We start from the raw sequence: 56,720 nt of genomic DNA, 5'->3' as shown, positions 1-56,720 counted from the left end.
GCTGCTCTTGCCCAGCTCCCCGCCGGCGGCGTTATAGCCCCGATAACGGATCCGGGTGTCCACCACGCCCGGATAGGCGGTGGTCACGCTGACGCCATGCGGCTTCATTTCCGCCCGCAGCGCTTCGAAGAAGCCCGCCATGGCGAACTTGGTGGCGCCGTACGCGGTGCGCCCCGGCACGCCCACCAGGCCGGCCAGCGACGACACGGCCACGATCCGCCCCTGCGCCGCCTTCAGGTAAGGCAGCGCCGCATGGGTACACCAGATCGCGCCCCACAGGTTCACCTTCATCAGGTCTTCATACCAGCCCAGGTCTGTGACCTCCTCGAACAGCGCATGGGCCGAGCGGCCGGCGTTGTTGACCAGGGCATCGATGCGGCCGAAGCGCTCGATCGCCGCGCCCACCAGGTGCCGGCATTGCTCCTGCCGGGCCACGTCGGTGGCCACCACCAGCGTGCTCGCGCCGGCAGCGCCGCAGTCCGCCGCCACCGCCTGCAACGCCGCCTCATTGCGCGCGGCCAGTACCAGCGCCACGTCCTGGCCGCGTGCCCTGGCCAGTTGCCGGGCCATTTCTGCTCCGATGCCGTCGGATGCGCCGGTGATGACGATGACTTCCATGTTTCTCCTTTGTTTCGCCTTTGTTTCGCCGCAGGGAATGCGTTCCATTATGGGGTAAGATCGCCGCCATGAATACCAAGTACCTGATCCCTACCGCCCTGCTGCTGGCCGCCGCTTGCGCCGCGGCGCAGCAAGCGCCTGCCGTCAAGGAAGCGCCGCTGCGCGCCCACCTGTCCTTCCTCGCCGACGACCTGCTCGAAGGCCGCGGCACCGGCCAGCGCGGCGGCGACCTTGCCGTGCGCTACCTGGAAACCCAGGCCGCCGCCATCGGCCTGCAGCCGCTGGCGAACGGCTCCTACCGCCAGCCGGTGAAATTCCAGGGCACCCGCCTGCAGCCCGGCAGCTCGATCCAGTTTGCCGCCGGCGCCCTCACCCTGACCCCGCGCGTGGGCGAAGATGTGCTGATCGGCACCGGCAGCGGCCGCGCCGACGTGGTGTTCGATGCGCCGCTGGTCTTCGTCGGCTACGGCGCCGTCGCGCCGGAGGAAAACTGGAACGACTACAAGGACGCCGACGTCAAGGGCAAGATCCTGGTCATGATGGTCAACGACCCGCAGCCGACCGCCGCGGAGCCGAACCGCTTTGCCGGCAAAGGGTACACCTATTACGGCCGCTGGATGTACAAATACGAGGAAGCGGTGCGCCGCGGCGCCGCCGGCGCCCTGCTGATCCACACCACGCCCTCGGCCGCCTACGGCTGGAACGTGCCCGCCACCAGCTTCTCGCTGGAACGCTTCCACGCGCCCGGCGGCGGCAACCTGCTCGAAGGCTGGCTGTCGGAAGACTACACGCGCACCCTGTTCAAGGCCGCCGGCTTCGATCTGGACACCCTGCGCGCCGCCGCCGAGCGCCAGGACTTCCGTCCGGTCGCCCTGAACATCAGCGCCCACAGCGAGATCCGCTCCAGCGTGCGCCAGGTCGAGCAGTTTAACGTGGTCGGCATCGTGCCGGGCAGCGATGCGAAACTGAAGGACGAGGCGGTGGTCTACTCGGCGCACTGGGACCACCTGGGCAAGGCCGACGGCCCGGCCGACGGCAGCGACCGCATCTACAACGGCGCCATCGACAACGGTTCCGGCGCCGCCGCCCTGCTGGCGATGGCGGGCGCCGCCGTGCAGCAGCCGGCCAAGCGCTCGCAGGTGTTCCTGTGGCCGGCCGCCGAGGAAGTCGGCATGCACGGGGCCCAGGCCTACGTCGCCGCGCCGGCCTTCCCGCTCAAGCGCACGCTGGCCGACCTGAACCTCGATTCGATGAATTTTGCCGGCCGCACGCGCGACATCGGCGTGGCGGGCGCCGAGCGCAGCTCGCTGGTCGACAGCGCCGCCAAGGTGGCCCGGCAAATGGGCTTGAAACTGGCGCCGCCGATCCCCGACCTGTCGGGCGCCTACTTCCGCGCCGACCACTTCCAGTTTGCCAAGGCCGGCGTGCCGGCGTTCAACGTCGGTTCCGCCGTGTTCTCCGGCGACGGCCACTTCGAGTTCGAGCATGCGCATGACGCCGCGGCCGCCAGCATCGTCGCCTTCAAAGGCGACTACCACAGCGTCAAGGACGAGTACCATGCCAACTGGGACTTGTCGGGCATGGTGCAGCAAGCCCAGTTCACGCTGAACCTGGGCTACGAGGTGGCCAACGGCAAGGCCATGCCGGTCTGGAAGAAAGGCGATCCGTTCAGCTTTGTGAAGCGCTAGCGGCCGCTTCGTCCTGTAGCAGCAGGGCCAGGAAAGCGTCGGCCGGCAATGGGCGGCCGAAGAAGTAGCCCTGCATGTGGCGGCAGCCGTGGCGGCGCAGGAAGTCCAGCTGCTCCTGCGTCTCCACCCCTTCCGAAATCACTTCCAGCCCCAGGTTGCGGGCCAGCGCGATGATGGTGGTGACAATGGCCGCATCGTCCGGATCGACCGTCAGGTCGCGCACGAAGGTCTGGTCGATCTTCAGCACGTCGATCTCGAAGCGCTTCAGGTGCGCCAGCGAAGAATAGCCGGTGCCGAAATCGTCGATCGCCAGCTGCACCCCCAGCTTCTTCAATGCGTGCATGACGGCCGTGGCATGCGCCACGTCGTCCATCACCGCGCTTTCGGTCAATTCCAGCTCCAGGCAGCGCGGCGCCAGGCCGGTATCGGCCAGCACGTCGGCCACGCCCTGCACGAAGTCGGGCTCGGCCAGCTGGCGCGCCGAGACGTTGACGGCGATGCGCAGCTCGCGCCGCCCGTCCTTCTGCCAGTCGCGCAACTGGCGGCAGGCGGTGCGCAGCACCCAGTGGCCGACAGCCAGGATCTGGCCGGTTTCCTCGGCCAGCGGAATGAAGCGGTTGGGCGCCACCATGCCCATCTCCGGATGGCGCCAGCGGATCAAGGCCTCCATGCCCATGATGCGGCCGGTGCTGCTGTCGACCTGCGGCTGGTAGTGCAGCTCGAACTCGCGCCGTTCCAGCGCCGTGCGCAGCGCGCTTTCGATGCGCAGCCGTTCGCCCAGGCGCTCGTTCATGGCCGCGGTGTAGAACTGGTACTGGTTGCCGCCCATTTCCTTGGCGCGGAACATGGCCATGTCGGCCCGCTCGGCCAGCACGCCCGGCTCCTTGCTGTCGCTCGGGAAGGCGGCAATGCCGGCGCTGGCGCTCAGGAACAGCTCCGTGCCGTCGAGCACCAGCGGCGCCGCCAGGCTGTCCAGCACGCGCTGCAGCTGTTCGGCGCGCGGCGCCGCGCCGCCCCGTTCGGGCAGCAGCAGCAGGGCGAATTCGTCGCCGCCCAGGCGCGCCACCGTGTCCACCGGCCGCACCGCCGCCTGCAGCCGCGCCGCCACGATCTGCAGCAGGCGGTCGCCGCCCTTGTGGCCCAGGCGGCTGTTGGTGAACTTGAAGCGGTCCAGGTCGATCGACACCAGCCACAATTCGTGCCCCTTGCGCCCCGAGTGCTGGATGGTCTGCGCCAGCCGGTCCTGCAGCAGCACGCGGTTGGGCAGGCCGGTCAGCGCGTCGTGGGTCGAGCGGTGCTCGAGCTCCGATTCATAGGCCTTGATGGCGCTGATGTCGTGCTGGATCGAGATGAAGTTGACCACCGCGCCATGCTCGTCGCGCACCGGCGACATCACCACGTCGTTCCAGAACAGGGTGCCGTCCTTGCGGTAGCAGCGCAGCACCGCGTGGCCGTCGCGCTGCTCGCGGATCGCGGCGCGCAGCTCGTCGATGCCCGGCTGGTCCAGGTCGTCGCCAAACAGCACGCTGGGACTGTGGCCCAGCGCCTCGGCCGCCCGGTAGCCGGTAATGCGCTCGTAGGCCGGGTTGACGTAGACGATCGGGTTGTGCGGCTCGGCCGCGGTGATCATCACCGCATTGGTGCTCGATTCGATGGCGCGCTGGCGCAGCAGCAAGGCCTGGTTGGCCGCCTTCAGTTCGGCCGTGCGCGTGGCCACGCGCTGCTGGATCAAGAGCTTGCGGCGCTTGAGCGAATCGATGAAGGCCGAGCCGATCAGGGTGGTCAGCACGCCCAGCACCAGCGTAAACAGCGATGCCAGGTGCTCGCCGGCCAGCACGCGCGCACTCGGCGTGGCCACCAGCAGCCAGCGCGAGCCCGCCACGTCCAGCGCCTGCGCCAGCGGCGCCGTGCGCGCCGGGTACAGCCAGGCCGGCAAGGCCAGGCCAGCATGGCGCGGCGCCGGCGGCGCCTGGTACACCAGGGCCGCCGGATCGGCGCTGGCACTGGCATACACCTGCAGGTCGAGCGCGCCGGTGTCCGGCCCGGCGCTGGCGAAGATCTTCTCGATCATCTCCCCCGGCTGCAGGGTCAGCGCGGTTTCGCCGACCACGCGCCCGCCGTCGTACAGCGGCTTGACCACCACCACGCCCAGGCGCGCACGCGCACCGTCGCGCTGCACCAGGCGCACCAGCGGCCCGGCCGCCGGCTCGCCGCTGGCATAGGCGCGCTGGCGGGCCGGATCATCGCGCTCGGCAAACAGGGTATTCAAGCCCATTGCGGCCTCGTTGCCGGCCAGCGGTTCGATGTAATCGATGACCCGGTAGCGCGGCCGCGCCGGCGCCGGCAGCGCCACGCCCTGCCGCAGTTCGCGCACTGTGGCGCCCGGCTGCACCGCCTGCAGCGCCGCCTCGAAGGCGGGCCGCTCGGCGTGCTCGATGAAGCGCAGGTAGCTGGTGCCCAGCACATACGGGTGGCGCGCCAGGAGCGGCGTGACGAAGCGGTGGAATTCCGCGCGGCTGGCGGCGGGGCGCGCCACCAACAGCTGGTTGACCGCATGCAGGCCGGCCAGGGCGCCGCCGATGCCTTCGCGCAGCACGAAAGCGCGCGCCTGCACGCGCTGCTCGAACGCGAGCTGGGCGCGCTGCGCTTCGAGCCGGCTGACGCCTGCGAACAGGGCGCCGGTCAAGCCGAACCCGCACAGCAGCGCCAGCGCCGCCGTGCGGGTTCGGAACGCTTGCTGTGGTGCTGCGTTGATCGGATCGTCCATCTGGCCCCCTGCCGCTGCGAGCTTACCATTTTCGCACGGCCGGCCATTTAATGCCACATGGCAACATTTTCCCCTGGGCTCACGCGCGCCGGCGCCCAGGGCAGCGGCCTATACTGGACTGCCCACAACACGAGGAGGCGAGCATGGAACACACCTGGATCGTCGTGGCTGACAGCAGCCACGCCCGCATCTTCCAACTGCGCGACGGCCAGCTGCCGGCCGAGGAAATCGCCGACCTGGCCAACCCGCTGGGACGCGCCGACAACCGCCAACTGGCGTCCGACGGCCACGGCCAGTACTTCGGTCCGGAAGGCCGCGGCCACACCGCGCCGCGGGTGGAGGAACCGGTGCAGCACGAGGTGCGCCAGTTCGCGCGCGAACTCGGCCACCGGCTCGACACCGCCGCCGCGCAACACCGCTACCAGCACCTGGCCCTGGTGGCGGCGCCGCGCTTCCTGGGCTTGCTGCGCGACAGCCTGGACAAGCAGACCCGCAAGCTGGTCACGGCCGAAGTGGCCAAGAACGTCTCGGCCTTGGCGCGCCAGGACCTGGACGAGTGCCTGCAGGCGCTGGCGCGGCCGCGGCAAGCCGGCTGACCCCGTGTGCCCCGGCGCAAGCATGGACCTGAGCACCCAGTGGACCACGGTGGCCGGCCCGGATGGCGCCTTCGACGCCTTCCTGGCCCTGCCGCGTGGCGGCCACGGCCCCGCCCTGCTCTTGCTGCAGGAAATCTTCGGCGTCAACGCCCACATCCGCTCCGTGGCCGAGCAATATGCCGCCGACGGCTACGTGGTGCTGGCGCCCGACCTGTTCTGGCGCCAGGGCCGGCGCCTGGCATTCGGCTATGACCAGGCGGACTGGGGCCGCGCCGCCCAGTGCATGCAGCGCGCCGACGTGGCGCAGGCCCAGGCCGACATCGGCGCCGCCGCCGCCGCCCTGCGCGCCACGCCCGGCGCCGAAGGCCGGCTGGGGGCGCTGGGCTTTTGCTGGGGCGGACGGATGGCCTACCTGGCGCTGGCCAACGGCCACGCCGACCACGCGGTGGCCTATTACGGCGGCGGCATCCAGGATTGCCTGGAGCGCGCCGACGACATCCGCGCCCCGCTGCTGCTGCATTTCGGCGCGCGCGATGCCCACATCCCGCGCGCGGCGGTGCACCGGATTGCCGAGCGCTTCGAGGCGCGCGCGGCGGTCTCCCTCCACGTCTACCCGGAGGCCGAACACGGCTTCAACTGCAACCACCGCAGCAGCTACCACCAGCGCAGCGCAGCCGAAGCGCACGGCCACACCCTGCTGTTCCTGAGTGAAAACCAGTAAGTGCGTTCCCGCACAGATGGCGCCGTAGGGCAGACCTACAGTTGGCTGCTAACCCAACCGGAGGAAATGATGGCTGAAGACCTGAATTCCCGGCCCGCAACTGCGGCCCCCGCGATGTCCCCGGCCAGCACCTTGGCCGCAACCTTGATGGCCGCGCTGCTGGCGGCCTGCGGCGGCGGTGGCGGCGGCAGTTCCCCCCCCGTTGCGCAACCCGATCCGCCAGTGGAACCGCCGAAGCCGGCGTTCGCCCTGGCGGTGAAAGAAGTGGCCAGCGGCCTCAGCACGCCCTTGCTGTTGACCGCCCCGACCGGCGACACGCGCCGCTTCATTGTCGAGCGCAGCGGGCGCATCCGCATCCTGGCCAGCGACGGCAGCCTGCGCGCCACGCCCTTCTTCGACCTGACCGGCCTGATCGGCACCGATGGCGAAGGCGGCTTGCTCTCGATGGCTTTCCATCCCGCCTATGCGCAGAACGGCCGCTTCTACGTGTATTACACGGACAAGTTCAGCAATATCGCGATCGACGAAGTGCTGGTCTCGGCCGGCAATCCCGACCTGGCCGACATGACCTCCCTGAAGCGCATCATCACCATCCCGCATCCGACCTATACCAACCATTACGGCGGCATGCTGGCCTTCGGCGCCGACGGCTACCTGTACGCCGGCACCGGCGATGGCGGCGGGAGCGGCGACCCCAGCGGCAATGCGCAAAACCTCGACTCGCTGCTGGGCAAGCTGCTGCGCCTGAAGGTGGACAATGTGGTGGCGCCGCTGTACAACGTGCCGGCCGACAATCCTTTCGTCGGTCAAACCGGCAAGCGCGGCGAGATCTGGGCTTACGGCTTGCGCAACCCGTGGCGCTTCGCCTTCGACGCCACCACCGCCGCGCTGTATATCGCCGACGTCGGGCAGGGCGCAAAAGAAGAGGTGGACGTGGTGCCGGCCAGCCTGAAGCCGGCCAATTACGGCTGGAACATCATGGAAGGTACCAGCTGCTACAACGCCGCCAGCTGTTCCCAGCAAGGACTGGTGCTGCCGGTGTTCGAATACGATCACGGCGCCAACAGCGTCAACGGCTGCTCCATCACCGGCGGCTTCGTCTACCGCGGCACGGCCTTGCCGGAACTGGCCGGGCGCTACCTCTACTCCGATTACTGCAAGGGCTTCCTGAAAAGCTTCCTGTACACCAACAATGCCGTCAGCGAAGCGAAAGACTGGGCGGTGGGCGACATCGGGAAAGTGCCCGGCTTCGGCCAGGATGCGGCGGGCGAACTGTATATGCTGAGCGAAGCGGGCAAGGTGTACCAGATCATCCGCAAGCCGTAGCGGCCGGCAACCGGTGGCGAAGGCGCGCTACAATGGGCGCTTTCCCACTTGCCCGCGAAAGACATGGCCAGACTGACGCTTGCGTTCCCGGAAGATCAATTCTGCTTTTCGACCCAGCTCACGGTGCGCGTCACCGACATCAACGGCGCCCGGCACCTCGGCAACGATTCGATGATTTCCATGATCTCGGAAGCGCGGGCGCGCTTCCTGTTCGAGTTCGGCGTGCAGGAAACCGAAGCCGACGGCACCGGCATCATTGTCACCGACCTGGCCACCACCTACCGCGCCGAAGCGCATGCGCGCGACCAGTTGCTGTTCGAAGTAGGCGTGATGGACTTCAACAAGTATGGCGGCGACGTGATCTTCCGCGTGACCCGCCCGGCCGATGGCACGCTGGTGGCCATGGCCAAGCAAGGCTTCGTGTTCTACCACTACCGCCACAGCCAGGTGGTGCCGATGCCGGACGACTTCCGCGCCAAGTTTGGCCGCGTCAACTGGATCGACTGAGCCACCGGCTCACTTGCTGCTCAGCTGGGTCGGCGTGCCGAAACTCTTCTTGAACCACTCATCGAGCATCGGCTTTTCATAACGCAGCGTATCGCCGCCCGCGTAACGGTTCATGCGGTCCAGATAAGTCATATTGCTGAGCCGGTCGGTGCCGCTGGCCAGCACCTTGCCATCCTGTTCCAGCGCATAGTGCAATTCCATGGTCGGCCAGTCGGCCCCGCCGCGCAGGATGCGGATATCGCGCATCGAGCGGCGGCGCGGTTCGACCCGGCCGGCCAGGTCGATATCGGTCACGGTGACCGACAAGTGCTGGTTGGCCGGCAACTGCCTGGCCAAGTGATCGAAGTGGGCGGTCAGCTCTTTCAGCACTTGGTCACGGTCCTGCTCCCAGAACGGCACATCGGAGAACTGGTCCGGATCCTGGTACTTGACCGTCACCTCGCCTGCCGAGGCGGCGCCGGCGGCCGCCAGCAACAGCGCGGCGGCAATCCAGAAGCGGGTTTGGCGTTTCATGATCGGTTTCCTTTCACAGATAAGCCCCAATATACTCCTCGCCCCGCCCACTGCTGTCATTGAAACAATTTCTGACAAAAAAAACGGGCCGGATACGTCCGGCCCAGGAAAATGGGGACGTACCCCATTTATTTGACAACTGATTACACGCAGCTACCTTTAGCTACCGATGCGGCCGCCGTCGTCCTTGGTGATGGCGATGGTGGCCGAACGCGGGCGCTTGCCGGCGCCGTAGCCGGCATTGGCCGGCCACTGGCTGGTGTATTTGCTGGGGTCGGCGATATTGGCGTTGGCCGTGCCCTCGCCCGGGTGCTGGATGTTGACGAACAGCGTCTTGCCATCCGGCGTTTCGGTGATGCCGGTCAGTTCGCAATCGACCGGGCCGACCAGGAAGCGCTTCAGGGTGTCGGCGGTCGGGGTCTTGCCGACGAAGGTATCGACATTGCCGGCGCCGTAGGCCAGCGTGACCTTCTTGCCGTCGCCGACCTGGCCCGGCAGGCCGGCCAGCATCATGCAGTTGGTGACGTCGGTGTAGGCGCCATCGTCGGTCTGGATCCAGCAGATGCCGGTGGCGCGCGAGAAGGCCAGGCCGTCCGGGCTGGAGAAGTCCTGCTCGGCGGTCAGGCTGGACAGGTTGACCAGGCCCGGGTTGGCATCGGACTGGGCACCGAACAGGTAGACGTCCCAGGTGAAGGCGGCGGAGGCATTGCCATCCTTTTCCTTGACGCGCAGGATGTGGCCGTTCACGTTGCCGCTCTGTTTGCTCGAGCCCTTCATGTCTTCATAGCTGCGCGGGTTCGGGCCGTCCGGCACGCTGCGGCCGCTGTTGTTGGTCAGGGTGAAGTAGACCTCGCCGTTGGCCGGATTCACCGAGCACCATTCCGGGCGGTCCATCTTGGTGGCGCCCACCGCGTCGGCGGCCAGGCGGGCGTTGACCAGCACGTCGGCCTGGTCGGCAAACTTGTAGGTGGCGTACGCGGCAATGGCGGCGTTGCCGATGTTCAGCTCGATCCAGGTACCGCTGCCGTCGGCGGCGAACTTGGCGACGAACAGCTTGCCCGCGTCCAGGTATTTGTCGCCGGTGGCCAGCAGGTCGGCCGGGTTGGCATCGGCCTCGCTCCAGGTGGCGCTCGAGACGAATTTGTAGATGTACTCGTTGCGCGAATCATCGCCCATGTACACCGCCAGCGGCTGGCCGGCCACGGTCTTGCCGAAGGCGGCGCTTTCGTGGGCGTAGCGGCCCAGCGCGGTGCGCTTGCGCAGGTTCTTGGCCTTGTTGTACGGATCGGCTTCGACGATATAGCCCATGCCGTTCATCTCGTTGCGGTAATCATCGCTGCCGTCCACCGAAGCGCCCAGCCGGGAGTTGTTCCAGCGCGCATACTTGTCGTCGAGGCCACCGGTTTCCCAGCCGTGGCGCGAGGCAGCGCCCTGGTTGCGGCCATAGCGCTTGAGCGCGGCGACGCTCTTGTCGTTGCCGCGCGCCGCATCGTCGGCTGCGCCGCGGGTGAAGTAGCCGCTCCAGTTTTCTTCGCCGGACACGAAGGAGCCCCACGGCGTGCGGCCGGTGCCGCAGTTGTTCAGGGTGCCGCGCACCTTGCTGCCGTCCGTCGAGTACTTGGTTTTCACCAGCACATTGCCCTTCACGGGGCCGCTGATGTCGCAGTCGGTGAGGCAGGTGACGCGGCGGTTGAATGCCGAATCCTTGACGTATTCCCACTTGCCGGCAGCCTTGCGCACTTCCACCACGGAGATGCCGTGCAGCGCGGTTTCGCGGTCGACTTCGGCGGCCGGGCGCGGCAGGGCGTTGCTGCCGCCGTTGGCGTGGATGAAGAACGATGCCAGCTTTTCATTGGTGGTGGCTTCGTGGTTGATCGCCAGCAGGCCGCGTTCGTTGCCGCTGGCCGAAGGCTTGCCCGCGCTGTCCAGGCCGAAGAATTCCATGCCGTCGTGGTGGTCGCCGGCGCGGTTGTCGAAGTCGGCATCGCTGCCATCGTTCTTGAAGGCGGTGGCGGAGGCGGTGAGCGGATCGCCCAGCGCGTAGATGACGGAGGCGGTATAGCCGGCCGGCACGCTGACCTTGTCCGCCAGGCTCTTGCCCACGGCCGTGAAGCCCAGCAGCTTTTCCACCGGCACCGGGGTGTCCGGCTTGGTGACGACCGGTGCGTCGCTGCCGCCGCCGCAAGCGCTCAGGGTCGCCGAGCCCATCATCACGGAGATGGCCGACGCTACCGAACCGCGCAGCAGGTTACGGCGGCTGATGCGCTGGTCGAGGACTTCGCTGAAATGTTGGTTCGGGGTATCGTTGTAGCCGATGTCGTCGTGATCGATCTTGTGTTCCATGCCGCTTTCCAAGGGGTGGGTTGTGAATGCCCGCCATTCTAGAAAGCGAAAATGACAACAGCGTGACCAAACCAGCTAGCGGCACCACTCCATTTTCTGGAGCTGGATGTGCGGATGGCTTTCCAACGCTTCCCAGTGCGGCAGGAAGCGGAAGCCCAGCTTGGCGTAGAACGCCGCCGCACGCGCATTGTCCGGCGACACATCCAGCACGACGCGCTGGTGGCCCTGGGCCAGCGCATGCGCCTTCATGGCCTCCACCAGCGCAGCCGCCGCGCCGCTGCCGCGGTGTTCGGGCGTGAGCCACATCGCGATCAGATTGAACTCCTGCGCTGCGCTGACCAGGCCGCCGATCATGCCGACCGGCGTGTCGCCGCTGAACGCCAGCAAGTAGCTGGCCGGGCCGCGGGCGGCAGCGCGGTCGCGCCATTGTTGATCGGAGTTGGCGGCAGCGCTGGCGTGCGTTACGCCAAAGGCAGTGGGGGCATCGCGCAGCGCGGCCAGGCGCAGCGCTTTGAGGATGGGCCAGTCCGGCTCGGTGGTAGCTCGTATATGCATGGGGCAAGTATAGCAACTGTGCGTGCGCGCACGGCGCGGCGGGCGCGGCGGCGCGAGACTGGACTGAAAGGAGGCACGCCATGCCCGAAGGCCCATCGATCGTCATCCTCGCCGAACAAGTGCACGCCTTCGAAGGCCGCACCATCTGCGCCGCCAGCGGCAACAGCCAGGCAGTGCCGTTTGACGAACTGCTTGGGCAGCCGGTCCTGTCGCTGCGCAGTTGGGGCAAACATTTCCTGATCGAGCTGCCGCTGTACACGCTGCGCGTGCATTTGCTGATGTTCGGCAGCTACCGCATCGACGAACGCAAGGAAGGCGCCGCACCGCGGCTATCGCTGCAATTTGAGGAAGGCGGCGAGCTGAACTTCTATACCTGCTCGGTCAAGCTGGTGGAAGGCGAACTGGAGCAGGCGTACGACTGGCGTGGCGACGTCATGGCCGCACAATGGAGCCCGCGCCTGGCGCTGAAGAAGCTGCGCGCGCGTCCCGCGCGCCTGGTATGCGATGTCCTGCTCGACCAGGATATATTTGCCGGCGTCGGCAATATCATCAAGAACGAAGTCTTGTTTCGCCTGCGCATACACCCCCTCTCCAGCGGCCATAAATTGCCGCTTGGCAAGTTGCGTGAGCTGGTCAAGCAGGCCCGTCAATACAGTTTTGAATTCAAGGTCTGGAAACTGGCGTTCGAATTGAAAAAACATTGGCAGGTGCATAACCGTAGCGTCTGCCCACGATGTAATATCCAACTGCACCGGGCTCACCTGGGGCTCACCCAGCGGCGAAGTTTCTGGTGCGAACGCTGCCAGAAGCGCTACAGCGGTACCCTTGATGTTGTAAAGATCTAGCTCATCCAGTATTGCCTGTTGTTAATAACAATAGGTAGGACTACAATCATTTCGATGCGCCTAAAAATTGCGCATCGCCCAGGACTGTATGTCATATTTGGAAATGCCCATATGTCTTTCTTGTCTTCTGCGACGCCCAAACTGGCGCCATGGCGAATCCTGCTGGTTGATGACGAACCCGATATCCACGACATCACCAAACTCACGCTGAGCCGGTTTCGGCTGGAGGGCCGCGGCCTGGCCTTCCTGCACGCCTACAGCGGCGCCGAAGCGAAAGAAGTGCTGGCGCGCGAGACCGACATCGCCCTGGTGTTCCTCGACGTGGTGATGGAACGCGAAGACTCCGGCCTGGAAGTGGCGCGCTGGATGCGCGAAGACCTCGACAACCAGTTCACCCGCATCGTGCTGCGCACCGGCCAGCCGGGACAGGCGCCGGAAGAACGCGTGATCGTCAATTACGACATCAACGACTACAAGGAAAAGACCGAGCTCGATCGCACCAAGCTGTTCACCACCACCTTTGCCGCCCTGCGCGCCTACCGCGACATCATGAAGGTGGAGGAAGCGCGCCGGCAGCAGATGCATTACCGCGAAGGCCTGGAGCGGGTGATTGCCGCCTCGGCCCACATCTTCCAGGCGCGCAACCTGAAGGACTTCGCCAACGGCTTGCTGCAGCAGGTGGTCGCCCTGTTGCGCCTGGAGCAAAGCATGCTGGTGCGCCTGCGCGGCGCCAGCGCCGTCAGCGGCGAAAACGATTACGAAGTGCTGGCCCAGATCGGGCAGGAGCAGGACAGCCTGCTGACGCCGGAGCTGCTGGCCCAGCTCAAGGACGCCGAACGCAACCGCATCTCGCGCATGACCGGCGACACCTTCGTCGGCTACTTCCCGAACAGCAGCGGCAAGGCGTCGCTGCTGGTGCTGAAAGGGGTGGACGAGATTTCCGAGATCGACCAGCAGCTGCTGGAGATTTTCTGCAGCGGCGTGGCGATCGCCTTCGACAATATCCTGCTGACGCAGGAGATCACCGATACCCAGGCCGAGCTGATCATGCGCCTGGGCGACGTGGTCGAATCGCGCTCCAACGAAGCAGGCAACCACGTGCGCCGCATGGCCGAATTCTGCCACCTGCTGGCTAGCGCGGCCGGCATGCCGGAAGAAGAGACCACCGTGCTGAAACACGCGGCGCCGATGCACGATATCGGCAAGATCGCCACCCCCGACTCGGTGCTGCTAAAGCCCGGCAAGCTCGATGCGGCCGAATGGGAAATCATGAAACAGCATCCCGCGGTCGGCCTGTCGATCCTGGACGGCTCGCAGCGCCCGATCCTGAAGGCGGCCGCCGTGATCGCCCACCAGCACCACGAGAAGTTCGACGGCAGCGGTTACCCGCAGGGCCTGAAAGGCCATGACATCCACGAGTATGCCCGCATCGTCGCCGTGTCCGACGTGTTCGACGCCCTGATGCACAAGCGCTGCTACAAAGACGCGTGGCCGGTCGAGAAAGTGGTGGCGCACATGCGTGAAGTGGCGGGCAGCCACCTCGACCCGAAATTCGTCGAGCTGCTGATTGCCAATATGGACCAGGCGCTCGCCATCAACGAACGCTTTCCGGATTAAAGTCGGGGTCAGCTCTGGCAACAGGACATTTGCCGAAGGCAAATGTCCTGTTGCCAGAGCTGACCCCGACTTTCTATTTGCTACGCTGGTCGCGGGGGAAGCGCAGGTGGTAGTGCAGGCCCATGCCGGGTGAGCTGGCCACCTTCACCGTGCCGCCCAATGGGCCGGTCACCAGGTTGTACAGGATGTGGGCGCCGAGGCCGCTGCCGCCGGAGCCGCGCTTGGTGGTGAAGAAAGGGTCGAACAGCTGCTGCAGCGTGGTCGAATCCATGCCGACGCCGTCGTCGCTGTAGTCGAACAGCACATGGTCGCCTTCCAGCTTGCCGCTGATGCGGATGGTGCCGTTCTGCCCTTCTTCGAAGCCGTGCACCAGCGAATTCACCACCATATTGGTGACGATCTGCGAGACGGCGCCGGGGAAGCTTTCGCAGTGGATGTCCGGCGGACAGTCGACCTTGACGGCAATCGGCTTGCCTTTCAGCTTGGGCTGCAGCGACAGCAGCACTTCGTCCAGGTATTTGCGCAGGTTGAAGTGGCGGATATTGTCGGACGACTGGTCCACCGCCACCTGTTTGAAGCTGCGTACCAGGGCGGCGGCGCGCTGGGTATTGGTGGTCATGATCTTCAGCGACTGGTCGACGGTGTTGAAGAACTGGTTCAAGCCGTCTTCGTCAAGCGTGCCTTCGGCCAGGTCGAGGCGGCACAGGCGCAGTTCTTCCACCAGGTGGCTGGTGGCGGTGACGCAGATGCCGAGCGGGGTGTTGATTTCGTGCGCCACGCCGGCCACCAGGCGGCCCAGGGAGGCGAGCTTTTCTTGCCGCACCAGCTCCGATTGCGCCGTCTGCAATTGCGTCAGTGCGGTGGCCAGCGCGCTGTTCTGCTCTTCCAGTTCGGCCTTGGCGCGGCGGATCGCGAGGTCGGCGCGGGTGCGCGCGATGGCCGCTGCCGTGTGGTTGGCAACGTAGGCCAGGATGTCCAGCTCGGCCTGCGAGTAGATCACCGATGCATCGTAGCTTTGCACGATGATCACGCCCAGCGCCCGCTCGCCCACCATCATCGGGCAGCCCATCCAGCTGGCGATGCCCTGGTTGCCCAGCGGTTCATTGATGTCGCCGCTGGCCATCAGGGCTGCGAACGCGGGGCCGTCAAGCAGCATCGGCTGGCGCTTCTTCAGCACGAAGGAGCTCATGCCGATGCCGTATTCAAAACGCCGGACCGGTGCTTCCAGGTCCTTTTCGTCGACAAAATAGGGGATCGAGATCTCGTCGCGCTTGGGGTGATACAGCGCGATCAGGAAATTGCGGGCGGTGATCAGACTGCCGACGATATCCTGCAGGCGCGCGTACAACAGCTTGGCGTCCGATTCGGCGGAGGCGGAGGCGGACAGGCTGGCAATCTCGTACAGCGCGCGCTGCAGGCGTTCGGCCTTGCTGCGCTCGGCCACCTCGCGCTGCAGTTCCAGCGTGCGCTCGCGCACGGCGCGTTCCAGCCGGTCCATGCTCTGCAAGCCTTGCAGGGCGCTCGATACGTGGTTGGCGATCTGCGCGAACAGGGCCTGGTCTTCCTCGCTGTAGGTATGCTCCTTGTCGTAACTCTGGATCACCATGGCGCCGATCACGTCATGGCCCTGGTCCAGCAGCGGGCAGCCGACCCAGTGTTCGGCGATGGTGCCGACGCCGAACACCTCGTTCTCTTCGCGGGCGCGATGCTCGTCGCCGGTCATCACCAGGCGCTGCTTGTTCAGGATCACCCAGGCGGTGGGTGACTGGTCGGGCGTGGCCAATTGCACCAGCTGGTCTTTATAGGGATGGTCGTCCACTTCATCGACAAAGTAGACGAAACGCACGGCATTGCCGGGCGCGCCGCGGTCGCTCAAGGCCACATAGAAATTCGAGGCGTACATGATGCGGCCCAGTGCCGCGTGCACGGACTGCAGGAAGACCGTGATATCGGTGCAGCTATTGGACAGATTGCCAATTTCCAGCAGGATTTCCTGGACGGCCTCCAGGCGGCGCAGACGGCTTTCCATCTTGTTCCCAAGGTTAGATGCGTCAGGGAAATATAGCAGGAGGCGCCCACGCTAGCCAGCGGAAAACAAAGCCCGCGTGGTGCGCGGGCCGGATCAGGATAGCCTAGTTTGTGCCAGATCAATGCAGCGACATGGCGGGCCGTCGCGGCGGCAGGATCGGCGGGCCAAGCGGCGTAATGCGCGGATCGATGGCCGGGTCGGGCGTCTGGTATTTGAAGGGATTGATAATGATTGGAGGAATCGTCGGTGGCGCCGATGGCGGACCTTTGGGGCCGCCGCCGAACCAGGTGGATGCGCTGCACTGGCGCGGTTCGCTATCGATTCCCAGGAGCAACGATTGGCCCCCGTCTCTTACTAGCCAAGCCATATTCCCCTCCATCTCAGAGATCGGATATTCAGTATAGGCAAACAGTTAATGAATTCAAGCGGCAATTTGGCTGGGCGCGCAGCTTCTTCCATTCATCATCCGAATTCCACCGTTCGTCGCAATCCGGTGGCTGGGCCGGGGGACGCGGCCTACAGTGACACCATGTTCAACGCCAAGAGGCCCATCATGAAAAAGGTATTTGCCCTGTCCCTGGTCTTGCTGTTCTTCTGCACGGTTGCGGCCTGGTTCGCCTTCGACGCCAACGACCTGGTCGTCACTGTCGGCGACTCGGACTATGATGGGCCACTGGGCACCTTGCTGGGTACCGTGCTGACCGGCGGCGCGTTTGCCGTGATGGCGGTGGCGCTGGTCTTCGCGGCGGCCGTTCTCGCGGTAGTGATGGCCGGCGTCGGCGTGATCGTGATCCTGTCCCTGGCATTGGCGGCCGTGGTGACCATCGCCGCCGTGTCGCCCCTGCTGCTGCCGCTGCTGATCCCCTTCTTCATCTACTGGCTGGTGAAACGCCGCCACCGCAAGCCTGCCAACCCTGCCGCGCCGGCACTGGAACACGCCCCTGCCTGATGGCCCCGGTCGGGTGCTAGAATGCAATTTTGGCAACCTATACGGAATTGCATCCATGCGCCCGACCCTCTTGCTGTTGTCTTTAGCCCTCGCCTTCCCTGCCGCTGCCCTCGCTGACAGACTCGACGACGCCATCCGGGCGGAAATGAAACGCAGCCATACTCCCGGCGTGGCGATCGCCGTGGTGAAAGACGGCAAGATCATCCGCGAGCAAGGCTACGGTTTCTCCGACCTGGAAAACCAGGTCAAGGTCACGCCCGCCACCATTTTCCAGTCCGGTTCGATCGGCAAGACGTTCACCGCATCGCTGGTGATGCTGCTGGCGCAAGACGGCAAGCTGTCGCTGGACGATCCGATCGCGAAGCACCTGGCCAACACGCCCAAGGCCTGGGACGGCATCACCATCCGCCACCTGCTGTCGCATACCTCGGGCCTGGGCGATCCCTACGCCAAGCTGGACCTGACCAAGGATTACACGGAAGAAGAACTGATCGCGCTGGAAGCGGACATCCCCGTGCTGTTTGCGCCGGGCGAAAAATGGTCGTACTCGAACATGGGCTACCACCTGCTCGGCTTTATCTGCAACAAGGCCGGCGGCAAGTTCTATGGCGACCAGCTGCGCGAGCGCATCTTCGCGCCGCTCGACATGGGCACCCGCATCATCAGCGAAACCGACATCATCCCGCACCGGGCGCGCGGCTATGAACGCAAGGGCGGCAAGCTGGTGAACCAGTCCTGGGTGGCGCCGCGCCTGAACACCACGGCGGACGGCAGCCTGTACCTGACGGCCCGCGACCTGGCGAAGTGGGACCTGGCGCTCTACGGCGACAAGGTGCTGCCGGCCAGCGTGCGCCAGGCCAGCTGGACGCCGGCCAAACTGAACGACGGCAGCGCCACCGGCTACGGCTACGGCTGGCAACTGTTCGAGCGCAACGGCCACCGCACCATCGCGCATGGCGGCGCCTGGCAAGGCTTCCGCTCGCAGCTGTACCGCTTCGTCGACGACAAGCTGTCGGTGGTGGTGCTGGCCAACTCGGCCAGCGCGCGTGCGGGCAAGCTGGGCGACATCGTCGCGGCGCATTACCTGCCGGCCCTGGCCGTCAAGCAGAAACCGGCCATTGCGGAAACCGAGCCGGCGGTCGCCGAACGCGTGCGCACCATGTTCGCCAGCATCGCCGACAGCAAGCTGCCGGAAGGCTTGAGCGAGAAAGTCGCCGATAACCTGTCGCCGGAATTCCTGGCCATGGTGTCGGAAGACTTGCGCGACTGGGGCCCGCTGCGCAAGGTGGAAGCGCTGGCGCGCAGCACCGATGGCGAGATGCGCAAGTACAGCTACCGCCTGAACTACAGCAGCGGCGCCTTGCTGGTCGACCTGAGCCTGGGCAAGGGCGACAAGGTCGAGCAGCTGCGCATGCGCCCCGACTGATCAACCTTCCACGCGATTGCGGCCGGCGCGCTTGGCGCGATAGAGGGCGTGGTCGGCCCGTACCAGGGCCGCATCGCCGCTGCGGTCGGACGGCGCCATGCTGGCAATGCCGATGCTGACCGTGATGGCGATGCTGCTGCCGTTGCGCCCCATCGGCGTCTCGGCAATGCGCTGGCGCAGGCGTTCGGCGAAGGCGCGCGCCGCTTCCAGGTCGGCGCCGGGCAGCAGGATGGCGAACTCCTCGCCGCCGACCCGCCCCAGCATGTCGATCTTGCGCTGCGAGTCGCGCATCAGCCCGGCCAGGTGGCGCAGCACGGCATCGCCCCAATCGTGGCCGTGGGCGTCGTTGATATCCTTGAAGAAGTCGATGTCCAGCATCAGCACGGCGGCGCGGCCGCCGACGTCGCGCTGCAGGCGGGCCTGTTCGTCTTCCAGGCGCGTCATGAATTCGCGCCGGTTCGGCAAGCCGGTCAGGAAGTCGGTGGTGGCAAGCTGCACCAGTTCTTCATTCAGGCGCTTGCGCTCCGTGATGTCGATGGTGGACACGATCACGAAGTCCAGCGCGTGCTCATGGCCCGGCATCACCAGCAGCGTCAACTCGTTCTGGCGCTGCACGCCATCCAGGCGCAGGTAGCTGCCCTCGCACTGGAACAGGTGCGAGCCCTGCGCCATCGCCAGCAGCGCGCGGCCGAATTCCGGCAGGGACGATGGCGCGAAATTCTGCGCCAGGCTCAGTTGCCCCGGCTGCTTGCAGGCCGGATCGGCGCCGACCTGCTCCAGCGCGGCGGCGTTGAGGTCGGTGATGCGCACCAGCCCGGCCAGGCGCTGCAACTGGCTGGGGTTCACCTGCAGCCATTGCGCCACGTCTTCCACGCCCGACTCCTGCAACTCCTGCAATGCGCCGCGCACGGCCGACCAGTCCTGCTGCCACAAGGCCACCGGCGCATGGTCGTACAGGCTGCGGAAACGCGCCTCGCCAACGCGCAGGGCTTCGGCGGCGCGGGCCTGTTCCACCGCGATGCCGGCCAGGCTGGCGGCCTGGTCGATCAGGGCCAGTTGCGCCACGCTGGGGCGCTGCGGTTCGCGGTGGTAGATGGCGAAGGCACCCAACACCTTGCCGTTGGCGCCATGCACCGGCTCCGACCAGCAGGCGCCCAGGCCGGCACGCAATGCCATTTCGCGGTACGGCGCCCAGAGCGGGTCGCCGGCGATGTCTGCCACGATGATGCGGCTGTTGCTGGTGACGGCCTTGCCGCAGGAACCGTTGCCGAAGCCGATCGGCAGGCCGTCAATGGCCTGCCTGAAAAAGGCCGGCAGGCTGGGGGCTGCGGACAGCAACAGGTTGCGGCCTTCCTCGTCGATCAGCATGAGGCTGCAGATCATGCCGGGGTTGACCGCTTCGATGCCGCGCATCAGGCTGTCCAGCACTTCCTGTTGCGGCGCGCCGGCGGCCAACAGTTCCAGCACCTGGTGGCGCCCTTCCTCGCGCCGTTCATTCATGGTACGTTCGGTGATGTCGCGGAAGGACCACAGCCGCGCCGGCCCGCTGCCCAGGCGCAGCGGGCGCGTGGTCACTTCCAGCACGCGGCCATCGCGCATCTGGAGCTGGCTGTGGCTGTCCTCATCGTCCGGTTCGGGCCGGGCGCAGGCATGCAGGAAGGCGTCCGGCTGTTCGAGCTGGCCTGCCATATGGGCCAGCAGGATGGCGCCGTCGTTTTCCCAATCAAGCTGCTCCGGCACATTCCACAATTGGCGGAAGCGGCGGTTGGAATTGAGCACCGCGCCGCTGTAGTTGTCGACCAGGATGCCGTCCACCGTCGAATCGAGAATGCAGCGCAGCACCGCCTGGCTGCCCTGCGCATGTTCGGCCATGGCCAGCAGGGTTTCCTGCCCTTCGCGCAATTCATCGCCCATGCGGCTGCTGCGGTCGAGCGCGATGCGCAGCCGTTGCCGGCTTTCCGCCAGCACGTAAGCCAGCAAGGCCAGCAAGGCGCTGATCAGCAGGCCGCCAATGGCGATGGTGCGCGGCTTGTCCGTCAGTACGCCGCCAGGCTTGGGCAGCGCGCTGATATGCAGAGTCCAGCGCCGGCCGGCCAGGCTGACGCGCTTGAGCGCATGCAGGCGCCCTGCCGCAGCGGCAGCCGCCGGCGCGCTGTCGAACATGCGGCTCATGGCGTTGGGCTCTTCGCCGTCGTAGACTTCCACGTCCAGGCCGCGCACGGCGTCGTGGCCCAGCGCGGCCATCACGTCGCCCATGCGAAACGGCGCATAGACCCAGCCTTTCAAGGCGCTGCGGCGCTGCACCAGGGTATAGCGCCCCACGCCATTCTGGTAGATTGGCAGCGCGATGATGAAGCCGGCCTGCACCGGGCCGGCGGCTTCCTGTTTCAGCAGCAGCTTGCCGGTCATGGTCGGCAGGCCCGAATCGCGCGCCTGCTCGAAGGCGGCGCGGCGTACCGGCTCGGACAGGCCGTCATAGCCGAACGCCTGCAGGTTGCCGCCGGAGAACGGCTCGAGATAGACCACCGGGCCATATTGGGCTCTTCGTCCGGGCGGCGTCACCGCATACTCGGCGAAGCCTTCCGCCTGCACCATGGCGACGTGCGACTCCAGCTGCGGGCCGGGCACCATGCGCATGAAGCCGATACCCTGCAGGCCGGGGAAGTTCTGGCCCAGCTCGAGGCGCTCGATATAAGTGTGGAATTCCTGGCGGTCGACAAAGTCGGAACTGGCGAACAGGCCCTGCACGCCGTACAGCACCTGCACATAGGCCTGCAGGCGGGCCGCAATATTATTGACCAGTTCAAGCGCGCGGTAGTCGAAGCCGGCGCGCGCATCGCGTTCGGCATCGAGCTGGGCCCCCCACCAGACGCTGCCGGTCGCCGTCAGGCACAGCGCCGCCACCAGCCCCGCCAGCAGGCGCGGTTGGAGCAAGCGTTGTAGCGGCGGGCTGGCAGGTGGCCTCTGCATACCAGCATCTTAGTTTGTTCAGGGCAAAATAATTGCCCTATAGAAAAAGTCAATCGGCACTAGCGTCGTGATTGCCGCCCAGGGCGGTCTGGTACAGGCGATAGCCGCGCGCGCGCAGCTCGCACGCCGGGCATGTGCCGCAGCCATACCCCCAGTCGTGCAATGCGCCGCGTTCGCCTTTGTAGCAGGTATGGGTGTCGGCACGGATCAAGTCCACCAGCTGGCGGCCGCCGAGGCGTTCGGCCAGTTGCCAGGTCTGCGCCTTGTCCAGCCACATCAGCGGGGTTTCCAGCTTGTTGCGGGTGTCCATGCCCAGGTTCAGGGCCACTTGCAGCGCCTTCATGGTGTCGTCGCGGCAGTCCGGGTAGCCGGAAAAATCGGTTTCGCACATGCCGCCCACCAGCACGGTCAGGCCGCGGCGATAGGCCAGGGTGGCGGCCACGGTCATGAACAGCAGGTTGCGGCCGGGGACGAAGGTGTTCGGCAGGCCGTTTTCCTGCATCACGATCTCGATATCTTCGGTCATGGCCGTCTTCGACAGTTGCGAGATCAGGCCCAGGTCGACCATGTGGTCCTCGCCCAGGCGTTCGGCCCACGCCGGCTTCACGCTGCGCATCTGCTGCAGCACGCGCGGGCGCACGGTCAGCTCGATCGCATGGCGCTGGCCGTAGTCGAAGCCGATGGTTTCGACGCGCGGATAGCGCTCCAGGGCCCAGGCCAGGCAGGTTGTCGAGTCCTGGCCACCGCTGAACAGTACCAGTGCGGCGTCGTTTGTCAGCATCGCTTCACTTTCTTTGGTTTCTTCTGGTTTTTTTGAAAATCTTAGGGGTACGCCAATTTGGCTGCTGATCCGGTAACATTCGGTTTCGACTTCCAGATCACAGACCACGAATTTTGGCACAAACCGGCATAAAAGTATTGAGGGGCCTTGCACTGGGCTGCGCCGCCCTGCTGCTGCCCTTGCTGGCGGCTGCCCAGGACTGGACTTACCAGGTCCGCATCGACGCTCCGCGCCAGCTGGAGTCGCTTCTTGAAGATAACCTTGACCTGGTGCGCTACCGTACGAACGAGCGCATGGACCGCGACCAGTTGCAGCGCATGCTGCGCGCGGCGCCGGAGCAGATCAAGACGCTGGTGGCGACTGCCGGTTACTACTCGCCGGTGGTGAATATCAGCCTGGACGAAAGCGGCACGCCGACTGTCAGGATCGCGGTGCAGCCCGGCGCGCCGGTGCTGGTGGGTGAAGTTGCGATCGTGCTGGAGGGCTTTGTGTCGTCCGCCGGCAGCCCTTTCGACAAGGATGCGCTGAAAGCCGGCTGGGGCTTGCCGACCGGTGCCGTGTTCCGCCAGGACGAGTGGGAAAGGGCCAAGCGCGATATCCTGCGCGCCGTGGTGCAGACCCGTTATCCGCGCGCGCAACTGGTTTCCAGCGAGGCGGTGGTGGATCCGGAAACCCGGCGCGCGCTGCTGCACGTGGCCCTCGATAGCGGGCCGGAGATGCGCTTCGGCGAATTGAAGATCGAAGGCCTGCGCCGCTATCCGGAATCGGCGGTGCGCAACCTGAACCCGATCAAGCCCGGCGACGTCTACAGTGAAGCAGCGCTGCAAGCCTACCAGGGCAAGCTGCAGGAGACCGGCTACTTCGCCAACGTCGAAGTCAGCGCCGACCTGTCGTCCTTGCTGGGCGAGCAGATCGAGGCGGCCGAGGACAAGGCCGAGGGCGTGCCGCAGCCAAGCACCATGGCTCCGTTGCCCTTGCTGGTGCGGGTGGTGGAGAACAAGCGCAAGAATGCCAGCGTGGGTATCGGTTTCAGCACCAACACCGGGTCGCGCATGTCGGGCACCTATGATGACCTGAACGTGTTCGGCCTGAAGATGAAGAGCGCGCTGACGCTGGAGACCAAGCGCCAGCAGGCGCGCAGCGACTTCTACTTCCCGACCACGGCGGACGGCTACAACGACAGCTTCGGCGCGGCGGTGGAACGCAAGGATATCGAGGGTGAGATCACGCGCACCGCTTCCGTCGCGGCCAAGCGGGCCTGGGGCACGCCGCTGCTGGAACGCAGCATCTCGATCGAGTACCTGAACGAGAGCAAGACCGTGAACCGGGTGGTGTCGTCGCACAGCCAGTCGCTGCCGATCACCTATGCCGCCACCTGGCGCAAGGTGGACAACCTGGTGTTCCCGACCAAGGGCTATGTGCTGAATGCCACGCTGGGCGGGGCGCTGCTGCCGGTGCTGACGGACGAGAAATTCATCCGTGCCACGGCGCGCGGCATCACGTACCGGCCACTGAGTCCCAAATCCACCGTGATCCTGCGGGCGGAATTCGGGGCGCTTGGCTCGGCGCACCAGGAAGGCGTGCCGACCACTTACCTGTTCCGCGCCGGCGGCGACAACTCGGTGCGCGGCTATGCCTACCAGGAGCTGGGCGTGCAGCAGGGCGAGGCGACGGTCGGCGGCCGTTACCTGGTGACCGGCAGCGCGGAGTACCAGTATTGGTTCAAGCCCACCTGGGGCGCCGCGGTGTTTTACGACGCCGGCAATGCGTCCAACTCGCTGGGCGGCTTGCGGCCGAAGTCCGGCTACGGTGTCGGCGCGCGCTACAAGAGCCCGGTCGGGCCGATCAACGTCGACGTCGCGTATGGCCACGCCACCAAGAAGGCGCGGCTGCATTTCTCGCTGGGGTTCACGTTCTGATGGATACGCCACGCAATCCGCCGCCGGCCGACGCGCCGCCACCGGCCGCGCAACGCAAGTGGCTGCGCCGCACGCTGCTCGGCAGCGGCGTCACGCTGGCCGTGCTGGGCGGCGCCGTATGGCTGCTGGGGCGCGAAGCCACGCTGCAGCAGATCGTCGCGCAGGTCGCCCGCGCCAGCGGCGGCCAGATCACGGTCACCGGCGTCAGCGGCTCGCTGTATGGGCGCATGCATATCGGGCGCATCGTCTATCGCGACGCAGCCAGCGTACTCACGCTCGACAGCATCGACATCAACTGGTCGCCGCTGCAGTACTTCAGCGAAGGCGTGGCAATCAGCGAGCTGCATGTGGCGCGGGCAGAGTCGCGCAGCACCGGCCCGTCCAAGCCTGCCGTGATGCCGGCATCGATCGCGCCGCCGTTCCGCTTGAGCATTGCCGATGGCCGCGTCAGCACGCTGGCCCTGGTCGGTGAAGACGGCAGCCGCACGGAACTGCGCGCCATCAAGCTGCAGCTGCTGGGCGACGGCCAGCACTGGCAATTGAAGGACGCCAGTGCCGAGACGCCCATTGGCGCGCTGGCCGCCAGTGCCGAGATCTCCACCGCGCGCCCGTACAAGTTGAGCGCGGCCGCCGCCCTGGCGCCGCTACCACCCGCGCCAGTTGCCCCTGCCAGCACCTCCAGCACGACACCTCCCGGCGCTGCAGCTGCAACGCCGCCCGATCCAGGCCTGGTTCAGCGCAGCGCAACGCGGCTGGAGCTGCTGGCCAGCGGCGACCTGGCGCAACTGAAGCTGGACGTCAAAGGAAAATCGCACTACGCCAACGGCGACGGCAGCTTGCTGCTGGCGCCGTTCGACGCCCTGCCGCTGCGCAGCATCCGCCTGCATGCGCGCGACGTCGACCCGGCCCGCTTCGACCCGGCCTGGCCGAAGGCGGCACTCGACCTGACGCTGGATGCCGCCATCAACGGCGACCGGCTGTCCGGCAAACTGGCCGCCACCAACCGCAGCGCAGCCGGCCCGGTCGACCAGCAAAAGCTGCCGCTGCACAGCGCCGCCGCACAGCTGGGCGGTACGCTGAACAACGCAAGCCTGAGCGGCCTGCTGATCGACCTCGGCGCCGCGGGCAAGTTCACCGGCAGCGGCAGCCTGCGCCGCCTGCCCAAAGACGGCAGCATCGACACCGCCGGCGTGCGCCTGCACACCGACCGGCTCGACCTGCGCGGCCTGCACAGCGCGGCCATCGGCACGGCAATTGCCGGCGACATCAGCGCCGAAACCAAAGGCAAGCAGCACACCCTGCGCGCCGCCCTTGGCGAAGGCAAGCTGCGCCTCGATGTCCACGCCACCTTGCAGGACCTGCTGCTCATCCTGCACCAGGCGCGCATCAGCGCCGGCCAGGGCAGCATCACCGCCACCGCGCAAGCCAGCCTGAAAGACGACAAGGCCTTCAAGGCCAGCGCGGCAGTCAGGCGCTTCGACCCGGCCGCATTGGGGGCGTTCCCGGCGGCCGACCTGAATGCGGACCTGCAGGCACACGGCAAACTCGCGCCGGACTGGCACGCAAACGCCGACATCGCCCTGCAGCCCAGCAAGTTGATGGGGCAAGCGCTATCAGGCGGCGTCAAGTTGGCAGCCGACGCACGGCACATCGCCAACATCGATGCGCGCCTGGCCTACGCCCGCAATACCGCCACGGCGCGCGGCGCATTCGGCGCGGCGGCCGACAAGCTGGAATGGCAGCTCGACGCCGCCCAGCTCTCCGTGCTCGACGCGCAACTGCAAGGCAGCGCGACCGCCAGCGGCATCCTGGGCGGCGGCTACCAGGCGCCCCGCACCAGCTTCACCAGCGAGGCGCGCGGCCTGGCCTACCTGGCGCAGCCGGCTGGCCAGCGCGCCGCAGCCGCAGCGCCGGCGCCGGCCCGCGCCGACAGCGTGATCCGCGCCAGCGGCGAAGCGGCACTGTTCGGCGCGATGGATGTCAAGCTGTCCGGCAGCGCGGCGCGCGTCAATCCCGCCAGCTTCGGCGCTTCCATCGCCGGCAACGTCAACGCCGATTTCGACGCCACGCTGCGCGCCTCCGCCGACTGGCTGGCCAATGCCGACATCCGCCTGCAAGCGGCATCCACGCTCGGCAACGCAGCGCTGAGCGGCCACGCAAGATTCGCCGCAAGCCCCGGCCGCGTGCAGGACAGCGACGTCGACCTGCGCCTCGGCCCCAACCTGCTGCAGGCCAAAGGCTCCTTCGGCAAGCCGCAAGACCGCATCGACTGGAAGCTCGACGCGCCGCAACTGGCTGTGCTGGGCCGCGAATGGTCGGGCAACCTGCGCGGCAGCGGTTACGCCAGTGGCGGCAACGTCGCAGGCCGCAGCCCCAACGCCATGCCGACGCTCAGCGCCACCCTGGACGGCGCCCACCTGCGCCTGCCGGGCCAGCGTGAAATCTCCTCCATCAAAGGCAGCGCCACCATCGGCACCGCTTTCGGCCCGGACGATCCGCTGCAAGCCGACCTGGCGGTGACCGGCCTGAACATGCCCGGCGTCCTGGTCGACCGCCTGCGCCTGCAAGCCAGCGGCAGCGCCGGCAACCATACGGTGCAAGTGGCCGCCGCCAACCCGGACTTCGACGCCAGCGCCAAGGTACGCGGCAGCTTTGCCACGGATAGCTGGAGCGGCAGCATCGATGCCCTGCAAAACAAAGGCCGCTTCGCCCTCAACCTGCAAGCCCCGGCCACGCTGCGCGTCACCGGCCGCAAAGGGGAAGGGGTGGCCGGCCTGGCCACGCCGGAGCAGCTCGCATTGGGCAGCGCCACCATCGCCATGCCGGAAGGCAGCCTGCATATCGATACGCTGCAGAAGAACGGGCTGCATTGGCGCAGCCAAGGCAGCGCCGCCGGCGTCAACGCCAGCTACCTCGCCCAACTATCCGACACCTGGCGCCGCAACGTGGCCAGCACCATGACGCTGGGCGGCGACTGGTCGCTGGAACTTGCAGCGCCTGCGGCAAAAGGCGCGGCGCCTGCGCTGGAAGGTTACCTGCATGTGTTCCGCGAAAAAGGCGACATCACAATCACCGGCGGCGAACGCCCGCTTCCGCTCGACCTGAAAGTGCTGGACGCCCGCGTCACGGTCGCCGGCGACCAGCTGCGCGCCCAGGCCGAACTGGCCGGCGACCGTGCCGGCAACGCACGCCTGGAGGCCAGCGCACAGTTGCGCAACGGCCGCATCCCTTCCGACAGCCCATTGACCTTCGGCGCCAGCGCCAGCCTGCCTTCCATCGCATGGCTGTCGCCGCTGCTTGGCGTGCAAGGCATGGAGCTGGGCGGCTCGCTGCGCGCGCACGCCGGCGGCCACGGTACCATCGCCAACCCCTTGCTGGACGGCGAAGTGGTCGGCGAAGGGCTGGTGATCAACTGGGCCGAGCAAGGCATCCGCCTGCGCAACGGCGCCTTGCAAGCGAAAGTGAGCGGCGACCAGCTGCAGCTGCAACGCCTGCGCTTCGACGGCACCGACGGCAATGTGCAGGCCGATGGCTGGTTGCGACTGGCCGGCGGCGACATGTCGATGGACCTCAAGCTGGCGGCCAACAAGCTCGAAGTATTCAACCGTCCGGACCGCACCCTGGTGCTGAGCGGCAGCAGTACCCTGGTACGCGACGCCAAGCGTTTCGAATTCGACGGCAAATTCAAGGCCAACCGTGCCGTCATCGAACTGCCGTCGCTCGACACCCCGACCATCAGCGAAGACGTGGTCATCCTCGGCCGCGAAAAACCGAAAGCCGCCGCAACCACCGGGCTGCCCCTGAACATCGACCTGGAAGCAGACCTGGGTGACGACTTCACCCTGCGCGGCAAAGGCCTCGACGCGCAACTGGCCGGCACCGTGCGGGTGCGCATGGCCGATCGCCGCGCGCCGCGCGTCAACGGCAGCATCCGCGTGGTCAACGGCACCTATGCCGCCTACGGCCAACGCCTGGCAATCGAGCGCGGCGTGCTGAATTTCACCGGCGCCTACGACAATCCCAGCCTGAACATCCGCGCCGTGCGCAAGCGCCCGGAAGGCGATGAGCTGAGCGAGACCAATGTGGAAGCCGGCGTCGAAGTGCGCGGCACGGCGCTGGCGCCTGCCGCCAAGCTGGTCTCCACCCCGTCCGTGCCGGACAGTGAAAAGCTGGCCTGGATGGTGCTCGGCCACGGCACTGCCGACATGGCGGGCAATGAAATGAGCCTGCTCGGCACCGCGGCCGGCGCCCTGCTGGGCGGCAGCGGCGGCCCGAGCCTGGCCAACCGGGTCGGGCTCGATGAACTGGGAGTCAGCCAGGCCAAGGGGCTGGAAAGCACGGTCGTCACGGTCGGTAAAAAACTGTCTTCGCGCGCCTACATCAGTTTCGAGCAAGGCGCGGGCACGGCGACCAGCCTGGTGAAGCTGCGCTACAAGGTCAATACCCGCGTGACCTTGCAGGTGCAGACCGGCACCAACAACGCGCTGGACGTGCTTTACAACTGGGCGTTCGATTGACCGGGCGGTCGCAGCTCGGGATTATGGCTGGGCACCGGCTCGTCTTGCGGGACCGGTTGGTGCGGGCTGTGGGGATGCACCGGCTCCGGGTGCGGCTGCGACTCATCGACCGGCACCGGCAGGTCCGGTGCGCGGTGGGCGTGGATACGGTGTTTTTCCATGGCTGGAACTCCCGAAAAGCGCGATCACGAAGGGGTATTTTACGCCTCCGGTTAAAATTCTTCTTTTTTCACGATTCCGGCGCCCCATGCAACTGACTGTCACCACCGTAGTCCTGCTCATCCTCGTTCCGACGCTGATCTGGCGCATCTACTCGCGCCTGAAGCTGGTGTTCCGCCGCCAGGAATCGGTCACGTGGCGGCACTGGGTCGGCGCGGCCGGCTTGCCGGTCCTGCTGCTGGCGGCCGCACAATCCATGCTCGGCAACCCGCCGGCACTGTCGATGATGGCCGGCGCGCTGATCGCCGGAGCGTGGCTGGCCTTCTTCGCGCTCAAGAAGACGCGCTTCGAAAACACTGGCAGCAAGCTGTATTTCACCCCGCCAAGCCGCACCGCGATCTTGATCTGCATGCTGTTCGCCGCCCGCGTGCTGCAGATCGGCGTCGAGTTCTACGCCAACCGCCAATCCGAACATCCGCGCGTGATCAACCAGGCCGAAGTCCTGCAGCACCCGCTGACCGTCATCCCCTTCGGCCTGATGCTCGGCTACCTCGCCGCCTACTCGATCGGCCTGCTGCGCTGGAACATGGCGCAGAAGAAGCAGGACTAAACCAAGTCTGCAATCGCTTGCCGCACTGTCGGGAAGCGGAAGCTGTAGCCGCTGGCGAGCAGGCGTGCCGGTGCGACCGCGGCACCTTCCAGCAGCAGCGCGGATTGTTCGCCCAGCAGCAGGCGCACCGGCCAGCCGGGCGTCGGGATCAGGCTGGGCCGGTTCAGCTCGGCAGCGGCGGCTTGCGTGAATTCCAGTTGTGTCGGGTGCTCGGGAGCGGTGAAGTTCCAGGCGCCGTCGGCGTTGGGCCCCAGGCGCCAGACGTGGGCCATGGCGCCCAGCAAGTCGGTAATGTGTATCCATGAACTGCGCTGGCGCCCCGTTCCCATGCGCCCACCGACGCCGAGCCTGATCGGCAGCAGCATCTGTGGCAGCGCGCCGCCATGGCCGTAGACCACGCCGAAACGCGCCAGCGCGACCGGCACGCCGTACTCCCGTGCGCGACCGGCGACTGCCTCCCATTCCTGGCATAGCTGCGACATGAAAATCGCTTGCGGTGGACTGGCTTCATTCAGCACCTGCTCGCTGCCCAGGGGTTGGATGCCGTAGTAGCCGACCGCCGATGCATTGATCAGCAGGCGCGGCTTGCGTGCGGCCCGCGCGATCCACTCGACGACGCCTTCCGACAGTCCGGCACGGCTGCCGCGCAGCACGGCTTTGCGGCGCTCGCTCCAGCGCCAGCCGAGAATGCGGGCGCCGGCCAGGTTGACGATCACGTCGATGGGCTCCGCTGGACCCAAGTCGCTCATGCTGGCCACCGCGCGCGCGGCGCCGCCAAACTCCCAGGCTGCCTTGCGCGGCTCACGCGACAGCACAATGACCCGGTGTCCGCTGGCGAGCAAGGCCGGCACTAATGATTGTCCGATAAAGCCGGTGGCCCCGGTGACCAGCACCGTTTGCGGCGGGCCGTCGAAGCGCACGCCCGGCGCCGCATCCATGGGCATGGCGCGCGCCGCAAACGCGTCGCGCAAGCCGGAGACAAACACCCCCACGCCGCACAAGGCAAGGAAGACGCTTAGCCAGCCCTGCGGCGCATACAGGAAACCAGTCGGGGCATCGGTAGCTGCCGGCATTCCCAGCATCAGCAGCGTGATGAAGGCGCCGCCGTTAATGGCCAGTACGGTATGCGTGACGCGCTCGGTGGCCGGCAGCAGGCGAGTCTGGTCTTCCACCACGAAGTCCCACAGGGTGAGGCCAATCTCGACACCGAATAGCGCCAGCAGCATCCACGCCCACGCGCCTTGCCACACCCAGGCCGACAATCCGACGAACAGCACGCCGTAAATGGTCGCGCGCGCCGCGTGGATGGCCAGCTCGCGCCGTGCCGTGGCACGCTGCGGCAGCGCTTCCGTCAACTCGTGGTGATAGATGGTGTCGAACGCGCCAAGGCAGCCTTGCGCGGCCATCAGCTGCAATGCCAGTAAATGCGTATTCATGCTGCCTCCCTCTCCGCCGCGCGCCTTTCGTGGAAGACGCCGGCCTGCACGAACGTCGTGCCCAACAGCGCATGGCGGATTTCGATACGGATGTTGAATCGGTTGGGCGCCTCGTTGCAGTGGCGCAGATAGGTCTTGCCCGGCGTGAGCACTCCCGGCAAAGGAAGGCGCCAGCCCAGGATGTCCCAGAAATAGCCGTCGCTGGTGAAATGCAGGTTGCCGTCGGCGACGTGCAGCTTGAGCTTCATGCCGAGGCCCAGGCCGACGTACTCCAGCACTTCGCCGCGCTCGCTCTCCGCCATGAAGGAAGTGAACTTGATCGGCTTGCGCCCGTTCAGCATGTAGATGCGTTGCTTGTAAATATTCTGCGAGCCTGGCTTGCCATAGACCTGGATGTCGACCGGGAAGTCGCGGTCGCTGTAGGGAATCAGTGCGCCGTTGATGAAGGGCTTGCTGATGAAGCCAAGCAGCTTGCCGAACCGGGACGCGCTCAGCTCGCTCAACGCGCCGGAGTACAGCAGCGGCTTGCCGGGTGCCGGATTCCTGGCAAAGCGCTGCTGGATGTCGGGATGCAGCTTGTTCCATTCGCTGCCGAGGATTTTGCGGAACAATTCCCCCTCGCCGACCGGCGTCACCGCGTCGGCGGCGTCACGTGAAACGGCGTCGATCCGGTACAGGCGCCAGGCGGCGGGCAACAAGAGCGCCAGGGTGGCGAGATCGAGCCAGAAGTTCGGCCACACGCCGGCGCGCAGCGAAACCATGATGTCCTGCGGGCCCCACAGCAGCAGGCCGGCGCCAACCCACAGCCAGGCAACGGGTTCGCGGCGCTGGTCGCCGAACCATACCAGCGCCACCATCCACAGGCCGACGCACTGGATGGTCGGCCCAAACAGCGCCATCCACCAGGCGTGCTGCGCACGCGTCGAGGCCGGGCCTAGCCAGGCGAGGTACCAGTCCAGGGCAGCCGCGTCGGCGACCCAAGGCAACGCCAGGCCGACCAGCAAGTGTGCGGCCGCGCTGGCATACATCCAGCGCACCAGCCATTTACGCTCCATCTTTACCTCCGAAGTAGATTTGGCAACGGTCACCGTCGCAGCTGCGGTGCGCACCGTCGATTCCGAGCCAGCGCGAAAAGCGGTAGCGGTTGCGGGCGAAGCCACGATAGGCCGCAGCCAGCATCGGCCTCAGCGCGGCTATACGCAACGGCCCGACCAGCCAGGCACGTCCCGCCAGGGTGTACGCCTCCAGGATGGCGTCGGTGCCAACCAGCATGGCGCCGCTTGCGCGCAGGCCGTGCAGCTCCGTATTCATGGCAGCCAGGCTGGCGCCCAGCGGCTCTGGATCGAACCCGGGCGCCGCGATATCGATGAAGGCGAGCCGGCCGGCCCGGTCCCAGCGTCGCAGGCGCGCCATCTCCCGCCGGCAAAACGGGCAGGCATTATCGAAATACAAGGTCAGTGCGACCATGAGCTAGCTCCATTTGTGACATAAAAACTACAAACGTGAAATTTCGACGAAATCGGTTTAACATGCCGAAACTCACGGATTTTCACTGGTTCCAGAATGAATATTCGTTGAATTTTGTTATTTTTCATTTATTTCTGTCGCTACAGAAATTAAAGACCATATTTCAGGCGATGTCAAATCCTTAAAGGTCGTGTATTCTAAAATCACACAAAAATGATTGCTGCGAGGAAATATTCCTATGACGACTTACAATAAGACCGACAAGGGCCGTGCCGAAATCTCGGCGCGCACTTATGGGCTCCAATCCCGTATGCGTACCCTGCTGGTGATGATTGATGGCCGCCATCCAATGGAAGAGTTGCTGCCGAAAGTGACTGGGCTGGGATTGGATGCCAGCGCCGTGCAGGAACTGCTGGCACAGGGTTTCATTGAAGAAGGCGAGGCCCCGCCGATCACCATCATGCCGATTCTTCCGACCGAGGAGGAACTGGCAGCGCAGTATGCAGAGGCGCGCGCCTTCTATACGCGCACCATCGAGCCGACCCTGGGCGCACGTGGCCAGGTCCTGCAAGCCAAGCTGGAAGTTGCGCAGACGCTGGAAGATTTGAAGGCAATGCGCATCACCTTCTTCGAGATGGTGAACCGCATCCGCGGCCGGCCGGTGGCACTGGCGCTGAAGAAGGAGCTCGACGGCATTCTCGGCGCCTGCAACAAAGAAGCCGCCTAAGCCTGACGGGCACGATCAAGTTCTATCCCTTGTATCGTCCCGTCGGGATGACCGCTGACAGCGATCAGGCCGCGGCCGACTGGCGCCTTTGCAGCACGAAGATCGGCTGCGCCCACTGGGTGTCCTTCTTTTTCTTGCTCGTGATGAGCGTCAGGTCGGAAGGATCGTAGACGTCGGTGTTGTGGGTCAGCGGCGTCGTCATCAGGTACTGCGCGTCGGTGTTCTTCAGGAATTCGCCGACCAGCTGGATGTTGCGGATGTCCAGGTGGGCGAACGGTTCGTCGATGAACACGAAGCCGCCGGAACCGTCTTCCGACTTCAGCAAGCCAATCAGCAGCACCAGCGATTTCATCACCTGCTGGCCGCCCGACGCTTCGCCGTCGTTCAGGCCGATCGGGCCCTTGCCGTCGAACTTGAAGCGTACCTGCAAGCCCGCTTGCGACAGCAGCAGGTCGTCGTTCTCCAGCTTGACCGGCTCGACATGCACGTCGATATTGGCCAGCGCACCCAGTTCCTTGATGTTCGACGAGTAGGTCTTGATCGTGTAACGCAGGCGTTCGATATAGGCGCCACGCGCGTTGGCGGTCGCTTCGATCGCGCGGTTGTTCTGGTAGCGGCGTTCTTCGGTCTCGCTCTTGCGGTTCGACAGCTGCTCGTTCAAGCGGGCGTACTGGTCGATCACTGTCGCATCCAGCTCCCAGTCATCCCGCGCCAGCTGTGATTGCAGGCTGGCGATACGCAGGTCGACCTGGTGCGCATTCTGGTGCTGCTGCACCAGCGCCAGCCGGCGTGCAGGACGGCGCCATGCGCCCGGCAGGTGGCGCCACTGGCGGCGCAGCGCCAGCATGGCGCGCGCGTGGTCCGAGCGCTGCTCCATCTGGCGTTTGAAGTTCAGGCGCATGCCGGCTTCCGCTTCGGACAGCGACATGCGGGCGCTTTGCCAGGACGTGTCGGCCTTGGTGCGCGCCACGGTGGCATTCTTCATCAAGCCTTGCAGCTCGCCCAGGCGCGAACCGACCTCCAGGCGTTCGGCGCGCAGCGGCACGGCGGAGCGTGCCGCTTCGTCGAATTCCTCGGTGCGGGCCGACAGCTCCTTCACCGCATCCACGCCGGCCAGGCGGGCTTTCAGCGCGGAGGTTTCCGACGCCAGCTTGGAAATCTGCAGCGTGTACTTGTCTTCCTCGGCTTCCAGCTTCGGCAGGTTCTTTTGGATCGCGTCCATCCGCGAGGTCTTGCCGGCGGAGCCGAAGCGGTAGCGCGACGCTTCCACGAACAGCGAGCGGCCGCCGCGGCGTTCCTTGTGATAGGCCTCCGGCGTGATCCATTCTTCGATATTGCCCAGCTTTGCGCCGTCTTCCACCGACTCCACGCGGGTGATGCGCGACAGCTGGTCGATCAGCCATTCCGGCGCCAAGCCGCTGAACTTCACCACCGACAGCAGGCTCTGGTTCTTCGGCTCGTGCGCCTTCACGCAATCGGGCACGATGAAGTGGCGATAGCGTTCCTTCTCCGCCAGGCGGTAGGCCGAAGAGGCATCGGACGAGCGCTCCAGCAGCACCACGGAGGCGTAGCCGCCCAATACGCCCTCAACGGCGCCCTGCCATTTCGGATCGGTCACTTCGACGATGTCCGACAGCATGGCGTGCGGGATGCCCGCATCGTTCAGGGCGCGGCGCATGGCGCGCACATTGTCCGGCTCCGGCATGGCAGTCTTGCCCGACAGCGCGTTGATGGTGGCCTTGTCCTGCGCGATGCGGTTGGACACGGCGTCGCGCTGCGAGCGCAGTTTCAGCAGCTCGCTTTCCTTGCTTTCCAGCTCTGCGGCAGCATCGGCCACGTCGGCGCCCGATTCGGCAGCCAGCTTTTGCAGGCGGGACTTCTGCTCCGCCAGCGATTCCAGCGGCTTCAGTTTGCCGTTGATATGGTTCAGGCGGGAAGTCAACGCGGTCTGTTCCTGCTCCAGCAGGGTTTCCTGCTGCTGCGCATCCTGCAATGCCTTGGCCTGCTTGGCTACTTCGTTGCGCTTGTCGGCCAGCACCTGGTCGGCCTGTGCCAGCGGCTTGCGCGCTTCGCGCAGCTGGCGGCTGACGTTGGCGGACTTCTCGCGCGCCTCGTGGTATTCCAGCGAAGGCAGCACTTCTTCCTGCAGGTTGCGGCGCTCCTTGTGCAGCGTTTCCCACTGGTGGTAGTTGGCTACGCGCAGGCGCAGGCCTTCCAGGTTGGTCTTGGAACCTTCCAGTTCGGCCTCGAAACGCTTCAGTTCTTCTTCCGTGTCGCGCTGGTGGCGCTTGGCCTCGTCGTAGGCGTCCAGCACTTCCTTGTCGCCGAACACCTGGAACACCAGGTCCAGCAACTGGCGCGGCGCGTATTCGCACAGCTTGTCGGTTTCGCCCTGCTCCAGCGCCAGCACCTTGGACATGGCTTGCGACAGGCCGGCATTGGCCAGGCGCTTGCGGTAGTTCTCCACACCCAGCCAGTCGTTGGCTTCGGTGACTTCTTCGATGTTCACGTTACCAGGACGCATCAGGTACTGGCGCTTCCAGTCGCCGCCGTTCTTCTGCACCTGGCAGAACAGGGTCACTTCGTCTTCGGCGAAGAAACCGCTGCTGCGGAACGGGCGGTTGGACAGCTGCTTGCCCTGCGGCTTGTTGTCGACCACGGCGCGCAGCCAGGCGGTCTGCTGGCCGCTGTGGCGGGCGTAATGCTTGTAGGTGCGGCCCATTGAGCAATCGAGGCCGAACAGCGTGCGCAGCGCATCGAGCAAGGTGGTCTTGCCGGAGCCGTTCTGGCCGGCGATGGTGATGATCTTGGCATCCAGCGGAATGTTCTTGATGCGCTGCCAGTAGTCCCAGTGGACCAGCTCAAGGGATTTGATTTGGAACATCGCTTATTCTTCCGTTGGGGTTTCTTCGTTGGCCGCCGGTTGCGGCTCGGCGTCGTTGGCGGCGGCCAGCACTTCGCGCGGGATGTGCACGATCTGCGCCGGGGCGCGCTTGAACACGTCGGCCAGCGCGCCGTTGATGATGCGCTCTTTCAGCAAGTCGGTATCCATCAGCAGGTCCAGCAGCGGGCCTTCGACGATGATCTCGCCGCGGCGCTCGATGAAGCCGAGCTTGCCCAGGATGCCGAGGTTCATGTCCATGCGGGTCTTCTTGCCAAGCTTGTCGCCGAAGTCGGCCAGCAGCGCCTTGTACGGGATGCCGATCGAGGTATCTTCCGCGCGCGGCACCGGCTTGTCGTTGCCGAACATATCGTTCTGGTCGTCGTCCGCGGCCTGGTGGGTTTCCTGGCGTTCGCGCTTGGGCAGGATGATCAGCGCCCACAGCACCACCAGCAAGGCCACGCCGTCGCGCGCCAGGCCGAAATTATTGTTTTGCCAGGTGTCGCGCGCGCCGAATACCTTCGGCTCGATATTGCGGTGCAGGGCCAGGGTGACGTGGTCCGCGTAGACGTTGTCCAGCAGCTTCATGCCGCAGGCGGCCAGGCGCGCATCGACTTCGGCGCGGAACAACTCGTCCGACAGCGCGCGCTTGACCATCTTGTCGTCGCGGCGCAGGGTCTGGTGCGCCACCAGGCGCGCGATCAGGATTTGGGTATCGTCACTCATCGGACTTGGGGCTTTCTTTGTCTAATTCGAGGGTCAGCGCGGCCAGGGACATGGCAGCGATCTCCAGGTCGGGCAGTTGCACCATCTCGTCCTGCGGCGCGAAGCGTACCGGCAGGCGCGCCAGGTCGGCGGTGGTGCCCTGCATCGACGCCTCGGCCTCGTCGCCCAGCAGCGGCAGCATCGACGCGCGGTAGGACGCCAGCGCGAAGGACGCCGGCAGCAGCGCCTCGTGCACCTGCACTTCGCGCGGCGATTCTTCGGCCACGGACGGGAAGTTGTTCAACTGCGCGAAATCGGACAAGCGGGCCAGCCAGTCGTCCAGTTCCTTCTGCATCGCAGGGCTGTCGTTGATCGTGGTCGGCGCATCCTGGCCGGCAGGCAGGCTGTTCAGCCCATTGTTATTGGCACGTTCTGTCATTAATTCTGTCTCGGCGACGTCGATCATCTCGGCAGGCGTGATGAACAGCGGTTTCACCGGTTGGTCGATCGCATCGAGCGCCAGCGAAGACAGGTCCTCATGGGCCAGCAGCCAGCGCTTGATGTCGGTAGTGGAGAGGCCGGACTGGCCAAGGTGCACGCGCTGGCGCTCGATCTGGTTCAGCGCGCGCGAGAACATGCCCTGCATGTTCAGCAGCTGCGACTGGGCACGGCCGATGGCTTGCGCGGCGCGGTGCGTGGCACTGTCCGCATTTTCGTCAGTGGTGATGGCGCGCAGGATCTCGGAGCCCTTCTCGACCCAGTCGCAGGCCTGGTGCCACTTGGCCTGCGATTCGCGCAGGCGGAATTCGGAGCCGGACGCGATGGCGTCGCGGAATTCTTCGGTCAGGTCGACCAGCCGGCCCAGCAAATGCTGCAGCTGCTCGGTGGTGACGCCGCCCACGGCTTGGGCACCGGCCACCTGCGACAGCAGGAAGCCCATTTCGGCATCGTCATCCGGAGCGGCCAGGGCCAGCAGGCTGTCGATCGCGGCCAGCACGTTGCGCGCCATCGGCGTCACGCGGTACACGGCTTGCTGCGCATCCCAGGCCAGCAAGCCGTTCGAGCGCAGGCGGTTCAGCACGGTTTCCAGGCTTTCCGGCAGCAGGTAGGCCAGGCGGGTATTGATGTCGGCACGCGAAAACGCGGACGAAGTTGTTTCATTGGCAAGTTCGCGCAAGACCAGCAGGCGCACCAGCACCCCCTCGAAACCGCCGTGGAACAATGCGGTAAACACCTGCAGCAGCGGCTGGGCGCGCTTCAGGTGGTAGACCTGCTCGATCTCGTCGGCGGAAATGTGGGGCTGGAAGTGGGCCTGCAGGGCGTCCTGCTGCTCTTGCTCACTCGGGTTGGTGTCGGCCAGGGCCGCACTTGCCATTAAGTCAATCATTACACTCCATCACACAGCCAAAACAGAAAAAGGGGACGTACCCCTTTTTTCAAGTCCGCCAGTATAACAGGCCGGGTGTGGCTATTTTCGGTTGACTTTCTCTAGGACTTGCTCGAAAGAATCGCCGTCTTCTTCCTTCAAAAGGATGCGCGCCGGGTACCAGTCGAGCTCCGGGGCCAGCCACAGGTCGACCTGCTGTTCGTGGCTGCCGACCTGCTTGCGGCTGAAGTGCAGGACCTTCTGCTCGCCAAGGGCGGCATTTTCCAGGGTTTCCGTGCCGACCACGCGGAAAGTCCAGGGTTCGCCGTCGCGTCGGCCGGCCACGAAGAAGGTCCATTCGCTGCCGGGCGTGAACTTGTCCGGGGTCGCGCGCGCCAGGATGGCCAACTGGAAGGTCACGCTGCTGCGATCCTGCTCGCCGCCGCGGATGGCGTAACTCACCTTGCCGTCCGCGAATTCGATGCGCTGCGTGGCGCGCTCGAAACGGGTGGTGGTCGGCTCTTTGCGGAAGCGCTTTTCATAGAAAGTGGCGGGCGCCAGGCCGTAGCTGTCCAGCGTGCCCTCGCTGCGCTGCTCGAGCACTTTGCCGAACAGGCTGGAACGCGCTTCGGTATGCAGCGAATAACTGCCGTCGCCCTGGCGCCAGGCGATGGTGCCGGTGCCCACCAGCGGGAAGCCGCGGTTGCTGCCCTTGACCGCATAGGACAGGTCGGCCGACGGCGGCAGGCTGGTGGCGCGCTTGGCGACCGGGTAATCGGATTTGGCGGTGGCGCTGGCGGTGGCGGTGGCTGCAAGCGCCAGGGCCAGGGTGATCAGGGTACTGCGCATGGCTGGGTCCTTACTTGATGATGCGTGTGACGATTTGGGTGGTGACGGCGCCGTTGCCTTCCGTATTACGGATCTGCACCGGGTACCAGTCCAGGCTCGGCGCCAGCCAGATATCCAGCTTGGCGCTATAGCTGCCGGGCTTGGGCGGGCGCGCCAAGTGCCAGGTGACCAGCTTGCCCATCTTGGTCTCGATCTCGTCCTCGCCGACCAGCAGGAAGCTGTAGACCTGGGCGTTGCGGTCCTCGCCGACCAGGATGTCGAGCGGCTTGCCGAACTGGTTGACGTCCGCGCGGCCGATGCCGGCCAGCTGGAACAGCACCGTGGCGCGGTCCTGCGCTCCCGCCGTCAGCGGCACGCTGCGCTCGCTGGAGGAAAAGGTAATTTTCTGCTCCTGCTGGTTGAAATGGGTGGCGGTAGCCGAGCGGTTGCGGCGCTTCTCGGTGAATTTCGCCGGGGCGATGCCGAATTCGTTGATCGTGCCGACGCTGTTCACTTCCAGCAGGTTGACGCGCGCAATCAACAGGCTGATGCCGACTTCCTGCGTCGCCTTATAACTGCTGCCGTCCGATTCCCAGCCGATGCTGGCCGAACCGCTCCAATTGGTGCCGTCGGCGTCCTTGCGTATCACGTCCAGTTCAAATTTGGCCGACGGCGGCAGGGCCACTTGCCAGCGCTTGAGATCGGCCGGAGGTGCGGCGTTGGACGCAGCGTTGGACTGGGCTTGCGCGGATTCTACGGCAGGCGTGGCAGGTTCGGCGCCCGGTTGCGCGGCTTGTACCGCGTCTTGCGCTGCGTCTTGTGGCGCTGCTGCCGGCTCCGCCGGTCCAGCTTCCGCCGCGGCCGGTTCAGCCACCGGCGCCGCTTCTTCAGGCGGCGGCGCGGCCGGCTTGGGCGGCTTCGGCCTGGGTTTCGGCTTCGGCGGCGCTGGCGTGTCGACCGGCTCCGCCTCTACTGGTGCCGGCGGCGGCGCCAGGCGCAATGCCGCGCTGATGACGTTCTTTTCCTCATCGCGTTCGCGCTGCGCCGCGCCAATGCGGCCGCTGACCCAGTTGATCGTCACGAAATGCAGTGCCACGGTGGCTGCGCAGATAGCAATGAGGCGGCGGCGGTGGCGGGGAAAAGTAACGATCGTCATGGTCGCTAGTTTAACGTGCCGGCCCCCGTTTCCGCTGACAGCACGCGCAATGGCATAATTTGCTGGATATTCTGACAAGGAGTCCCGATGTCCCTTTTGCGCCAGCGCGGCCAGGCCGATTCCGGCAAGGTCGGCATGGTCGAGCTGTTTTTCGATCTTGTGTTCGTATTTGCCGTCACCCAGCTGTCCCACACCCTGCTGAAAAAGCTGGATGCGCAAGGCGCGCTGCAGGTCGGCCTGTTGTTCATGGCTACCTGGTGGGTGTGGATCTACACGGTCTGGGCCACCAATTGGTTCGACCCCGAGAAGAAAACCGTGCGCGCCGCCTTGTTCGCGCTGCTGGTGGCGGGCCTGCTGATGTCGGTCTCGATCCCGCGCGCCTTCACTGACCTGGGCTGGCTGTTCGGTGCCTCGATCATGCTGCAGCAGGTGGGCCGCACGCTGGCCATGCTGGCCGCAAGCCGCGGCGACGATGCCGCATTGCGCTGCAATTTCGTGCGCATCACCTGCTGGCTGACGGCCAGCGGCTCGCTATGGATGGCAGGCGGTTTCGCCGACGCCGAAGCGCGCATGGCATGGTGGCTGGCGGCATTGGCGGTCGACATGATGGGTCCGGTCATGTTCTATTTCGTGCCGGGCCTGGGCCGCTCCACCTTGGCTGACTGGAATGTGGACGGCAGCCATATGGCCGAACGCTGCGCCCTGTTCGTCATCATCGCGCTCGGCGAGTCGCTGCTGGTGACGGGCGCCACTTTTGCGGAACTGGCTTTCGATCCAGCTACCGTATTGGCCTTCCTGCTGGCTGTGGTCGGCTCGATCCTGATGTGGTGGCTGTATTTCGACCACGGGCTGGAGCAAGGCCACCACCGCATCGTGCATTCCGAAACGCCGGGCCGCCATGCCCGCAACAACTACACCTACCTGCACATCCTGATCGTGGCCGGCATCATTGTCGGCGCCGTCGGCGATGAGCTGGTGCTGAGCCATCCCCACCATGGCAGCCCGGCCGCGCTGGCGGCCATCATCGGTGGTCCGCTGCTCTTCCTATGCGGGACTGCCGTGTTCAAGTGGCTGGCGCATACCCGCGCCTGGCCGCCGCTTTCCCATCTGCTCGGCATTGCGCTGCTGCTGGTGCTGGGCGCCCTGTCGATCGGGCTGCATCTTTCCCCGCTGCTGGCAAGCGGCGCTTGCGTCGCCGTGCTGCTGCTCGTTGCTGTCTGGGAGAGCTGTGTGCTACGCTAAACCACCTACCCTCGGAGACCCGATATGAGCAATCCACAAATGCCCCACATCCCCGGCGCTGCAGTGATGACGGATACGCTGGACTTCGTTAAATCCCTGTGGGGAAGCATGGGTGTGCCGGGCATCAGTATTCCCGGCATCGCCGCGCCGACACTGTCGGTGGATGACCTGGACAAGAAAATCAGCGAGCTGAAAGCGGTCGAGTCCTGGCTCAACCTGAATGCCACCATGCTGCGTTCGAGCATCCAGGCGCTGGAGGTCCAGCGCGGCACCATCGCGGCGCTCAAATCGATGGGACAGTCGCTGGCCGCCGCCGTGCAGCAGGCACCGCACCACGACCCGTTTGCCAAGCCGGCTGCTGCCAAGCCCGCGGACCAGCCGGCAAGCGCAGCAGCCAAGCCGGCCGGCCAGCCGAGCGACAAGCCCGATAACAAGCCCGGCGATCAGCCAGGCGCCAAGCCGGCCGCGCACGATACCGCCAGCACGGCCGCCAACCAGATGGCCAATCCCGCCGCCTGGTGGAACCTGCTGCAGGAACAGTTTGCGCAAGCCGTCAACACGGCCATGGCCGCCGATCCGGTCGCCAAGCCGGCAGCAGCAAAGAACGGCGTCGCGCATGACGCCAGCAAGCCTGTCGCCAAACCGGCGGCCCGCAAGCCGGCCGCCAAGCGCGCCCCGAAGGCGCCCAAGCCTTAATTCAGCTTCTGGATACGGATGGCCTCGATGAGGCCATCCTCATCGCGCTGCACCTTCATGATATTGATCAAGCCTTCGTCTTCCAGGACCTTGGCCGCGTCGTGCGCGGCCTGGAACGATTCCAGGGTGTCACCCTTGGCGCTGACTGGACGAATCCAGGCAGCAGCCCCCACCTTCATCTTGTTATAGACCTCTTTGGCGATATCGCGCATGGATCACTCCTTGTCGTGGTCATCTTCCATGGCAGCCGTCAGCTCGGCTTCGATTTCTTGCGCCGACATCCGGCCGGGAATCAATTTCTGCAACTGCTCGATTAGCTGCGCAAAGCGCTGCTGGCCCGGTGCGATCCGGTCAACGTGCATCAGTACATCATTCGCTTCAGACATCAGGGCATCGTTATAGCCCTTGGCCTGCATATGGGAGATCAGGACCTGGGCGGAGTTGAACAGGATGCGCATATTGTCCGGCAGGTTGCGGCGCGCCTCGCGCATCCACTCCACCGCATCGTCCAGCTTATTGGTTTTCCACAGCAGCACGCCCTTGTTCATCATCTCCGACGCTTCCCTGCGCGCCGTATTGATCAGGGCCGCGCCTTCCTCGCCCATGCGGGCCTTGTCGAAGATGCGCTGCACTTCGTCGTGGATGACGGTATTCTCGTCGTTGTTGCGTATCACATAGCACAGCAACTCCACCGGCGCATCCTTCACGCCGACGGCAAACAGCAAGGTCGCCATCTCCAGGCAGGTTGCGGTGTCGGGCCGTTCGCTGTCTTCCTTCAGCATGGTTTCCAGTTCGTCGCCTGACTTGCGCGCACGGCGGTAGTCGCCGCTCTCGTGATACACCAGTCCTTCGGTGATCTTGGAACGCAATTCCACCATGCTGCCGGAGAAGTCGCGCTGCGCCGCGGCCAGCAGCAGCAAGGCTTCCTTGGCGTCGTTTTTCTGGCCCAGCACGCGCGCCAGGCCGAAATAGGCGTCGACCGTTTTCATGATCGAATATTCGCCGATCTGCATGCACTTGCGGAAAGCCCGTTCTGCGAGAGGGATATTTCCCAGCTTGAGCGCGGTCGTACCCAATGCACGCTGGCGCGGCACGGAATTGGGCGACATCCTGGCGGCGCGTTCCAGCACCTCGCAGCTTTCCTCGACGCGGCCCATGTTCTGCAAGGATTTGGCCAACTGGTCGTAGGCGTCCAGGTAGAAGCGGTTTTCCGCAATCACGCCCTGGAACATCTGGCGCGCGGCCTCGTTCTCGCCGTTGGCCATGCGGATCTTGCCGACGCCGGTACGGGCCCAGTTGAAGTCGCGTTCCTGCAGCACTTTTTCATAGACCAGGCGCGCCTGCTCGGTCTCGCCGGCCTTGAGCAGCAAGGTGGCGCGCATGCGCATCAGGTCGACCTCGTGCAGCTTGTTGCGGCCAGCCGCCTCGGCGCATAATTTGGCGGCGCGCAGGTAGTCCTTTTCCAGGTAGGCCTGGTCGATGTCCTGGAATATCTGCTTTTTTTGCCAGGCGCGATTCAGGCGCGTCAGCAGCACGCCTTCAGTGATCGGCTTGATCAGGTAGGCGTCGGGCTGGTGCTCGGCGGCACCCATCACGGCCTCCACGCTCTTTTCGGCGGACACCATCAGCCACACGCAGCTTGGCATCAGCAGGCCGCGCATGCGCGCTTCTTCCAGCACATGCTGGCCGCTCTTGCCTTCACCGAGGTTGAAGTCGCACAGGATCACGTCGTACTGCACGCGCGTCAGCAGGCCCATGGCCTCGCCGCCGCCCGATGCCTGGTCGATGTGGCGTGCGCCCAGGCTGCGCAAGGCTTCGCGCAGCAGCTGGCGCACACCGACAAAGTCGTCCACGATCAGGTAGCGCTTGTCGGCCCAATTGACGCCGGGTTCTTTTTCCGGCGCCCCTGCGACAGGCGTGGTGACGGCCGGCGCGTTCATGGCAAGCGCAGGATGAAGCAGCCGCCGCCCAGGGCGCCGCCGTTTTCCAGCGCGATGCTGCCCTGGCGCTGGCGGTGTTTATGGGACTTGGCTACTTCGCTGGCGAAGTAAAGGCCAAGGCCGCTGCTATTGGTCAGGAAATTGATTCCCTGCCCCGTCACCTGCCCGGCCTCCAGCATACTTGGCGGGAAGCCGGCGCCGTTGTCTTCCACCCGCACTTCCATGAAGCCCTCGCGCTCGCGGATGGTGAGCGCGATGCGGTCGCGCGTGTAGCGCACGGCGTTATTGATCGCATGCGCCAGCAGGCCAAGCACCAGGTCTTCATCCAGCGTCCAGATCAGGCCGGACGGGAATCCGGTGTCGATCTGGATGCCTTTTGAACGCAGCAGGACGCGCTGCTGGGCCACCAGCTGGTCGACCAATTCGCTGACCTGCACCGGGGTCGGATCGAAGGGGTAATTGGGGCGTCCTACTTCCTTGTAGAGCGCTAGTAACTGGATCAGGTGGTCGTTCAGGCGCTTCGATTGATACAGCATTTGCGCCATCTGCGGATAGGCTGGATGGTCTTGCGCGGAATCGCCTGCCTGCACAAGCAGGTTCTCCAGCGTGCCAGTCAGCACGCTGATGGAATTCTTCATGTCGTGCACCGTGGAGGCGAGGAACATGAACAGCTCTGGCGAGCCGGCGCGGTCTTCCATGGATTCTCCAGCCATTGGATAGGAGGCCATTATAGCTTGCGGCGCTGCTTGAGCAGGAAGCGCCCGGGGTCCAGTGCGGAGGCTAGTGTTGCTTCGATGGGAAGCGGTTCATCTTCCAGTTGACAGGCCAGGATTTCTGCTGCCAGCGGGGCCCAGATCAAGCCCCGGCTAGCGTAGCCGAGTAGCGCGTGCAGGCCCGGGTGGCGTGGCAGGTCGCGCAAGCGTTCGCTGCGGCCCGGGTTGCGGCTATCGGGCATCGCGCCGACCAGTGGCAGCCGGTCGGGCGCCATGGTGCGGAAGCCTACGCGGCCTTCCAGCGGGGCGCCCGCGCCATGCGGGCTGCCGAGGATTTCCTCCGCGCGCAGCAGGTTTTCATCCTGGCTCGATTGCCAGAGCTGGCGTTCGGTGGACTTGTCGTAAGTGGCGCCCACCGAAACCACCCCGTCGACCGGCGGTGTCATGTAAGCCTCGCGGCAGACCACCATGTTCAGGCTGGGGAAGCTGCCTTCCCGCAGGTGGGTGACCTGGCCGCGCATGGTGTAGAGCGGGAGATCGTGCGCCTGTTCGAGCGCCGTGGCGCCGGCGCCGTTTGCCAGCACCAGGGTCGGTGCGGCGGCGAGCAATTTTCCCTGGGCGTCGAATACTTGCCATTCTTCGCCGGCGCGTTCAATGCGCAAGGCTTCGGCGTGGAAGACGCGGTGCAGCTTGTCGCCGCAGGCGTGGAGCATGGCGCGGCAGGCGGTGGCGGGGGTGGCCCATCCGCCCCCGGGAAAGTGCCAGGCGCCGTGGGGGGTGGGCGCGCCGAGCATGGCGCTTGCCTGCTGCGCGTCCAGCCAGCGGACGTATCGTTCGGGGTAGCGCCAGGTGTCGACAATTTCCTTTTGCAGCAGCGCGTGCTCGGCGTCGCGCGCGAGTTGCAACACGCCGCATTGCTTGCCGCGGATTGTGCCCTCCCCTGTGCCGGAGCCGGGCGCGTTCGGGTCGAGGCCGCCCAGCCGCTGCCAGGCGCGCTGGGCATACAGGTAGGCGGCGCGCGTCAGGCGGGTGGGGATGTTGTCGTCTTTCGACAGCAGCGGCATGAAGATGCCGGCGCGGTTGCCGGAGGCTTCCTGTGCCGGGCCGTCATGGCGCTCGATCAGGGTGACTTGCCAGCCGCGCGCAGCCAGGCGTTCGCAAGCTGCGCTGCCGGCCACACCCGCGCCGATGACGATGGCGCGGCGTTCGGGCGCCGCGGCCCGGGGCGCTTGCGGCTTGCGGCTGGTGTAGGCGGCGTGCTGCCATTCTCCTTCCGGCTCGCCGGTGACGGTGAAGCCGGCGGCGCGCAGGGAACGCAGTGCCTGTTCGTCGGGCCGGCGGATATGCAGCGTGGATGCGGGCGTTGCCAGGCGTTGCAGGGCGCGGATCTGGTCGAGCGGTTCGGCGATGATGAATTCATCGACACGGGCCACGATTTCAGGCAGCCAGTCTTCGGCCGGCCCCACCAACAGGTCGAACGTCAGGCGTTCCGTTGGCAGGTGCAAGCGGTGCAGGCCGGGCACGTCGAGCGGCCACTGCGCGGCCAGGGCGGGAACGGCGGCGGCCAGCGCGGCCAGCACGGCGGCACCGGGAACCGACTGGGCGAGCGCGAGGTAATGCAGGTGGGTTGCGGGCGCGCTACGATGGCGCGCGAGGGTTGCGAGGAACCGGGCGCCGCTGCCGAACGCGGTGTCAAGCACGACGTGGCGGGTATCAGCCACCCTGCTGGCACTCCTTGTGCCGGAAGCATGCGAGGTCGTGATCGTTCACCATCCCGATCCCCTGCATGTACGCATAAATAATCGTCGACCCGACAAACTTGAACCCGCGCTTGGCAAGATCCTTGGAGATGCGGTCGGATAGCTCGGTGTGGGCCGGCCGCTCCCCTTGCGCGGCGATACGGTTGACGATCGGCTTGCCGCCCACGTAGCCCCAAAGCAGCGAAGACAAGCTGCCGCCCTCTTCCAGCAAGCGCAGGTAGGCGCGGGCATTGGTGACGGCGGCATTCACCTTCAGCCGGTTACGCACGATACCAGGGTCGGACAGCAACTGCCCGATCTTCGCCTCGTCGTAGGCGGCAATCTTGCGAGCATCCCAGCCGTCGAAAGCCGCGCGATAGTTGTCGCGCTTATTGAGAATGGTCTCCCAGCTCAGGCCCGCCTGCGCGCCTTCCAGGTTCAGCATCTCGAACAGGCGCAGTTCGTCGCGGCATGGAACGCCCCACTCCTGGTCGTGGTAGGCGATATAGCGTGGATTGTTTGGATTGGCCCAGGAACAGCGATGTGTGCTCATGGGGTGATTATAGTGCGCTCTCCCAGGCTGGTCACGATGTGCGCTTCACCGCGCTCCACGCAGTCGTCAAGCTGGTGCACCAGGCGCGCGAACAGCTCCTCGGGCTGCGCGGAGCCGGTCGCATGCACCGCCGTCCAGGCATCGCGCCCCGAATGCTTGGAGATGTACAGGCCCAGGTCTGCCAGCTCCACCACCTGCGACCAGGACATCAAACGCGGATGCGCGGGCAGGAAGGGATAGCAGGCGAACCCGATCGAGCAGCTGCGCGCCAGCGGTGTGCCGTCGGGCAGCACGAAGTCGCGCGCGGACACGGCCTGGCGAATGCGCTCCGCCACCACATGCGCCCCGTTGCGGCCGGTGGCGCGCGCCAGTACCAGGAATTCTTCGCCGCCCCAGCGCACCAGGTAGTCCGACTCGCGGAACACTTCGCGCAGGCGGTCCTTCATCTGCACCAGCACCGAGTCGCCGGCGGCATGGCCGTGGCGGTCGTTGACTTCCTTGAAGTGGTCCAGGTCCACCATATAGAACACCAGGTCGCTGTCGGCCCCGGCCTCGCCACCGTCATAACCGCGCAGGCTCAGCGCCACATCCGATTCCACATGCTGCAGGAAGAAGCGGCGGTTGCGCAAGCCGGTCAACTGGTCGGTCAGGCTCACCTCTTCCAGCGCCTTGTAGGCGCGTTCGAGTTCGAGGTTCTTTTCAAGCAGCTGCGCCTGCGCCGCGGCATTGTCCAGTGCGATCGCGCCATAGGCGCACAAGGTGCGGAAGATCAGCCGCTCCCGTTCGCCGTAGGCGCGCGGCAGCATCGACTGCACCGTCATCACGCCCAGCACACGCTCGCCGATCATCAGCGGCGCGAAGAGCAGCGAGAGGGTCGGCAAGGTGCCGGGGATCAGGTTGGGTGTATCGGATTTGTCTTCGATTTCGATCAGGATTTCATCGCGCTCGCGCACGCAGCGAGCCGTGTTGAAGCTCGGGTCGGACAATGCGATGCGCATTGGCGGCAGCGGCAAACCCATCTCCACGCCGAACGCACAATGCAGGAAGTCGCCGTCGGGCTCGAGCAGGAAGATCGAGAAATGGGTCGAATCGAGCAGGCTGTGGACGTGCCGGTCCAGCGCGCGGAACACGGCCGACGCATCGAGTTGCGCGGTGATTTCCTGGCCGATTGCGGAAAGGTGGCTCAGCGTGGCGCTGGTCTGGGCCAGCACTTCGGCGCGCTGCGCCTCTGCGGCCGCGAGCTCGCGGTCGCGTTCGGTCTGGTGCTGGACCTGCATCGCAATCGCGCGGTTGGTCGCTTCCTGGCTGTTGCTGCGGTCGCGCGCCGCATTGGCCTGCACCGAAAATTCGTAGGCGCGTGCGAAATCGCCGACAGCGGCATATTCGCGCGCCACTGAATCGAGCAGCTCGCCCGGCACGATATAGCCGTCGATGGTGGCGGCAATCATCAGCGCTTCACGCAGGTACTGCAGCACGGACATCGCGTTGCCCGCATGAATATCGGCCAGCACGCGCAAGGCCGCGATCTGGCTGAACGGGTCGCTCAACTCGCGCGCCAGCGCCAGCGCCGACATGGCGGCGGCTTGCGCCTCTTCCATCCGTCCCAACCCGGCCAGCGCATGCGCCTGGCCGCGCCGCGCACAACTGTGGAAATCGCTCTGCGCCAAGGCGTGGCCGCGCTGCTCCAGTTCGCGGAAACTGGCCAGCGCCGCGTCGTAGTCGCCCAGGTCCAATGCCAGGTCGCCCTGGTATTCCAGCGCCATGACAAAGGCGCGCGAACCGGACAAGGGGGCCAGCATCTGCAGCGCGTCACGCAGCAGGGCCTTGGCGGCCGGACGCTGGCCAAGATGGCGCAGCGTTTCCGCCGACTGCATCTGGGTCAGGCCGACGCACATTGGCCAGCCGGTCGGCCGCGCCAGTTCCAGCCCGCGCTGCATCCATTCCAGTGCAGCGTCGTGCGCATTCAGGCGGGTGAAGGCATTGCCGATATTGGTGGCGAGGATCACGGCGCGGCGAACCTGGCCCGACATCAGGGCCGCTTCGAATGCCGCGATCAGGTGGCTGATGGCGCGGCCGAACTCCGCCGCCTGGAAGGCCGCGGTGCCGAGATAGTCGGAAATCCAGCCCGCGACGACCGGATGCTGGTGCGCCAATTCGATCGCAAAGCGCTTGCTCCAGCGCTCGTTGGCCGCCGGCGCATTGCGGAACACGCTGAACAGGGCTGCCAGGCTCTCGAAAATATCGATGCGCATGGCGTCGCCCGAAGCGCGCGCATCGGCGATGGCCAGCGCCAGCTCGTTTTCGCAACCGGCGGAATCGCCCCGGTCGACCGCGATCCAGGCCAGCAGGCTGTGGGTGTCGGCAGCGCCCAGCCGGTCGTTGTGGCGGGCGAATTCCAGCATGGCGCGTTCGGCGATGGCGCTGGCGGCGTCGAGGTCGCCGCCGAGCCAACTGGCCTCGGCTTTGATCAGCTCCCAGCGCGCGGCCAGCACACGCCTTTCCGCCGCCGGCAAAAGCAAGGCGAGCGGAGTTGCTTCCACGACAAGTTGCGCCGAACGCACACCATCGCGCTGGCGCAGGTGCCAGGCCAGTTGGGATAGCAGTTGCAGGCGCTGTGCGCCCTCGGAATACGGCAATCCTGCTTCCCACTGGGCCAGCTCTTCGTCGAGCGCGAACAAATCCACTACTTGATATCCTTGAAATACGTGTTGCAGCAGAGAATCATACCGCACGACCGGACTTTTTGGTATTCAAGTAGCTTAAGCTTGCTTAACGGGCAACGCAGCGGCCTGCCGCCGCTGCGTTCAACGTCGTTCCGGCTGGTTGTCGCGGGTGCTCGAATCCGGCTTGTTGCCACCGCTGCTGCCATGGTCGTGGCTGTCGGCCTCGCCCTGCGGCTTGGTGCCGGCGCCGCTGCTGCCTTGGGTGCCGCTGCTGCCCATGGTGGCACTGCCGCCCTTCATGGCAGCGTTCAATTGCTCGGCATTGTTCAGGTGCTGGTGGATGGTTGGCTGCAAGCGGGTGGCCAGCGATTTCAGCTCGCTATCCTGGGCCGACGATGCAGCCTTGCTCACCAGCTGGTGGGCTTCCTTGTGGGCTTGCACGCCGGCCTGCTCCATATAGCTGCGGTCAAACTTGTCGCCGGAGAGCTTTTCCAGCTTGGCGGCCATGGCTTTATGCTTGGCGTCCAGTTCGGTCGGCAAGGCCAGGCTGCGCGAAGCCGCTACCTTGCGCACCTCCTCCAGGCCTTTGGTGTGGTCGTCGACCATTTGCTGTGCAAAGCTCTTGACCCGGTCGCTCTGGGTCTTTTGCAATGCCAGCTTGGCTGTCTCGATTTCCGCCATATTGGCCATGGCCAGGTCGGTCAGCATTTTCTGGTCCGATTTGACGAGACCTTCGGCCCAGGCGCTTCCTACACCAAGCAGGGCGGACAACACAGCTACACGCATGAAATTGTTCATCGCATCCTCCGTGACAGAATTGGCAGGAAATTATTTTAGGCAGGATGGAATAAGCTCGCCACACGCTACGTATACGCAATACTCAACACTCTAGGAGGTAACCATGAAACTCATCGTCCTTACCCTGGCCGCCCTGCTGAGCACTGCCGCCGTCGCTGCCGAACCACTGAAAAAAACCGACGGCGTCTACGTCGATGCCGCCGGCATGACGGTCTACACCTTCGACAAGGACGTGGCCGGCAGCGGCAAGAGCGCCTGCGTCGATGGCTGCCTGAAAAACTGGCCTGCCGTCGCCGCTGCCGGCGAACTGGCCGCACCGTGGTCGGCCATCACGCGCGACGACGGCAGCAAGCAGCTGGCCTATAAAGGCAAGCCGCTCTACCTGTTCGTCGGCGACAAGAAAGCTGGCGACCGGGCCGGCGACAACGTCAAGGACATCTGGCACGTCGTCAAGGATTGAGCGCATGCAGGATGTGCATGCGAACTTGCTGGCTTGCCTGCCGCGCCTGCGCCGCTATGCGCGCGCGCTGACCGGCGATAGCGCCAGCGCGGACGACCTGGTGCAGGACACCGTGGAACGCGGCTGGGCGCGCATCGCCCAGTGGCGGCCGGACGGGGACTTGCGCGCCTGGCTGTTCGGCATCATGCACAACCTGCACGTCGACCAGTTGCGGCGTGCGCCGCCGCCGGCCGTCGAGCTGGACGACGGCGACCTGCCCTGCGCGCCGTCGTCAGGCGTGCTGGACATGCGCGACCTGGAGCGGGCCTTGCAGCAACTGCCGTCCGCCCAGCGCGAAGTGCTGCTGCTGGTGGCGCTGGAGGAAATGCGCTACGAAGACGTGGCGGCCACGCTCGACATCCCGCTTGGCACCGTGATGTCGCGCCTGAGCCGCGCACGTGAGAACTTGCGGCGGCTGATGGCGGGACATCCGCCGGCCGCCAATTTGAAGGTAGTGAAATGAACGAAGCCGAATTGCACGCCTGGGTCGATGGCCGCCTGCCGCCGGAACGGCAAGCAACGGTCGAGCGCTACCTGGCCGACCACCCCGCCGAAGCGGCGCGCCTGCAAGCCTACCGCGCGCAGAATGCCGCCCTGCACGCGCTGTTCGACGAGGTGCTCGATGCCCGTATTCCAGCGGCGCTGCACCCGTCCGCCCGCCCTGCCCAGGCCAACGCCGCGGCGTTGACCATCCCCGCCTGGCGCCGCATGGCAGCCATGCTGGCGGTTGCCATCGGCGCCGGCGTGATCGGCGGCGCCGCCGGCTGGACGCTGCGCGGGGCGGGACCGGAGGCCGGCGCGGCACTGGCGGCCAGCGGCACACCGTCGCCGCTGGCGGCCCTGCCCCGCCAGGCAGCCATCGCCCACGCCGTCTATACACCCGAAGTCAAACACCCGGTGGAAGTCGGTGCCGACCAGCAACAACACCTGGTGGCATGGCTGTCGAAACGCCTGGGCAAACAGTTGCGCCCGCCGCAATTGGCACAACAGGGGTATGAACTGGTGGGCGGCCGCCTGCTGCCCGGCGACGCCGGACCGGTGGCCCAATTCATGTACACCGACACCGGCGGCCAGCGCCTGACGCTTTACGTCAGTTCCGGCCAGAAGCAAAACCGCGACACCGGATTCCGGTTCGCGCAGGAAGGCAACGTGGGGGTGTTTTACTGGATCGACGGCAGCTTCGGCTATGCGCTGTCGGCTGCCGTCGGAAAGAACGAGCTGTCGCAGATCGCCAACGCGGTCTACGAACAGCTGCAGCCTAATTAGGCACGCGGCGGCCGGCTTCGGTGATGCGGTTACGCATCACTTCAGGTGCGGCTGGCCCTGGCGCGAACATATAGTCCTCGTCATTGATGGCCAAGCCGCTATTCGCATCGACCAGTACCTGATCGGCAGGCTTGCCGGTTTCGCGGCTCACCACCAGCAAGCTGGCGCCTTCCGGCGACAGGTGCTCATTACCCCAGGCGATGAAGGCCAGCAACACGGGTTTGAAGTCGCGGCCCGCCTTGGTCAGGATATATTCATAGCGGGGCGGACGGGTGCTGTACTGGCGGCGCTCCATCAAACCGCCCTCGACCAGCCCGGCCAAGCGACGGGTCAGCATGTTCGGCGCGATCTTCAGGCTCTTCTCGAATTCATCGAAGCGGGTCAGGCCGTAGAACGCATCGCGCAGAATCAAGATGCTCCACCACTCGCCTACCTTGCCGAGGCTACGCGCGATCGGGCAAGGCATTTGGCCAAAGTCGGTATGTTTCATGTTGCCTCCTAGTCAGTTGGTTTAATTTAACCAGTTGAATGCTTCAGACTCAATTGAACCGCGAAAACACCCCTAAAAGACTCACCAAAAATCACTCTTGCAAGGAACGTCGCTATCTTCTTTCCATTCGGCGTTGTTGCGGCGCACATTACTTTTGCCAGAGGAGAGAAAGCCTCTGCCCAATGTGAAATGCGCAACTTTTTCTTTAAACATGGGCATAATATGCAACACAGCCCCAGCAAAAAAAACCATGTACCTGACCAGCGACGCACAAGTGCGCAATATCCTGATCGTGGATGACTCCGCGTTCGAACAGCGCATGCTCGTCGACTTGTTAAGCGAAATGCCCTACCGCGTTTCGGTGGCGTTCAATGGCGAACAGGGTTACCAGCTGGCGCTGTCCGGCCAGCCCGACCTGATCCTGCTGGACGTGCGGATGCCCAATATGGACGGCTACACGTGTTGTCGTTTACTTAAGGCCAATCCGGCCACGCGCGATATCCCGATTATTTTCCTGAGCGGCACCGAAGCGGTGGAAGACCGCATCATGGGCCTTCAGCTTGGCGGCGTCGACTTTGTCAGCAAGCCGTTTACGCCAGGTGAACTGGCGGCACGCATCCACGTGCACCTGAATCTGATGAAGCGGCCCCCGGTGGAAGCCACCGAAGCCGAACCGATCGATACCGACTCGGTGATCGTCAATGCAGCCAAGCGCCTGATCTACGACAACCTGGCTGCCCTGCCCGGCCTGGCGGAAATCGCCGCCAGCGTGGGTACCTACCGCGAAAAGCTGAACCAGCTGTTCCGCACCCACACCGGCATGACCGTGTTCGCCTATATCCGCGAAGCGCGCATCCAGCGCGGCACGCATTTGCTGCGCGATACCGACATGGACGTGCAAGACATCGCGCTGCTGCTGGGCTTTGCCAATGCCGGCAATTTCGCTACCGCCTTCCGCGAGCGGATGGGCACGACGCCCAGCAGCTACCGCGCCTCAATCATCAAAACTTGTGATTGAGCTTGACTGACGCGAAGCGGCCGCGCGGATCGCCCTGGGTATAGTCGAAGAAGTTGAACGAGCTGTCCCATGAAGGCTTGCGGTCGAAGGCATTGGCCAGCAGCAGGTGCACGCTGGTGGCTGCGCTGATCTTGTAGCCCACGTTCAGGTCCACCGTGGCAAACGGCTTCACGCGCTCGCCCGGCCGGGTGGTCTGCTGGTAGCCGTCAACATAATTCCATGCCGCGTTGCTGGTCCACTGTCCCAGTTCCCAGGTAGCGCTGGTGGTACCGCGCCATTTCGGGATCGAACCGAAGTAGTTGGTGCCGGCGCCGTTGGTCAGCGGCTCGCCGTTCGACAGCGGCTGCTCGTACTTGAACACGCGGCTCAATTGCGCATTCAGGGTCACGTTGCCGTAGGCAGACTTCGGCAGCTTGTAGCGCAGGTCGACGTCGATGCCGCTTACCACGCGCTCGCCCTGGTTGGCGTACTGGCGGTACAGGGTCAGGATGCGGCCCTGCTGGTCGCGCACCACTTTCTCAGGGTGCGTGCTTTCGTTGGCCAGGATGGTGTCGGTGCTTTCGGTGTCGATCACGCCATTGGTGCGGATATGGAAGAAGTCCACGCCTACGCTGCTGTTGGCCGACGGCGACACCACAAAGCCCAGGTTCACGTTCCTGGAGCGCTCGGGCGACAGTTCGGTATTGGCGACGGTGATGTTGGTCACGCCGCGCGACTGGCCTGGCGTGATCGGGTCTTTCGCATCGAGCACGGAGCCATAGCTGACGGAAGTCGAATTGGTGATCTCCGGCAGCGACGGTGCCCGGAAGCCGCGCGACACGGTACCGCGCAGCAGCAGCCACGGGGCGGCCTGGTAACGCACGCTGGCTTTCGGCGAGAAGGCCGAGCCGAAATCGCTGTATTTGTCGGCACGGCCGGCCAGGTTGAAGGTCAGGTCTTTCAGCACCGGCACGTTGAATTCGGCGAAGGCCGCGGTCACTTCACGCTTGCCCTGGATGATGTTGATCGCAGGACGCAGTTCGGTGCCCGACAGCACGGCGGTCGAGGTGTTGGAATTCATTTCTTCCTGGCGCCATTGGCCGCCGAAGGCGAAGCCCAGCGCACCGGCCGGCAGGTCCAGCAGTTCCCTGGATGCGTTGAAGTCGGCCACGGTCAGCTTCGATTGGGCAGGACGCAGGGTCGACAGGCGCAGCCGGTTGCGCACCGCTCCACTGTTTAGCGACTGGTCGGCGAAGTTGTAGCTGCCGTCTGCCAGCACTTTCTCGAACTCGTAGCGGTTGACGAAGTTATCCACGGTTTCCTTCAGCTTGCTGCCGGAGCGGGCGATGGAAGCGTCATATTCCCAGCCGTTCCACACACCCTTGACGCCGGTCAGCACGCGATAGAAGTCCACCTTGTCTTCCTTCAGGCGCGGGCCCAGGTCGAACAGCGTGGCGGTGAACGGCAGTGCAGTTGTACCCGGATTATTCGGGTGGCCAACCGGCAGCGCCACGGTGATGTTATCCAGCGCCTGCTTGCTGTTGTTCCATGCACGCAGGCCGCTACCCACCGTCAAGGGCGCGCCGAACGTCTGCTCCGCCCAGGAGTAGCCGTACAGGCCTTCCGCATAGGCCTCGGTGTCCTCGTTCAGTTTCAGGGTGCCGCGCAGCGAGGTGTGCACGCGCTCCACGCCCGGGACCAGGGTGCGGAATTCGGCCGGGTTATAGGCCAGCACCTGGCCGCTCTTGCCTGGCGTGATGTCGCCGTAGTTCTGCACCTGCAGCGGCCCCTGCACACCACCCAACTGCCTGGTCGCATCGGTAGTGCCGTAATAATTGGTCGGGGTCCACGCCAGCGTACCGTTGGCATAGCCGTGGAAATCGCTGCCGCGCAGGTAGGACACGTCGGTCTGCTGCAGCTTGTCGCGCTTCAGCGCGTCGAGCGAGAACACCACGCTCCAGCCTTTGTCGTCAAGGCTGCCAAAGCCGGTCTGCAGCGCTGCGCTGCGTTCAAGCTGGCCGGTGCCTTCAGTGGACGAACCCACCTGCGCGCTCACCTCGGTGCCCTTGAATTCCTTGTACAGGATGATGTTGACCACACCCGCCACCGCGTCGGAACCGTAGACGGAGGAAGCGCCGTCCTTCAGCACTTCGATACGCTGCACGGCCGCCATCGGCAGCGAGTTCAGGTCGACAAAGACTTCCTGCAGGTCTTGTGCCGTGGCGTAGGAAGACACGCGCTTGCCGTTCACCAGGATCAGGGTGTTCTTCTGGCCCAGGCCGCGCAGCGACAGGCCCGCGGTACCGGCCGAGAAGCTGCCGGTGTACTGCTCGTTGTAGCTGTTGCCGCTGTTGGCGGAAATGGTGCGCAGGATGTCCGCCACGGTGGTCTTGCCGGTGGCGGCCAGTTCCTTGGCGGTCAGCACCTGCACGGCGCTCGCGCCTTCTTTCTGCGAGGTGCGGATATTCGAGCCGGTAACGACGACACGGGCCAGTTCTTCTTCGGCGTAGGACAGCTGCGGGAAAGCGGCCGCAATGGCCAGGGTGATGCTGAGAGGCTTGATCATGTTCTTCCTTTTGGGTAAGCGGGGGCCAGCCTGCCTCGTGGGCGGGGTCGGCGAAACGGTGTATTGCGAGGGATTCGGGTGGGGCGCGCTTAGCAGCGGCACATGCACTGCGCCATGCAGAGCAGGTAGATGGTGTGGCGGCGATGTAAGGCTGGCGTTTTCATACGGCAACTATAACGTCGACCTTTCATTTCTGAAACTAATTAAAACTCAGATTTATATGCAATTTAGATCTATAGACAGCTTTGTCTACATTTCGCCACAGCGGCCAACGCGAAGTATACAACTATGTCTAGACAGGCTATTCTAGTTAAAACCTTACAAGGAAATAAACATGGCCACCACTCCGAAACCCACGCCAGCCGAGCTGGAACTGTTGCAAGCGATCTGGCCGCTGGGCCCCGCCACCGCCAAACAGGTGCACGAGTCCATGTTGGCCGACAAGCCCGACCTGGCCTACGGTGCCGTGTTGCGCCTGATGCAGATCATGCATGGCAAGGGCTTGCTGATCCGCGACGAAAGCCAGCGCTCCCATA

47 protein-coding genes (2 of these 47 running past the window's edge) are annotated in these 56,720 nt (G+C 65.3%); 20 read left to right on the top strand and 27 right to left on the bottom strand.

Going from position 1 to position 56,720, the window contains the following annotated elements:
• Nucleotides 1-618, bottom strand: partial view of an SDR family oxidoreductase gene (locus BM269_RS15535; protein ID WP_090438389.1) — the 5' portion only. The gene continues 192 nt to the left of window position 1, outside the view; only the first 618 of its 810 coding nucleotides appear in the window; the start codon lies at nucleotides 616-618; the stop codon falls past the left edge of the window.
• Between the two features lie 68 nt (nucleotides 619-686).
• Between BM269_RS15535 and BM269_RS15530 the strand changes: the two genes are divergently transcribed.
• Complete coding sequence (locus BM269_RS15530; protein WP_090438386.1) at nucleotides 687-2,306, top strand: M28 family peptidase; 1,620 nt, start codon at nucleotides 687-689, stop codon at nucleotides 2,304-2,306.
• Here the strand turns inward: BM269_RS15530 and BM269_RS15525 are convergent.
• On the bottom strand, nucleotides 2,287-5,073 hold the full coding sequence (locus tag BM269_RS15525) for a bifunctional diguanylate cyclase/phosphodiesterase (RefSeq protein WP_090438382.1): 2,787 nt from the start codon (nucleotides 5,071-5,073) through the stop codon (nucleotides 2,287-2,289). The two genes, BM269_RS15530 and BM269_RS15525, sit on opposite strands and share 20 nt — an antisense overlap.
• A gap of 143 nt (nucleotides 5,074-5,216) precedes the next feature.
• On the opposite strand from BM269_RS15525, the gene BM269_RS15520 reads away from it, so the two are divergent.
• The 4 genes from BM269_RS15520 to BM269_RS15505 all read left to right on the top strand — a co-directional run bounded on the left by BM269_RS15520 (nucleotide 5,217) and on the right by BM269_RS15505 (nucleotide 8,223).
• The gene (locus BM269_RS15520; RefSeq protein WP_170860391.1) at nucleotides 5,217-5,669 is read left to right on the top strand and encodes a host attachment protein; all 453 of its coding nucleotides are present in this window, start codon (nucleotides 5,217-5,219) and stop codon (nucleotides 5,667-5,669) included.
• Between the two features lie 28 nt (nucleotides 5,670-5,697).
• The gene (locus BM269_RS15515; protein ID WP_373994397.1) at nucleotides 5,698-6,390 is read left to right on the top strand and encodes a dienelactone hydrolase family protein; all 693 of its coding nucleotides are present in this window, start codon (nucleotides 5,698-5,700) and stop codon (nucleotides 6,388-6,390) included.
• Between the two features lie 66 nt (nucleotides 6,391-6,456).
• A complete protein-coding gene (locus BM269_RS15510; protein ID WP_090438373.1) occupies nucleotides 6,457-7,716 on the top strand; it encodes a PQQ-dependent sugar dehydrogenase in 1,260 nt (419 codons plus the stop codon).
• Nucleotides 7,717-7,779: 63 nt separating this feature from the next.
• Entirely contained in the window at nucleotides 7,780-8,223 is a 444-nt protein-coding gene (locus tag BM269_RS15505) for a thioesterase family protein (RefSeq protein ID WP_090438746.1), read from the top strand.
• A 9-nt stretch (nucleotides 8,224-8,232) separates the two neighbouring features.
• Here BM269_RS15505 and BM269_RS15500 read toward each other — a convergent pair whose 3' ends face one another.
• The 3 genes from BM269_RS15500 to BM269_RS15490 form a co-directional block, all read right to left on the bottom strand.
• Entirely contained in the window at nucleotides 8,233-8,736 is a 504-nt protein-coding gene (locus tag BM269_RS15500; RefSeq protein WP_090438370.1) for a DUF3016 domain-containing protein, read from the bottom strand.
• 159 nt (nucleotides 8,737-8,895) lie between these two features.
• Nucleotides 8,896-11,079, bottom strand: coding sequence for a PhoX family protein (locus BM269_RS15495; RefSeq protein WP_090438367.1), 2,184 nt, complete (start codon nucleotides 11,077-11,079; stop codon nucleotides 8,896-8,898).
• Nucleotides 11,080-11,154: 75 nt separating this feature from the next.
• Nucleotides 11,155-11,634 (bottom strand): GNAT family N-acetyltransferase, encoded by a 480-nt coding sequence (locus tag BM269_RS15490; protein WP_090438364.1) that lies wholly within the window; start codon nucleotides 11,632-11,634, stop codon nucleotides 11,155-11,157.
• 80 nt (nucleotides 11,635-11,714) lie between these two features.
• On the opposite strand from BM269_RS15490, the gene BM269_RS15485 reads away from it, so the two are divergent.
• On the top strand, nucleotides 11,715-12,479 hold the full coding sequence (locus BM269_RS15485) for a DNA-formamidopyrimidine glycosylase family protein (RefSeq protein WP_090438361.1): 765 nt from the start codon (nucleotides 11,715-11,717) through the stop codon (nucleotides 12,477-12,479).
• 111 nt (nucleotides 12,480-12,590) lie between these two features.
• The gene (locus tag BM269_RS15480; protein ID WP_090438357.1) at nucleotides 12,591-14,096 is read left to right on the top strand and encodes a DUF3369 domain-containing protein; all 1,506 of its coding nucleotides are present in this window, start codon (nucleotides 12,591-12,593) and stop codon (nucleotides 14,094-14,096) included.
• Between the two features lie 73 nt (nucleotides 14,097-14,169).
• Here the strand turns inward: BM269_RS15480 and BM269_RS15475 are convergent, their stop codons facing one another.
• Together BM269_RS15475 and BM269_RS15470 are read right to left on the bottom strand one after the other, a co-directional pair.
• Nucleotides 14,170-16,125 carry a GAF domain-containing sensor histidine kinase gene (locus BM269_RS15475; RefSeq protein ID WP_090438356.1) on the bottom strand — a complete coding sequence of 652 codons (1,956 nt, stop codon included), beginning with the start codon at nucleotides 16,123-16,125 and terminating at the stop codon, nucleotides 14,170-14,172.
• 118 nt (nucleotides 16,126-16,243) lie between these two features.
• A complete protein-coding gene (locus BM269_RS15470; RefSeq protein WP_139232754.1) occupies nucleotides 16,244-16,492 on the bottom strand; it encodes a hypothetical protein in 249 nt (82 codons plus the stop codon).
• A 186-nt stretch (nucleotides 16,493-16,678) separates the two neighbouring features.
• Here BM269_RS15470 and BM269_RS15465 point away from each other — a divergent pair, with 186 nt between their 5' ends.
• Nucleotides 16,679-17,074 (top strand): hypothetical protein, encoded by a 396-nt coding sequence (locus BM269_RS15465; RefSeq protein ID WP_139232753.1) that lies wholly within the window; start codon nucleotides 16,679-16,681, stop codon nucleotides 17,072-17,074.
• A 55-nt stretch (nucleotides 17,075-17,129) separates the two neighbouring features.
• Complete coding sequence (locus tag BM269_RS15460) at nucleotides 17,130-18,500, top strand: serine hydrolase domain-containing protein (RefSeq protein ID WP_090438346.1); 1,371 nt, start codon at nucleotides 17,130-17,132, stop codon at nucleotides 18,498-18,500.
• Here BM269_RS15460 and BM269_RS15455 read toward each other — a convergent pair whose 3' ends face one another.
• Nucleotides 18,501-21,470, bottom strand: coding sequence for a CHASE domain-containing protein (locus BM269_RS15455; RefSeq protein ID WP_090438343.1), 2,970 nt, complete (start codon nucleotides 21,468-21,470; stop codon nucleotides 18,501-18,503).
• Nucleotides 21,471-21,519: 49 nt separating this feature from the next.
• Nucleotides 21,520-22,251, bottom strand: coding sequence for a 7-cyano-7-deazaguanine synthase QueC (queC, locus tag BM269_RS15450; protein ID WP_090438340.1), 732 nt, complete (start codon nucleotides 22,249-22,251; stop codon nucleotides 21,520-21,522).
• Between the two features lie 137 nt (nucleotides 22,252-22,388).
• On the opposite strand from queC, the gene BM269_RS15445 reads away from it, so the two are divergent.
• Both BM269_RS15445 and BM269_RS15440 read left to right on the top strand, forming a co-directional pair.
• Nucleotides 22,389-24,170, top strand: a complete 1,782-nt coding sequence (locus BM269_RS15445; protein ID WP_229204665.1) for an autotransporter assembly complex protein TamA — start codon at nucleotides 22,389-22,391, stop codon at nucleotides 24,168-24,170.
• Nucleotides 24,170-28,687, top strand: coding sequence for a translocation/assembly module TamB domain-containing protein (locus BM269_RS15440; RefSeq protein WP_090438337.1), 4,518 nt, complete (start codon nucleotides 24,170-24,172; stop codon nucleotides 28,685-28,687). Before BM269_RS15445 ends, BM269_RS15440 begins: the two co-directional genes overlap by 1 nt.
• On the opposite strand, the gene BM269_RS15435 is transcribed toward BM269_RS15440, so the two are convergent.
• On the bottom strand, nucleotides 28,666-28,848 hold the full coding sequence (locus BM269_RS15435) for a hypothetical protein (protein WP_090438334.1): 183 nt from the start codon (nucleotides 28,846-28,848) through the stop codon (nucleotides 28,666-28,668). The two genes, BM269_RS15440 and BM269_RS15435, sit on opposite strands and share 22 nt — an antisense overlap.
• A gap of 86 nt (nucleotides 28,849-28,934) precedes the next feature.
• Between BM269_RS15435 and BM269_RS15430 the strand changes: the two genes are divergently transcribed.
• On the top strand, nucleotides 28,935-29,456 hold the full coding sequence (locus BM269_RS15430) for a CcdC protein domain-containing protein (protein WP_090438330.1): 522 nt from the start codon (nucleotides 28,935-28,937) through the stop codon (nucleotides 29,454-29,456).
• Here BM269_RS15430 and BM269_RS15425 read toward each other — a convergent pair.
• The 3 genes from BM269_RS15425 to BM269_RS15415 are packed head-to-tail and all read right to left on the bottom strand — an operon-like array spanning nucleotide 29,453 to nucleotide 32,359.
• The gene (locus BM269_RS15425; RefSeq protein ID WP_090438327.1) at nucleotides 29,453-30,892 is read right to left on the bottom strand and encodes a TIGR01777 family oxidoreductase; all 1,440 of its coding nucleotides are present in this window, start codon (nucleotides 30,890-30,892) and stop codon (nucleotides 29,453-29,455) included. The genes BM269_RS15430 and BM269_RS15425 overlap by 4 nt on opposite strands.
• Nucleotides 30,889-31,947 (bottom strand): DUF4166 domain-containing protein, encoded by a 1,059-nt coding sequence (locus BM269_RS30135; protein ID WP_307153503.1) that lies wholly within the window; start codon nucleotides 31,945-31,947, stop codon nucleotides 30,889-30,891. Before BM269_RS30135 ends, BM269_RS15425 begins: the two co-directional genes overlap by 4 nt.
• On the bottom strand, nucleotides 31,937-32,359 hold the full coding sequence (locus BM269_RS15415) for a thiol-disulfide oxidoreductase DCC family protein (protein ID WP_090438324.1): 423 nt from the start codon (nucleotides 32,357-32,359) through the stop codon (nucleotides 31,937-31,939). Before BM269_RS15415 ends, BM269_RS30135 begins: the two co-directional genes overlap by 11 nt.
• Nucleotides 32,360-32,597: 238 nt before the next feature.
• On the opposite strand from BM269_RS15415, the gene BM269_RS15410 reads away from it, so the two are divergent.
• The gene (locus BM269_RS15410) at nucleotides 32,598-33,086 is read left to right on the top strand and encodes a hypothetical protein (protein WP_090438322.1); all 489 of its coding nucleotides are present in this window, start codon (nucleotides 32,598-32,600) and stop codon (nucleotides 33,084-33,086) included.
• Between the two features lie 64 nt (nucleotides 33,087-33,150).
• Here BM269_RS15410 and BM269_RS15405 read toward each other — a convergent pair whose 3' ends face one another.
• The 5 genes from BM269_RS15405 to BM269_RS15385 form a co-directional block, all read right to left on the bottom strand.
• Complete coding sequence (locus tag BM269_RS15405) at nucleotides 33,151-35,970, bottom strand: ATP-binding protein (protein ID WP_090438319.1); 2,820 nt, start codon at nucleotides 35,968-35,970, stop codon at nucleotides 33,151-33,153.
• Nucleotides 35,971-35,973: 3 nt separating this feature from the next.
• On the bottom strand, nucleotides 35,974-36,693 hold the full coding sequence (locus BM269_RS15400) for a hypothetical protein (RefSeq protein WP_090438316.1): 720 nt from the start codon (nucleotides 36,691-36,693) through the stop codon (nucleotides 35,974-35,976).
• Nucleotides 36,686-38,059, bottom strand: a complete 1,374-nt coding sequence (locus tag BM269_RS15395; protein ID WP_170860389.1) for a hypothetical protein — start codon at nucleotides 38,057-38,059, stop codon at nucleotides 36,686-36,688. Before BM269_RS15395 ends, BM269_RS15400 begins: the two co-directional genes overlap by 8 nt.
• Before the next feature lie 81 nt (nucleotides 38,060-38,140).
• Nucleotides 38,141-38,887 (bottom strand): DUF3108 domain-containing protein, encoded by a 747-nt coding sequence (locus tag BM269_RS15390; protein WP_090438310.1) that lies wholly within the window; start codon nucleotides 38,885-38,887, stop codon nucleotides 38,141-38,143.
• 10 nt (nucleotides 38,888-38,897) lie between these two features.
• Nucleotides 38,898-40,022 carry a DUF3108 domain-containing protein gene (locus BM269_RS15385; RefSeq protein ID WP_090438307.1) on the bottom strand — a complete coding sequence of 375 codons (1,125 nt, stop codon included), beginning with the start codon at nucleotides 40,020-40,022 and terminating at the stop codon, nucleotides 38,898-38,900.
• Nucleotides 40,023-40,109: 87 nt separating this feature from the next.
• On the opposite strand from BM269_RS15385, the gene BM269_RS15380 reads away from it, so the two are divergent.
• Nucleotides 40,110-41,264 carry a low temperature requirement protein A gene (locus BM269_RS15380; RefSeq protein ID WP_211482700.1) on the top strand — a complete coding sequence of 385 codons (1,155 nt, stop codon included), beginning with the start codon at nucleotides 40,110-40,112 and terminating at the stop codon, nucleotides 41,262-41,264.
• Nucleotides 41,265-41,288: 24 nt separating this feature from the next.
• Complete coding sequence (locus BM269_RS15375; protein WP_229204664.1) at nucleotides 41,289-41,960, top strand: PhaM family polyhydroxyalkanoate granule multifunctional regulatory protein; 672 nt, start codon at nucleotides 41,289-41,291, stop codon at nucleotides 41,958-41,960.
• Here BM269_RS15375 and BM269_RS15370 read toward each other — a convergent pair.
• The 7 genes from BM269_RS15370 to BM269_RS15340 all read right to left on the bottom strand — a co-directional run bounded on the left by BM269_RS15370 (nucleotide 41,957) and on the right by BM269_RS15340 (nucleotide 50,366).
• On the bottom strand, nucleotides 41,957-42,172 hold the full coding sequence (locus BM269_RS15370) for a hypothetical protein (protein ID WP_090438304.1): 216 nt from the start codon (nucleotides 42,170-42,172) through the stop codon (nucleotides 41,957-41,959). The two genes, BM269_RS15375 and BM269_RS15370, sit on opposite strands and share 4 nt — an antisense overlap.
• 3 nt (nucleotides 42,173-42,175) lie before the next feature.
• Nucleotides 42,176-43,900: a response regulator gene (locus BM269_RS15365; RefSeq protein WP_090438301.1), complete on the bottom strand. Its 1,725-nt coding sequence runs from the start codon at nucleotides 43,898-43,900 to the stop codon at nucleotides 42,176-42,178.
• A complete protein-coding gene (locus tag BM269_RS15360; RefSeq protein WP_090438298.1) occupies nucleotides 43,897-44,598 on the bottom strand; it encodes a sensor histidine kinase in 702 nt (233 codons plus the stop codon). The genes BM269_RS15365 and BM269_RS15360 overlap by 4 nt, the downstream gene beginning before the upstream one ends.
• A 29-nt stretch (nucleotides 44,599-44,627) precedes the next feature.
• Nucleotides 44,628-46,334: an FAD-dependent 5-carboxymethylaminomethyl-2-thiouridine(34) oxidoreductase MnmC1 gene (gene mnmC / locus BM269_RS15355; protein WP_090438295.1), complete on the bottom strand. Its 1,707-nt coding sequence runs from the start codon at nucleotides 46,332-46,334 to the stop codon at nucleotides 44,628-44,630.
• Nucleotides 46,327-46,905, bottom strand: coding sequence for a DNA-3-methyladenine glycosylase I (locus BM269_RS15350; protein ID WP_090438292.1), 579 nt, complete (start codon nucleotides 46,903-46,905; stop codon nucleotides 46,327-46,329). The genes mnmC and BM269_RS15350 overlap by 8 nt, the downstream gene beginning before the upstream one ends.
• Nucleotides 46,902-49,589 (bottom strand): sensor domain-containing diguanylate cyclase, encoded by a 2,688-nt coding sequence (locus BM269_RS15345; protein WP_229204663.1) that lies wholly within the window; start codon nucleotides 49,587-49,589, stop codon nucleotides 46,902-46,904. The genes BM269_RS15350 and BM269_RS15345 overlap by 4 nt, the downstream gene beginning before the upstream one ends.
• Nucleotides 49,590-49,709: 120 nt before the next feature.
• Complete coding sequence (locus tag BM269_RS15340) at nucleotides 49,710-50,366, bottom strand: DUF4142 domain-containing protein (RefSeq protein WP_090438290.1); 657 nt, start codon at nucleotides 50,364-50,366, stop codon at nucleotides 49,710-49,712.
• Between the two features lie 103 nt (nucleotides 50,367-50,469).
• Between BM269_RS15340 and BM269_RS15335 the strand changes: the two genes are divergently transcribed.
• From BM269_RS15335 to BM269_RS15325, 3 genes are read left to right on the top strand one after another with little or no spacing between them, the layout of a single operon-like run.
• A complete protein-coding gene (locus tag BM269_RS15335; RefSeq protein ID WP_090438287.1) occupies nucleotides 50,470-50,826 on the top strand; it encodes a COG4315 family predicted lipoprotein in 357 nt (118 codons plus the stop codon).
• Nucleotides 50,827-50,830: 4 nt separating this feature from the next.
• Nucleotides 50,831-51,328, top strand: coding sequence for an RNA polymerase sigma factor (locus tag BM269_RS15330; protein ID WP_090438284.1), 498 nt, complete (start codon nucleotides 50,831-50,833; stop codon nucleotides 51,326-51,328).
• Complete coding sequence (locus BM269_RS15325; protein WP_090438281.1) at nucleotides 51,325-52,131, top strand: anti-sigma factor family protein; 807 nt, start codon at nucleotides 51,325-51,327, stop codon at nucleotides 52,129-52,131. Before BM269_RS15330 ends, BM269_RS15325 begins: the two co-directional genes overlap by 4 nt.
• On the opposite strand, the gene BM269_RS15320 is transcribed toward BM269_RS15325, so the two are convergent.
• Nucleotides 52,124-52,621 (bottom strand): winged helix-turn-helix transcriptional regulator, encoded by a 498-nt coding sequence (locus BM269_RS15320; RefSeq protein WP_090438278.1) that lies wholly within the window; start codon nucleotides 52,619-52,621, stop codon nucleotides 52,124-52,126. The genes BM269_RS15325 and BM269_RS15320 overlap by 8 nt on opposite strands.
• A 250-nt stretch (nucleotides 52,622-52,871) precedes the next feature.
• On the opposite strand from BM269_RS15320, the gene BM269_RS15315 reads away from it, so the two are divergent.
• Nucleotides 52,872-53,639, top strand: coding sequence for a response regulator transcription factor (locus BM269_RS15315; RefSeq protein WP_090438276.1), 768 nt, complete (start codon nucleotides 52,872-52,874; stop codon nucleotides 53,637-53,639).
• Here the strand turns inward: BM269_RS15315 and BM269_RS15310 are convergent.
• On the bottom strand, nucleotides 53,623-56,184 hold the full coding sequence (locus tag BM269_RS15310) for a TonB-dependent receptor plug domain-containing protein (protein ID WP_090438273.1): 2,562 nt from the start codon (nucleotides 56,182-56,184) through the stop codon (nucleotides 53,623-53,625). The two genes, BM269_RS15315 and BM269_RS15310, sit on opposite strands and share 17 nt — an antisense overlap.
• Nucleotides 56,185-56,518: 334 nt before the next feature.
• Here BM269_RS15310 and BM269_RS15305 point away from each other — a divergent pair, with 334 nt between their 5' ends.
• A protein-coding gene (locus tag BM269_RS15305) for a BlaI/MecI/CopY family transcriptional regulator (protein WP_090438269.1) crosses the window boundary here: on the top strand, nucleotides 56,519-56,720 show its 5' portion. 182 nt of this gene lie beyond the right edge of the window; only the first 202 of its 384 coding nucleotides appear in the window; it begins with the start codon at nucleotides 56,519-56,521; its stop codon lies beyond the right edge, outside the window.

This window comes from Duganella sp. CF458, assembly GCF_900113115.1.
Classification (GTDB): domain Bacteria; phylum Pseudomonadota; class Gammaproteobacteria; order Burkholderiales; family Burkholderiaceae_D; genus Rugamonas.
This window is presented reverse-complemented; position numbering and strand designations above follow the sequence as displayed.

What these genes read in the sequence shown, in the direction of transcription:
- BM269_RS15460 (WP_090438346.1), top strand. Translation starts at nt 17,130, where the DNA reads ATGCGCCCGACCCTCTTGCTGTTGTCTTTAGCCCTCGCCTTCCCTGCC.
- BM269_RS15395 (WP_170860389.1), bottom strand. Translation starts at nt 38,059, where the DNA reads ATGATTGACTTAATGGCAAGTGCGGCCCTGGCCGACACCAACCCGAGT.
- BM269_RS15415 (WP_090438324.1), bottom strand. Translation starts at nt 32,359, where the DNA reads ATGGTCGCACTGACCTTGTATTTCGATAATGCCTGCCCGTTTTGCCGG.
- BM269_RS15330 (WP_090438284.1), top strand. Translation starts at nt 50,831, where the DNA reads ATGCAGGATGTGCATGCGAACTTGCTGGCTTGCCTGCCGCGCCTGCGC.
- BM269_RS15440 (WP_090438337.1), top strand. Translation starts at nt 24,170, where the DNA reads ATGGATACGCCACGCAATCCGCCGCCGGCCGACGCGCCGCCACCGGCC.
- BM269_RS15340 (WP_090438290.1), bottom strand. Translation starts at nt 50,366, where the DNA reads ATGAACAATTTCATGCGTGTAGCTGTGTTGTCCGCCCTGCTTGGTGTA.
- BM269_RS15470 (WP_139232754.1), bottom strand. Translation starts at nt 16,492, where the DNA reads ATGGCTTGGCTAGTAAGAGACGGGGGCCAATCGTTGCTCCTGGGAATC.
- BM269_RS15430 (WP_090438330.1), top strand. Translation starts at nt 28,935, where the DNA reads ATGCAACTGACTGTCACCACCGTAGTCCTGCTCATCCTCGTTCCGACG.
- BM269_RS15375 (WP_229204664.1), top strand. Translation starts at nt 41,289, where the DNA reads ATGAGCAATCCACAAATGCCCCACATCCCCGGCGCTGCAGTGATGACG.
- BM269_RS15390 (WP_090438310.1), bottom strand. Translation starts at nt 38,887, where the DNA reads ATGCGCAGTACCCTGATCACCCTGGCCCTGGCGCTTGCAGCCACCGCC.
- BM269_RS15400 (WP_090438316.1), bottom strand. Translation starts at nt 36,693, where the DNA reads ATGAGTGACGATACCCAAATCCTGATCGCGCGCCTGGTGGCGCACCAG.
- BM269_RS15505 (WP_090438746.1), top strand. Translation starts at nt 7,780, where the DNA reads ATGGCCAGACTGACGCTTGCGTTCCCGGAAGATCAATTCTGCTTTTCG.
- BM269_RS15335 (WP_090438287.1), top strand. Translation starts at nt 50,470, where the DNA reads ATGAAACTCATCGTCCTTACCCTGGCCGCCCTGCTGAGCACTGCCGCC.
- BM269_RS15310 (WP_090438273.1), bottom strand. Translation starts at nt 56,184, where the DNA reads ATGATCAAGCCTCTCAGCATCACCCTGGCCATTGCGGCCGCTTTCCCG.
- BM269_RS15475 (WP_090438356.1), bottom strand. Translation starts at nt 16,125, where the DNA reads ATGGAAAGCCGTCTGCGCCGCCTGGAGGCCGTCCAGGAAATCCTGCTG.
- BM269_RS15520 (WP_170860391.1), top strand. Translation starts at nt 5,217, where the DNA reads ATGGAACACACCTGGATCGTCGTGGCTGACAGCAGCCACGCCCGCATC.
- queC (WP_090438340.1), bottom strand. Translation starts at nt 22,251, where the DNA reads ATGCTGACAAACGACGCCGCACTGGTACTGTTCAGCGGTGGCCAGGAC.
- BM269_RS15485 (WP_090438361.1), top strand. Translation starts at nt 11,715, where the DNA reads ATGCCCGAAGGCCCATCGATCGTCATCCTCGCCGAACAAGTGCACGCC.
- BM269_RS15495 (WP_090438367.1), bottom strand. Translation starts at nt 11,079, where the DNA reads ATGGAACACAAGATCGATCACGACGACATCGGCTACAACGATACCCCG.
- BM269_RS15525 (WP_090438382.1), bottom strand. Translation starts at nt 5,073, where the DNA reads ATGGACGATCCGATCAACGCAGCACCACAGCAAGCGTTCCGAACCCGC.
- BM269_RS15510 (WP_090438373.1), top strand. Translation starts at nt 6,457, where the DNA reads ATGATGGCTGAAGACCTGAATTCCCGGCCCGCAACTGCGGCCCCCGCG.
- BM269_RS15315 (WP_090438276.1), top strand. Translation starts at nt 52,872, where the DNA reads ATGTACCTGACCAGCGACGCACAAGTGCGCAATATCCTGATCGTGGAT.
- BM269_RS15320 (WP_090438278.1), bottom strand. Translation starts at nt 52,621, where the DNA reads ATGAAACATACCGACTTTGGCCAAATGCCTTGCCCGATCGCGCGTAGC.
- BM269_RS15325 (WP_090438281.1), top strand. Translation starts at nt 51,325, where the DNA reads ATGAACGAAGCCGAATTGCACGCCTGGGTCGATGGCCGCCTGCCGCCG.
- BM269_RS15385 (WP_090438307.1), bottom strand. Translation starts at nt 40,022, where the DNA reads ATGACGATCGTTACTTTTCCCCGCCACCGCCGCCGCCTCATTGCTATC.
- BM269_RS30135 (WP_307153503.1), bottom strand. Translation starts at nt 31,947, where the DNA reads ATGGAGCGTAAATGGCTGGTGCGCTGGATGTATGCCAGCGCGGCCGCA.
- BM269_RS15435 (WP_090438334.1), bottom strand. Translation starts at nt 28,848, where the DNA reads ATGGAAAAACACCGTATCCACGCCCACCGCGCACCGGACCTGCCGGTG.
- BM269_RS15350 (WP_090438292.1), bottom strand. Translation starts at nt 46,905, where the DNA reads ATGAGCACACATCGCTGTTCCTGGGCCAATCCAAACAATCCACGCTAT.
- BM269_RS15500 (WP_090438370.1), bottom strand. Translation starts at nt 8,736, where the DNA reads ATGAAACGCCAAACCCGCTTCTGGATTGCCGCCGCGCTGTTGCTGGCG.
- BM269_RS15360 (WP_090438298.1), bottom strand. Translation starts at nt 44,598, where the DNA reads ATGGAAGACCGCGCCGGCTCGCCAGAGCTGTTCATGTTCCTCGCCTCC.
- BM269_RS15380 (WP_211482700.1), top strand. Translation starts at nt 40,110, where the DNA reads ATGTCCCTTTTGCGCCAGCGCGGCCAGGCCGATTCCGGCAAGGTCGGC.
- BM269_RS15455 (WP_090438343.1), bottom strand. Translation starts at nt 21,470, where the DNA reads ATGCAGAGGCCACCTGCCAGCCCGCCGCTACAACGCTTGCTCCAACCG.
- BM269_RS15365 (WP_090438301.1), bottom strand. Translation starts at nt 43,900, where the DNA reads ATGAACGCGCCGGCCGTCACCACGCCTGTCGCAGGGGCGCCGGAAAAA.
- BM269_RS15490 (WP_090438364.1), bottom strand. Translation starts at nt 11,634, where the DNA reads ATGCATATACGAGCTACCACCGAGCCGGACTGGCCCATCCTCAAAGCG.
- BM269_RS15410 (WP_090438322.1), top strand. Translation starts at nt 32,598, where the DNA reads ATGACGACTTACAATAAGACCGACAAGGGCCGTGCCGAAATCTCGGCG.
- BM269_RS15405 (WP_090438319.1), bottom strand. Translation starts at nt 35,970, where the DNA reads ATGTTCCAAATCAAATCCCTTGAGCTGGTCCACTGGGACTACTGGCAG.
- BM269_RS15425 (WP_090438327.1), bottom strand. Translation starts at nt 30,892, where the DNA reads ATGAATACGCATTTACTGGCATTGCAGCTGATGGCCGCGCAAGGCTGC.
- BM269_RS15480 (WP_090438357.1), top strand. Translation starts at nt 12,591, where the DNA reads ATGTCTTTCTTGTCTTCTGCGACGCCCAAACTGGCGCCATGGCGAATC.
- BM269_RS15370 (WP_090438304.1), bottom strand. Translation starts at nt 42,172, where the DNA reads ATGCGCGATATCGCCAAAGAGGTCTATAACAAGATGAAGGTGGGGGCT.
- BM269_RS15465 (WP_139232753.1), top strand. Translation starts at nt 16,679, where the DNA reads ATGAAAAAGGTATTTGCCCTGTCCCTGGTCTTGCTGTTCTTCTGCACG.
- BM269_RS15530 (WP_090438386.1), top strand. Translation starts at nt 687, where the DNA reads ATGAATACCAAGTACCTGATCCCTACCGCCCTGCTGCTGGCCGCCGCT.